General features: G+C 65.1%; 65 protein-coding genes, 4 tRNA genes and 2 pseudogenes (2 of these 71 cut by a window edge). 41 read left to right on the top strand and 30 right to left on the bottom strand.

Going from position 1 to position 53367, the window contains the following annotated elements; genetic code table 11:
* The 5 genes and pseudogenes from A5758_RS21440 to A5758_RS26595 form a co-directional block, all read left to right on the top strand.
* On the top strand, positions 1-242 hold the 3' portion of the coding sequence (locus A5758_RS21440) for a DUF732 domain-containing protein (protein WP_231987376.1). The gene continues 151 nt to the left of window position 1, outside the view; 242 of the gene's 393 nt are visible here — the last part of the coding sequence; its start codon lies off the left edge, out of view; it ends in the stop codon at positions 240-242.
* Between the two features lie 59 nt (positions 243-301).
* Positions 302-619, top strand: a complete 318-nt coding sequence (locus A5758_RS21435; RefSeq protein ID WP_067744163.1) for a DUF732 domain-containing protein — start codon at positions 302-304, stop codon at positions 617-619.
* A gap of 136 nt (positions 620-755) precedes the next feature.
* Positions 756-2267, top strand: coding sequence for a sodium:alanine symporter family protein (locus A5758_RS21430; protein ID WP_067744160.1), 1512 nt, complete (start codon positions 756-758; stop codon positions 2265-2267).
* Between the two features lie 81 nt (positions 2268-2348).
* Positions 2349-2690 (top strand): DUF732 domain-containing protein, encoded by a 342-nt coding sequence (locus tag A5758_RS21425; protein WP_067744157.1) that lies wholly within the window; start codon positions 2349-2351, stop codon positions 2688-2690.
* 23 nt (positions 2691-2713) lie between these two features.
* Positions 2714-2848 (top strand): annotated as a pseudogene (locus tag A5758_RS26595) (cytochrome c oxidase assembly protein); the annotation flags it as partial.
* Between the two features lie 9 nt (positions 2849-2857).
* Here the strand turns inward: A5758_RS26595 and A5758_RS21420 are convergent.
* Positions 2858-3778 (bottom strand): cation diffusion facilitator family transporter, encoded by a 921-nt coding sequence (locus A5758_RS21420; RefSeq protein WP_067199176.1) that lies wholly within the window; start codon positions 3776-3778, stop codon positions 2858-2860.
* Positions 3779-3862: 84 nt separating this feature from the next.
* The gene (locus tag A5758_RS21415) at positions 3863-4075 is read right to left on the bottom strand and encodes a hypothetical protein (protein WP_067744154.1); all 213 of its coding nucleotides are present in this window, start codon (positions 4073-4075) and stop codon (positions 3863-3865) included.
* 685 nt (positions 4076-4760) lie between these two features.
* On the opposite strand from A5758_RS21415, the gene A5758_RS21410 reads away from it, so the two are divergent.
* The 6 genes from A5758_RS21410 (at position 4761) to A5758_RS21390 (ending at position 8018) form a co-directional block, all read left to right on the top strand.
* Positions 4761-5066: a DUF732 domain-containing protein gene (locus tag A5758_RS21410; RefSeq protein WP_082939809.1), complete on the top strand. Its 306-nt coding sequence runs from the start codon at positions 4761-4763 to the stop codon at positions 5064-5066.
* A 375-nt stretch (positions 5067-5441) separates the two neighbouring features.
* Positions 5442-6185, top strand: a complete 744-nt coding sequence (locus tag A5758_RS21405; RefSeq protein WP_156622737.1) for a hypothetical protein — start codon at positions 5442-5444, stop codon at positions 6183-6185.
* Positions 6186-6274: 89 nt separating this feature from the next.
* Positions 6275-6505, top strand: coding sequence for a hypothetical protein (locus A5758_RS21400; protein WP_067199165.1), 231 nt, complete (start codon positions 6275-6277; stop codon positions 6503-6505).
* 129 nt (positions 6506-6634) lie between these two features.
* Positions 6635-7006 carry a hypothetical protein gene (locus A5758_RS21395; protein ID WP_067744146.1) on the top strand — a complete coding sequence of 124 codons (372 nt, stop codon included), beginning with the start codon at positions 6635-6637 and terminating at the stop codon, positions 7004-7006.
* Between the two features lie 263 nt (positions 7007-7269).
* Positions 7270-7413 (top strand): hypothetical protein, encoded by a 144-nt coding sequence (locus tag A5758_RS26110; protein ID WP_197504010.1) that lies wholly within the window; start codon positions 7270-7272, stop codon positions 7411-7413.
* Positions 7414-7517: 104 nt separating this feature from the next.
* Complete coding sequence (locus A5758_RS21390) at positions 7518-8018, top strand: hypothetical protein (protein ID WP_067744144.1); 501 nt, start codon at positions 7518-7520, stop codon at positions 8016-8018.
* A gap of 81 nt (positions 8019-8099) precedes the next feature.
* Here A5758_RS21390 and A5758_RS26590 read toward each other — a convergent pair whose 3' ends face one another.
* Both A5758_RS26590 and A5758_RS21385 read right to left on the bottom strand, forming a co-directional pair.
* Positions 8100-8399: a hypothetical protein gene (locus A5758_RS26590; RefSeq protein WP_082939795.1), complete on the bottom strand. Its 300-nt coding sequence runs from the start codon at positions 8397-8399 to the stop codon at positions 8100-8102.
* A gap of 62 nt (positions 8400-8461) precedes the next feature.
* A complete protein-coding gene (locus A5758_RS21385; RefSeq protein WP_067744141.1) occupies positions 8462-8641 on the bottom strand; it encodes a hypothetical protein in 180 nt (59 codons plus the stop codon).
* A gap of 173 nt (positions 8642-8814) precedes the next feature.
* Here A5758_RS21385 and A5758_RS21380 point away from each other — a divergent pair, with 173 nt between their 5' ends.
* Both A5758_RS21380 and A5758_RS25930 read left to right on the top strand, forming a co-directional pair.
* Entirely contained in the window at positions 8815-9147 is a 333-nt protein-coding gene (locus tag A5758_RS21380) for a hypothetical protein (RefSeq protein ID WP_067207827.1), read from the top strand.
* Between the two features lie 501 nt (positions 9148-9648).
* Positions 9649-9822: a hypothetical protein gene (locus A5758_RS25930; RefSeq protein ID WP_156622736.1), complete on the top strand. Its 174-nt coding sequence runs from the start codon at positions 9649-9651 to the stop codon at positions 9820-9822.
* A gap of 130 nt (positions 9823-9952) precedes the next feature.
* Here the strand turns inward: A5758_RS25930 and A5758_RS21375 are convergent, their stop codons facing one another.
* Entirely contained in the window at positions 9953-10288 is a 336-nt protein-coding gene (locus A5758_RS21375) for a hypothetical protein (protein ID WP_067744137.1), read from the bottom strand.
* 518 nt (positions 10289-10806) lie between these two features.
* On the opposite strand from A5758_RS21375, the gene A5758_RS21370 reads away from it, so the two are divergent.
* The 4 genes from A5758_RS21370 to A5758_RS21355 all read left to right on the top strand — a co-directional run bounded on the left by A5758_RS21370 (position 10807) and on the right by A5758_RS21355 (position 14006).
* Entirely contained in the window at positions 10807-11922 is a 1116-nt protein-coding gene (locus A5758_RS21370) for a site-specific integrase (protein WP_197504008.1), read from the top strand.
* 195 nt (positions 11923-12117) lie between these two features.
* A complete protein-coding gene (locus A5758_RS21365) occupies positions 12118-12297 on the top strand; it encodes a helix-turn-helix domain-containing protein (RefSeq protein WP_067744132.1) in 180 nt (59 codons plus the stop codon).
* A complete protein-coding gene (locus A5758_RS21360; RefSeq protein ID WP_067744129.1) occupies positions 12294-13379 on the top strand; it encodes a DUF3102 domain-containing protein in 1086 nt (361 codons plus the stop codon). The genes A5758_RS21365 and A5758_RS21360 overlap by 4 nt, the downstream gene beginning before the upstream one ends.
* Before the next feature lie 159 nt (positions 13380-13538).
* Entirely contained in the window at positions 13539-14006 is a 468-nt protein-coding gene (locus A5758_RS21355) for a hypothetical protein (protein WP_067744125.1), read from the top strand.
* Positions 14007-14952: 946 nt separating this feature from the next.
* Here the strand turns inward: A5758_RS21355 and A5758_RS26105 are convergent.
* Positions 14953-15297: a DUF732 domain-containing protein gene (locus A5758_RS26105; RefSeq protein ID WP_067744122.1), complete on the bottom strand. Its 345-nt coding sequence runs from the start codon at positions 15295-15297 to the stop codon at positions 14953-14955.
* A gap of 480 nt (positions 15298-15777) precedes the next feature.
* Here A5758_RS26105 and A5758_RS21345 point away from each other — a divergent pair, with 480 nt between their 5' ends.
* The 3 genes from A5758_RS21345 to A5758_RS21335 all read left to right on the top strand — a co-directional run bounded on the left by A5758_RS21345 (position 15778) and on the right by A5758_RS21335 (position 19250).
* Positions 15778-16098, top strand: coding sequence for a hypothetical protein (locus A5758_RS21345; protein WP_156622735.1), 321 nt, complete (start codon positions 15778-15780; stop codon positions 16096-16098).
* A 243-nt stretch (positions 16099-16341) separates the two neighbouring features.
* A complete protein-coding gene (locus A5758_RS21340) occupies positions 16342-17949 on the top strand; it encodes a phage major capsid protein (RefSeq protein ID WP_082939793.1) in 1608 nt (535 codons plus the stop codon).
* Between the two features lie 293 nt (positions 17950-18242).
* Entirely contained in the window at positions 18243-19250 is a 1008-nt protein-coding gene (locus A5758_RS21335; RefSeq protein ID WP_156622734.1) for a hypothetical protein, read from the top strand.
* A gap of 22 nt (positions 19251-19272) precedes the next feature.
* Here the strand turns inward: A5758_RS21335 and A5758_RS25925 are convergent, their stop codons facing one another.
* From A5758_RS25925 to A5758_RS21310, 6 genes are all read right to left on the bottom strand, one after another.
* Positions 19273-19650, bottom strand: a complete 378-nt coding sequence (locus A5758_RS25925) for a hypothetical protein (RefSeq protein ID WP_156622733.1) — start codon at positions 19648-19650, stop codon at positions 19273-19275.
* Positions 19651-19746: 96 nt separating this feature from the next.
* Positions 19747-20652 carry a hypothetical protein gene (locus tag A5758_RS26360; protein ID WP_231987375.1) on the bottom strand — a complete coding sequence of 302 codons (906 nt, stop codon included), beginning with the start codon at positions 20650-20652 and terminating at the stop codon, positions 19747-19749.
* Positions 20652-20927 (bottom strand): BrnT family toxin, encoded by a 276-nt coding sequence (locus tag A5758_RS21325; protein WP_067744703.1) that lies wholly within the window; start codon positions 20925-20927, stop codon positions 20652-20654. Before A5758_RS21325 ends, A5758_RS26360 begins: the two co-directional genes overlap by 1 nt.
* 144 nt (positions 20928-21071) lie before the next feature.
* Positions 21072-21146 (bottom strand) — tRNA-Val (locus tag A5758_RS21320).
* Positions 21147-21161: 15 nt separating this feature from the next.
* Positions 21162-21235, bottom strand: a tRNA-Cys gene (locus A5758_RS21315).
* A 27-nt stretch (positions 21236-21262) separates the two neighbouring features.
* Positions 21263-21335: transfer RNA gene (locus tag A5758_RS21310), tRNA-Gly, on the bottom strand.
* 182 nt (positions 21336-21517) lie between these two features.
* Between A5758_RS21310 and A5758_RS21305 the strand changes: the two genes are divergently transcribed.
* Positions 21518-21589, top strand: a tRNA-Val gene (locus A5758_RS21305).
* Positions 21590-21627: 38 nt separating this feature from the next.
* On the opposite strand, the gene A5758_RS21300 is transcribed toward A5758_RS21305, so the two are convergent.
* Together A5758_RS21300 and A5758_RS21295 are read right to left on the bottom strand one after the other, a co-directional pair.
* On the bottom strand, positions 21628-22608 hold the full coding sequence (locus A5758_RS21300) for an NAD(P)H nitroreductase (protein ID WP_067744103.1): 981 nt from the start codon (positions 22606-22608) through the stop codon (positions 21628-21630).
* Between the two features lie 435 nt (positions 22609-23043).
* Positions 23044-23538 (bottom strand): hemerythrin domain-containing protein, encoded by a 495-nt coding sequence (locus tag A5758_RS21295; RefSeq protein ID WP_082939792.1) that lies wholly within the window; start codon positions 23536-23538, stop codon positions 23044-23046.
* 64 nt (positions 23539-23602) lie between these two features.
* Here A5758_RS21295 and A5758_RS21290 point away from each other — a divergent pair, with 64 nt between their 5' ends.
* From A5758_RS21290 to A5758_RS21275, 4 genes are all read left to right on the top strand, one after another.
* Complete coding sequence (locus A5758_RS21290; RefSeq protein WP_067744097.1) at positions 23603-24412, top strand: class II glutamine amidotransferase; 810 nt, start codon at positions 23603-23605, stop codon at positions 24410-24412.
* A gap of 104 nt (positions 24413-24516) precedes the next feature.
* Positions 24517-25992: a hypothetical protein gene (locus tag A5758_RS21285; protein ID WP_156622732.1), complete on the top strand. Its 1476-nt coding sequence runs from the start codon at positions 24517-24519 to the stop codon at positions 25990-25992.
* 127 nt (positions 25993-26119) lie between these two features.
* Positions 26120-26413 carry a hypothetical protein gene (locus tag A5758_RS21280; protein WP_067744094.1) on the top strand — a complete coding sequence of 98 codons (294 nt, stop codon included), beginning with the start codon at positions 26120-26122 and terminating at the stop codon, positions 26411-26413.
* A 56-nt stretch (positions 26414-26469) separates the two neighbouring features.
* Positions 26470-27309 carry an enoyl-CoA hydratase/isomerase family protein gene (locus A5758_RS21275; RefSeq protein WP_067744091.1) on the top strand — a complete coding sequence of 280 codons (840 nt, stop codon included), beginning with the start codon at positions 26470-26472 and terminating at the stop codon, positions 27307-27309.
* Here the strand turns inward: A5758_RS21275 and A5758_RS21270 are convergent.
* Positions 27304-28080 carry an MBL fold metallo-hydrolase gene (locus A5758_RS21270; RefSeq protein WP_067744697.1) on the bottom strand — a complete coding sequence of 259 codons (777 nt, stop codon included), beginning with the start codon at positions 28078-28080 and terminating at the stop codon, positions 27304-27306. The genes A5758_RS21275 and A5758_RS21270 overlap by 6 nt on opposite strands.
* Before the next feature lie 8 nt (positions 28081-28088).
* The gene (locus A5758_RS21265) at positions 28089-29648 is read right to left on the bottom strand and encodes a long-chain-fatty-acid--CoA ligase (RefSeq protein WP_067744088.1); all 1560 of its coding nucleotides are present in this window, start codon (positions 29646-29648) and stop codon (positions 28089-28091) included.
* Between the two features lie 151 nt (positions 29649-29799).
* Here A5758_RS21265 and A5758_RS21260 point away from each other — a divergent pair, with 151 nt between their 5' ends.
* Positions 29800-30390, top strand: coding sequence for a carboxymuconolactone decarboxylase family protein (locus A5758_RS21260; protein WP_067205868.1), 591 nt, complete (start codon positions 29800-29802; stop codon positions 30388-30390).
* Positions 30391-30432: 42 nt separating this feature from the next.
* Here the strand turns inward: A5758_RS21260 and A5758_RS21255 are convergent, their stop codons facing one another.
* Entirely contained in the window at positions 30433-31017 is a 585-nt protein-coding gene (locus tag A5758_RS21255) for a hypothetical protein (protein WP_067744085.1), read from the bottom strand.
* Positions 31018-31235: 218 nt separating this feature from the next.
* Here A5758_RS21255 and A5758_RS21250 point away from each other — a divergent pair, with 218 nt between their 5' ends.
* The 3 genes from A5758_RS21250 to A5758_RS21240 all read left to right on the top strand — a co-directional run bounded on the left by A5758_RS21250 (position 31236) and on the right by A5758_RS21240 (position 33824).
* A complete protein-coding gene (locus tag A5758_RS21250; RefSeq protein ID WP_067744082.1) occupies positions 31236-32024 on the top strand; it encodes an SDR family NAD(P)-dependent oxidoreductase in 789 nt (262 codons plus the stop codon).
* Between the two features lie 17 nt (positions 32025-32041).
* Positions 32042-32974 carry a catalase family peroxidase gene (locus tag A5758_RS21245; RefSeq protein ID WP_067744079.1) on the top strand — a complete coding sequence of 311 codons (933 nt, stop codon included), beginning with the start codon at positions 32042-32044 and terminating at the stop codon, positions 32972-32974.
* Between the two features lie 64 nt (positions 32975-33038).
* Positions 33039-33824, top strand: a complete 786-nt coding sequence (locus A5758_RS21240) for a sulfite exporter TauE/SafE family protein (protein ID WP_082939790.1) — start codon at positions 33039-33041, stop codon at positions 33822-33824.
* Between the two features lie 25 nt (positions 33825-33849).
* Here A5758_RS21240 and A5758_RS21235 read toward each other — a convergent pair whose 3' ends face one another.
* Positions 33850-34944 (bottom strand): glutamate--cysteine ligase, encoded by a 1095-nt coding sequence (locus tag A5758_RS21235; protein ID WP_067744073.1) that lies wholly within the window; start codon positions 34942-34944, stop codon positions 33850-33852.
* 38 nt (positions 34945-34982) lie between these two features.
* A complete protein-coding gene (locus A5758_RS21230) occupies positions 34983-35378 on the bottom strand; it encodes an anti-sigma factor antagonist (protein WP_067205853.1) in 396 nt (131 codons plus the stop codon).
* Between the two features lie 200 nt (positions 35379-35578).
* On the opposite strand from A5758_RS21230, the gene A5758_RS21225 reads away from it, so the two are divergent.
* Positions 35579-36199, top strand: a complete 621-nt coding sequence (locus tag A5758_RS21225) for a TetR/AcrR family transcriptional regulator (protein ID WP_067205850.1) — start codon at positions 35579-35581, stop codon at positions 36197-36199.
* A gap of 8 nt (positions 36200-36207) precedes the next feature.
* On the opposite strand, the gene A5758_RS21220 is transcribed toward A5758_RS21225, so the two are convergent.
* Together A5758_RS21220 and A5758_RS21215 are read right to left on the bottom strand one after the other, a co-directional pair.
* Entirely contained in the window at positions 36208-36873 is a 666-nt protein-coding gene (locus tag A5758_RS21220) for a DedA family protein (protein ID WP_067205847.1), read from the bottom strand.
* Positions 36874-36909: 36 nt separating this feature from the next.
* Positions 36910-37728 (bottom strand): SGNH/GDSL hydrolase family protein, encoded by an 819-nt coding sequence (locus A5758_RS21215; protein WP_156622731.1) that lies wholly within the window; start codon positions 37726-37728, stop codon positions 36910-36912.
* Between the two features lie 97 nt (positions 37729-37825).
* Between A5758_RS21215 and A5758_RS21210 the strand changes: the two genes are divergently transcribed.
* Positions 37826-38911: a permease gene (locus tag A5758_RS21210; protein ID WP_067744070.1), complete on the top strand. Its 1086-nt coding sequence runs from the start codon at positions 37826-37828 to the stop codon at positions 38909-38911.
* A gap of 41 nt (positions 38912-38952) precedes the next feature.
* Positions 38953-39765, top strand: a complete 813-nt coding sequence (locus A5758_RS21205; RefSeq protein WP_067744067.1) for an IclR family transcriptional regulator — start codon at positions 38953-38955, stop codon at positions 39763-39765.
* Between the two features lie 53 nt (positions 39766-39818).
* Here the strand turns inward: A5758_RS21205 and A5758_RS21200 are convergent.
* Positions 39819-40139, bottom strand: a pseudogene (locus A5758_RS21200) (polysaccharide deacetylase family protein); the annotation flags it as partial.
* A 56-nt stretch (positions 40140-40195) separates the two neighbouring features.
* Here A5758_RS21200 and A5758_RS21195 point away from each other — a divergent pair.
* A complete protein-coding gene (locus tag A5758_RS21195; RefSeq protein ID WP_067744061.1) occupies positions 40196-40489 on the top strand; it encodes a YiaA/YiaB family inner membrane protein in 294 nt (97 codons plus the stop codon).
* A gap of 134 nt (positions 40490-40623) precedes the next feature.
* On the top strand, positions 40624-41940 hold the full coding sequence (locus A5758_RS21190; protein WP_067744059.1) for an acyltransferase: 1317 nt from the start codon (positions 40624-40626) through the stop codon (positions 41938-41940).
* Between the two features lie 48 nt (positions 41941-41988).
* On the opposite strand, the gene A5758_RS21185 is transcribed toward A5758_RS21190, so the two are convergent.
* From A5758_RS21185 to A5758_RS21155, 7 genes are read right to left on the bottom strand one after another with little or no spacing between them, the layout of a single operon-like run.
* Positions 41989-42651 carry a response regulator transcription factor gene (locus A5758_RS21185; protein ID WP_067744056.1) on the bottom strand — a complete coding sequence of 221 codons (663 nt, stop codon included), beginning with the start codon at positions 42649-42651 and terminating at the stop codon, positions 41989-41991.
* Positions 42641-43801, bottom strand: a complete 1161-nt coding sequence (gene macS, locus A5758_RS21180; protein ID WP_067744053.1) for a MacS family sensor histidine kinase — start codon at positions 43799-43801, stop codon at positions 42641-42643. Before macS ends, A5758_RS21185 begins: the two co-directional genes overlap by 11 nt.
* 48 nt (positions 43802-43849) lie before the next feature.
* The gene (locus A5758_RS21175; protein ID WP_067744050.1) at positions 43850-44572 is read right to left on the bottom strand and encodes a class II aldolase/adducin family protein; all 723 of its coding nucleotides are present in this window, start codon (positions 44570-44572) and stop codon (positions 43850-43852) included.
* Positions 44569-45363 carry a 3-(cis-5,6-dihydroxycyclohexa-1,3-dien-1-yl)propanoate dehydrogenase gene (gene hcaB / locus A5758_RS21170; RefSeq protein ID WP_067744047.1) on the bottom strand — a complete coding sequence of 265 codons (795 nt, stop codon included), beginning with the start codon at positions 45361-45363 and terminating at the stop codon, positions 44569-44571. Before hcaB ends, A5758_RS21175 begins: the two co-directional genes overlap by 4 nt.
* Positions 45347-45625, bottom strand: a complete 279-nt coding sequence (locus tag A5758_RS21165) for a dihydrodiol dehydrogenase (RefSeq protein WP_067744045.1) — start codon at positions 45623-45625, stop codon at positions 45347-45349. The genes hcaB and A5758_RS21165 overlap by 17 nt, the downstream gene beginning before the upstream one ends.
* Positions 45622-46149: a 3-phenylpropionate/cinnamic acid dioxygenase subunit beta gene (locus A5758_RS21160; protein WP_067744042.1), complete on the bottom strand. Its 528-nt coding sequence runs from the start codon at positions 46147-46149 to the stop codon at positions 45622-45624. Before A5758_RS21160 ends, A5758_RS21165 begins: the two co-directional genes overlap by 4 nt.
* A complete protein-coding gene (locus A5758_RS21155) occupies positions 46146-47441 on the bottom strand; it encodes an aromatic ring-hydroxylating dioxygenase subunit alpha (RefSeq protein WP_067744691.1) in 1296 nt (431 codons plus the stop codon). Before A5758_RS21155 ends, A5758_RS21160 begins: the two co-directional genes overlap by 4 nt.
* A 366-nt stretch (positions 47442-47807) precedes the next feature.
* Here A5758_RS21155 and A5758_RS21150 point away from each other — a divergent pair, with 366 nt between their 5' ends.
* From A5758_RS21150 to A5758_RS21130, 5 genes are read left to right on the top strand one after another with little or no spacing between them, the layout of a single operon-like run.
* Positions 47808-48779, top strand: coding sequence for a Rieske 2Fe-2S domain-containing protein (locus tag A5758_RS21150; RefSeq protein ID WP_067744039.1), 972 nt, complete (start codon positions 47808-47810; stop codon positions 48777-48779).
* Positions 48776-49261 (top strand): hemerythrin domain-containing protein, encoded by a 486-nt coding sequence (locus tag A5758_RS21145; protein WP_067744036.1) that lies wholly within the window; start codon positions 48776-48778, stop codon positions 49259-49261. Before A5758_RS21150 ends, A5758_RS21145 begins: the two co-directional genes overlap by 4 nt.
* A gap of 60 nt (positions 49262-49321) precedes the next feature.
* Positions 49322-50077 (top strand): protocatechuate 3,4-dioxygenase subunit beta, encoded by a 756-nt coding sequence (gene pcaH / locus A5758_RS21140; protein WP_067744033.1) that lies wholly within the window; start codon positions 49322-49324, stop codon positions 50075-50077.
* Positions 50070-50633 carry a protocatechuate 3,4-dioxygenase subunit alpha gene (pcaG, locus tag A5758_RS21135; protein ID WP_067205799.1) on the top strand — a complete coding sequence of 188 codons (564 nt, stop codon included), beginning with the start codon at positions 50070-50072 and terminating at the stop codon, positions 50631-50633. The genes pcaH and pcaG overlap by 8 nt, the downstream gene beginning before the upstream one ends.
* Positions 50630-51856: a lyase family protein gene (locus tag A5758_RS21130; RefSeq protein ID WP_067744030.1), complete on the top strand. Its 1227-nt coding sequence runs from the start codon at positions 50630-50632 to the stop codon at positions 51854-51856. Before pcaG ends, A5758_RS21130 begins: the two co-directional genes overlap by 4 nt.
* Here A5758_RS21130 and A5758_RS21125 read toward each other — a convergent pair.
* Positions 51847-52494, bottom strand: coding sequence for a TetR/AcrR family transcriptional regulator (locus A5758_RS21125; RefSeq protein ID WP_067205793.1), 648 nt, complete (start codon positions 52492-52494; stop codon positions 51847-51849). The two genes, A5758_RS21130 and A5758_RS21125, sit on opposite strands and share 10 nt — an antisense overlap.
* Before the next feature lie 217 nt (positions 52495-52711).
* Here A5758_RS21125 and A5758_RS21120 point away from each other — a divergent pair, with 217 nt between their 5' ends.
* Positions 52712-52993 (top strand): DUF1876 domain-containing protein, encoded by a 282-nt coding sequence (locus A5758_RS21120; protein WP_067205892.1) that lies wholly within the window; start codon positions 52712-52714, stop codon positions 52991-52993.
* Positions 52994-53022: 29 nt separating this feature from the next.
* Positions 53023-53367, top strand: partial view of an HPF/RaiA family ribosome-associated protein gene (locus tag A5758_RS21115; protein WP_067205790.1) — the beginning only. It continues 459 nt past the right edge of the window; only the first 345 of its 804 coding nucleotides appear in the window; its start codon is at positions 53023-53025; its stop codon lies beyond the right edge, outside the window.

The following is a 53367-nucleotide window of genomic DNA, read 5'->3' as shown; positions in this document are numbered from 1 at the left end:
CGTCGCTGAATTCGGCCGGCTTCACCTATAACGACCCGGCGCAGGTTATCCAGGCCGCCCACTACGTGTGCTCGGCGGCAGGCAGCGGCACGGCGATGGCGGATATCGCGAAGGCGATGACCTCCAAGGCAGCCGCACTGACCGAGGAAAAAGCGGAGAAATTCACCGCGATCGCGGCGAGCGCCTACTGTCCGGACGCGATCTCGTCGACCACCACGACGACCGCGACCGGCAGCTCCTGAGCGACCGATCCGCGCTACGAGATGCGGGCCGGCCGCAGCTCTGGAACGATCTGTGAGCCGTGAGGCTACTTCTGATTTCGCTCGGTGTTGCGGCCGCGATCGGCCTGGCCGGTCCCGCGCGCGCCGACAGCAGCGACGACGCATTCCTCGCCACGGTGCACGCGGCGGGCCTGTCATATTCGGACCCGGATCAGGCGATTACGTCCGGCAGGTCGGTCTGCAAGTTGGTGAGCGAGGGCTCGCAGCTTTCGGACGTCGTCCGGATGATTCAGATGCTCAATCGTGGGCTTCAGGGGGACGACGCCACCCGGTTCGCGGCAATCGCCGCCAACTCGTATTGTCCCCAAGCGCTTTCGGCGCCCACCGCCGCCTCGTAGGGGTGGACCCGGTGGCGAATGTGATGCGCTTTTTACATATCCGCCCGCTAACGGCGAGTGAACGAAACCTGTAATCAACAATTCGCCCATACCATTTCGGCGACGGACAGCGGCCGTAGTCGAAAGGAAGCAGGGGTTGGACTTCCTTCAGCAGCAGTTGGTCGAACCCCTTAGCAACATCCTCAATACGCACGTCTTGATCTATTTGCTGATCGGTGGCGGCATCTATTTCACGGTGCGCACCCGATTCATTCAGATCCGCTACTTCGGGCGCATGCTTCGCCAGCTCCGCCGAGCGCGCCACCACGACGACGGCGGGATCTCGTCGTTCCAGGCGTTCTGTGTGGGTCTCGCGTCGCGGGTGGGCACCGGAAATATCGCCGGCGTCGCGATCGCGCTGACCGTCGGCGGGCCCGGTGCCGTCTTCTGGATGTGGGTGGTGGCAGCGGTCGGCATGGCCACGGCGGTGATCGAAGCCACCCTGGCCCAGATCTTCAAAGTCCGCTCGGACGACGGCGCCTTCCGTGGCGGTCCCGCGTTCTACATCCAACGCGGGCTGCGGTCACGCGCAGGCGGCGTCGTGTTCGCCATGCTGTTGGTGGTCACCTTCTCCACCGCGTTCAACATGGTGGAGACCAACGCGATCAGCGGGGTCTTGCAATCGTCGCACGGCATCGGGCTCGGTTGGACGACAGTCGTTTTGGCGGTGCTGGCGGCGCCCGTGCTTTTCGGTGGCGTGCGACGGGTCGCCCAGTTTGCGGGATCCGTGCTTCCGGTGGTGGCGCTGGTGTACACGCTGCTCGCGCTGGGAATTGTGGCCGTCAACATCACCGAACTGCCGATGGTGATCAAGGAGATCATCGGCGGCGCATTCGGAATCCGGCAAATGGCAGGCGGTTTCGCGGGCGGTGTGCTCGCCGCGATGTTCACCGGCGTCAAGCGCGGCCTGTTCGCCTGTGAGGCGGGGATGGGCAGTTCGCCCAATATCGCCGGCGCCGCGACCGTGGCACATCCGGTGGAGCAGGGGCTGATTCAGTCGCTCGCCGTGTTCGTCGACACGATGGTGATCTGCACGGCGACGGCATTCATCGTGCTGCTGTCGGGTCCTGAAACCTACAACCCGGCCCGCCTGGGATCGATTGCCGGTGCGAGCCTGACGGAGTCGGCGGTCGCCGCCGATCTCGGTTCGTGGACCACGGTGTTGATGACGGCGGTCGTGTTCGTCTTCGCGTTCGCCTCGGTGCTGAGCAATTATGTGGTCGCCGAGGCCAATCTGTTCTACCTGGGCGGCCGGCGCCTGGCGGCCAACGTGCTGAAGGTGGTCACGCTGCTGTCCATCATCTTCGGGGCCCTGGCCAAGCTCACGTTGGTATGGGCGCTTGCCGATCTGACCATGGCGGTGATGGCCATCGCGAACCTGCTCACCATCTGCCTGCTGGGGAAGTGGGCGTTCGCGGCGCTCAGGGATTACCACCGGCAGTTCCTGCAAGGCGTCGCGCCGGTTTTCATTGCCAGCCAGGCAGGCCTGCCCGGCGTCCTCGACGGCGACATCTGGGAACCCGCGGAGCGCCGGCAGGTCGGAGCGCTGCCCGACGCGTTGACGCTGCGCCGCCCCGCCCTGCGCTTCTCCCGCGCGCCCGCGGCGTAGCCGCGGGGCCGGGGGAGAGTTCACCCGCCGTTTGCCCGGCGAGGTGCTATTCCCCAACAGGTCTGCGACAATCGCTGCGTTATGCGATTTCTACTGGTGCTGACGAGCGTCGCCGCAATCGGCCTGGCCGCGCCCGCGTATGCCGACATCGACAACGATCAGGACTTCCTCAAAGACCTGCGCGACGCCGGCATCACCTACCAGGACGGCGGCAACGCGGTCACCATCGCCAAGTCGGTGTGTGACCTGCTCGACAACGGACAGTCGTCCGCGGAGGTCGTGACGCAACTCCGCAACCAGAATCCGGCTTTCCAGGGTGCCAGCGCGGCCAAGTTCACGTACCTGGCTTCTGCCCATTACTGCCCGAAGTACATCACCGGCGAGGACCGTGGCCCCAAGCCCGAGGGGCAACCCGGCAACTGAGCGTCGGCGTCTAGACCGCGCCCAACGAGAAGGCGCACGCGGCGCGGGTGGACACCGAGTTGGACAACGCGGAAAGCGCCGAGGACCAAAGCGTCGCACCGTCCGGGCTGTGGTGGGAAAACGACCCACAGCTGCGGGAGCGATTCCGCCGGGACTGAGCGCGCGCTTTAGGCGGCCCGCGCGGTCCAGGTGAAGTTGTGCATCTCGGGGATCTTCGGCGCCAGGGCGGCGGCAACCAGGCGGCCAGTTTGGTCGGCCGCGGCCAGGGGAGTCTCGGGGGAGAGGAAGCCTTCCACCTCGACGCGCAATGTCCGGCCGGTCCAGCGGGCCCGGGCGTGCGCGTGGGTGACGCCCGGCACCGTGGCGGCGACGGCCTCGGCGGTCGTGATGATGTCGGGGTCCACGCCGTCGAGCAGGCGGTGAGCGATGTCGGCGGTCACCTCCCAGCCGACGTGGCAGATGAATCCGGTGACGACGATTCCGGCAATCGCGTCGGCCCAGGCCCAGCCGAGCGCCACCCCGATCAGCCCCAGCATCGCCCCGGCCGATGACAACGCGTCCAGCCAGGAGTGCTTGGCGTCGGCCACCATGGTCGCCGAGCGAATCCGCTTGCCCACCACCAACTTGTAGCGGGCCACCAGCTGATTGCCCGCGATTCCCACGATGGCCGCGGCAATGCCCCAGCCCACGTATTGCGTGCCGCCGTGCCGGAGCAGCTTGTTGATGCTCTCGTAGGCGGCGACGGCGGCGCTGCCCCAAATGACCAGGGCCACACCGATTCCGGCGAGGTCTTCGGCGCGTTCGTAGCCGTAGGGGTAGCGCTCGGTGGGGACTTTGCGCGACGCCCGAAAGCCGACGAACACCAGGATGCTGGTGGAGACGTCCGACAGGTTGTGTAGCGCGTCGCCGAGCAATGCCACCGAGCCGGACAGCAGCGCGATGGCCAATTCGATGAGACCGGTCAGCGCCAGGCCGACGGCGCTGACGGCGACAGCCCGGTTGGCCTGCCGGCGCTCGGCCGCATCGTCGGTGACGGTGTCGAGGGGAAAACTTGCCGCGGGGTCACGGACGCCGTTGACGATGTGCATAGTGCAAGCATGCCCGATCGAGGGCCGGCGCCACACCCGTGGCATCGTGGCTGGTCCACACGCGCCGATCCTGACGCGCTGGAATCACTTGTCCTGATCGATGCGGGGGGCCTGTTCCCGCGGTGAGCGATTGCGCCTCGGCAGCAGGATGAGCATCACCGGGAACCGCAGCCGCGCGTCGCGGTGGGAGATTTCGAGGAACACGGTCTCTATCTCGAGGTTTCTTATCGGTTGTCGTTCCATCATCAACCGCGTCCGCAGGGAGTGCGGGGCGCTCAGCCACTCCACCAAATTCATGCCCGCGACTGTACTCCTCTGGCGAAAGCCGTTGCAGCGCAGAGTTGTTGAGCGTGCATGACCCCAAGTAGTGCACGTCATCGCGCATTCAGCTGGGCGGTAGGTAGGGGTACTTGGTCCCGTTGACTTTGGCTCGCGTCACCGCCGATTGTCAGGAATTCTCCAGGTCTTTAACAGGACCGCGCGACTAAAATTCATAACGTGAACGCGCAGGCCGAAGGCTAGCGACAATCGCCTTGGTGGATCCCCATTCACCGGAACCGCGATGAGGAAGTCGGCAGCGATATTTATGGCCGTTGGGGCATTAATGCTCAGCGGGGCCACCGCTCACGCTGACAAGCCCTCACCGGGTCCCACGCCGCCGCCCGGGACGCCCAAATGCCTGACGTTCGATGGCCCCCAGCTGAACTGGCTGCCCTGTGGGTGGACCACCGATGGCCGGCGATGGACGCCGCCGCCTCCGCCGCCCGCTCCCTGACTGGTGGCCCGCTAATCCGGGGACCCCGGCGATAGGTGCTCGCAAATCCGAATATTCAGCTTCCCATAAGCTGCATTTTCCCTGCATTTCCTATTCTTCTTATTCCTCCCGCATGGGAGCCGGCCCTGACGGCATCGTCGCCGGCGTGAGAAAGGAACAGGATCCATGCAGCTTCCTCGTTGGTCGGCACGGCTGGTCGCCCCCGTCATGGCGTTCGCGGCTCTGTTCGCGAGCGCCGCGATTGCCGCCGCGGATCCACTCGATGACGCCTACCTCGCCCAACTGCGCGCCGCGGGATTTAGTTGGCCGCCTGACCACGACGCCGCTCTGACCGGGATGGGTCGCCTCATCTGCGACGATATCGGCTGGGGCTGGACGTACGACCAGATCGCTCAGAATGTGCACGCCGACCTAGATCCGAGGAACGTGACGCTGGGAGACGTCCAATCCATGGTGAGCATTGCGCATGCGACCTACTGCCCGCTTCAGCGGTGCTGGGCGGAGCACTGCTGAGCTTCGCGGGGCCGGGGTGGGACCAGACTTCTTGCGGAGGCACCGGCTGGGTGAAACGCGAAATCGCTTGTCAAGGGGCTAGGTTCACGCCGCGCGCCGCCAGCGCCATGTTCGCGGAAGGAAACTCGCGGGGCTGATCGTCAGTTGGCAGGCCGCTCGTGCGAAGAAGGGCAGTGCGAATGGCGACCGTTGGCGCCCAAGTTTATCTTTCCCTAGGTTCCTTCGGCCCTAACGGGCCGGCGGCATTGCTGATGGCCGCGAGTTTTCCTGAAGGAATTGCGGCTGGAGTTCTTACTGCCATTCCAAACACATAACGTTTGCCGCTGGTGTAGCGTCCCGATCAATTTCATAGGGACGTGGCAGAAAGACCGGGCAATGAAAGCAGCAATCGCGGCCGCAACGGCAGCCGTATTTGCGTTAGGTCTGCCCACTGCCGCGCCGGCCCACGCGGATACGACTGCGACCGTCAAAGCACAGACCACCAACCGGATGAACGGCCCCAACATGAAGGCGGGCCAAGAAGGCGTTTACAACGCCGGCCAGGTCCTCACTCTCGTGTGCCATGCCGCGGGCGACCCGGTGAAGGGCTTCTTCAGCTACCAGATTGCCAATGGGGGCTGGGACAGCCTCTGGTACAAGACAACTGACGGCCATTACGTCGCCGATGTCGACATCGACACACGCACGCTCGATGCCCTCGGTCCGGACTGCGGCGGGGGCGGGGGAACGCCCGCTTCAGCGGCCGGTGAAGACACGGCCGCCCATGCTCTGGCGTGGGCTCGCGACCAAATGGCCGCTGACCCCAATAACACGGTCCAATGCGAGGCATTCGTCGAGCAGGCCTACAACCATGCGTTCAGATATCCGTCGGCGATGGATGCTTTCAACGACTTCAACCGTAAAGGGCAGATCCACACCAACGCCGACAACATTCCGGAGGGGGCCCTCGTTTTTACGAGCAATCCCGGATTCGATCACGGCACTGGCCACGTCATGCTCAGCGAGGGCAACGGCCAGTACCTCACCGCCAACTACTTCACTCCGCCGCACATTCGGGAAATAAGGCCAAGCCCCAACGATTCGCAAAACATCTTTCTCGGTTGGGCGTATGCCCCGTAGTTGCTGAGGTCGAGGCGCACCGGCTTTTAGACTCCGCCGGGGCCAAGACCAGTTCCGGGGACGCCGCGGCCTGTGGTACTTACGACCACATGAACAATCCTTCGCCGGGCCCGGGCTGGTGGCTGGCCTCCGACGGCAAGTGGTATCCGCAGCAGTGGGAATACACGTGGGATTACCGGGAGGGGGACACCGCCATGGACGAGATGAAGCTGAGGGCGGACGAGCTGGGGCGGCTGGGGTGGGAGATGGTCGGACTCGACGCCGACCACCGCGGAGCCTTCTCTGTCGCATGCTTCTTCAAGCGGCCGATCGCACCGTAGGCCCGACGCACTAGATCGATTCGGGCCCACACGAGTGAGGCGTTGCCGGCACAAGTGGGTAAACAACCCAGTAACGCGGCGGGACGCGTCGGTTGTGCGATCAGGTCACTAGTCGGAAGGCGGCAGCAAATGGTTCGTCAAGAGGGCGGCCGGTGGGACGTCGGCATCAAAGACAACGCGGTTTACCTTCAGCGCGTCTCGGAGGGCGACGAGCGATTATTCGACGACTCGCTGGACTCTGATGAAGCCCGCAAACTTGCGGAGCTCTTGACGAAATTCGCCGACAAGCTCGACCGCTCCGACAAGTCCGAGGATTCCGACGAGGACAAGGACTCGAAGGACAAGAAGTCGAAGGATAAGGACTCCAAGGATAAGGATTCGAAGGACAAGGACTCCAAGGAGTCGAAGGACTCCGACGACGAAGACGACGACGACGAAGACGAAGACGAAGACGAAGACGAGTCCGATGACGACGAAGACTCCGACAAGTCCTCGGATTAGGTGCCGCTAGACGCTGCGGGCCCATCTCCGACCTAGAGAACTGAGGGATGCGCGCCGGGAAAAGCGAAGGTCACCGACGGGTCAGGGCCTTCCAATCTCCTAGCTGCACAAGCTTTCCGCGCGTGGCCGCGGGCGCCCTGCAGGCCGTGGGAGGATGGCGGTGATGACCACGGTATACGCAGGATTCGCCGTTTCACTGCTGCTGATGGGTCGAGCATGCCGCTGAAACGTGTCGACGAATTGGAGCGGGGGACAAGATCCGGATGAAGATCGGACATGCCACCATCGTCGCGACTGAACCGCTTGACGACGGCCGCACCCTGCTCACTTTTGCCTACGGGACCAAAGCCCCAGCGGACAACGATCTCACGGTGGATGTCCTGAATCCTGACGAGTGGGGTTGGTAAGGCGAGGACCAACGGGGACGTCGAAGGAATTCGCCGAAAAGCTTGTCGCCGATAGCTCTGGGTACGACCATTGGGGAAATGGTCAGGGACTCGGAGGAGAAACGATGGCCTCGGGCAGCTTGAAAATCTTCGTCGGTTTATGCGCGGCGTCGCTCCCGATCGCCCTGTCCCTTTCCCCGACTGCCTTCGCCGACAACCCGTCCTGGAACGGCCAGTACGCGATCACATTCATGGTTGGGCCGAAGGCCGGGACCAGCATGGCGGTCGGCAACCCTGAGGTGCAGCACACCGAGACCTACGGTCTCCGCTCGAGCTGCACGAACGGAAAGTGCGTCGCCACAATCGTCAGTGGCCCTCCGCCAAGCAACCCGACGGTTCCGCAGCCGGTTCAATTCACGTGGGATGGAACGGCCTGGTCACAGACCAACGATTTTCAGTGGGATTGCATGATGCCCGACACCACGATCCAATGGAATCCGGCGCGAGCCACTGTGCGGTACACGCCCCAACCCGACGGGTCGCTTGACGGGATCATGCACACCGACATCTTGAGCGGGGCGTGCCAGGGCACCATCGACATGGACATGAAGGCCGAGCGCGTGTGAAATCCAGATTCGGCCATAAAACGTTGGCGCATAGCATATTTCAAAAAATGAGCTGCGCTTGTCCGGTGATTTCCGGGGGCGCTAGTGCGGCCGGTTGGCCATGAAGCACTGCACTCGCTTAACCGCGTCGTTCGGCGCGACGCCCATTTCCACTAATCTTGCCGCTACTTGGTTAGAGGGAATTCCACCATCGAGATCCGTCGCTATGACATGAACGCTGGGAAACCAATCTTCTGCACTCACCCCCGGCGGCGGGGGCTTCGCATCGCCGCCTAGGCATTGAACGTAACCATTGACGCCCGTGTCAGCGTGAGCCGGCGACGCCCCAATCGGCACGACGATGGCCATGCCGACCGCCGCAGCGACATAGATGAAACGCATGCTGCATTATCGCCGCGTTCACGCGTTCGCGGAAGACCTGAATTTAGACATCAGCCCGTTGACTACTGGTTTATCTGGCGCTTGCCGAACCAGGCCCGGTAGCCCATCAACACGGCGAGGCCTCCGGTACTGATCAGGCCCAGCGTCGTGCCGTGGGTGCAGACATTCAGCACGAAGAGGGCCAGGAATAGCACAGCCATCAGTGTGTAGAGGGCCCGGGCGTAGCCGGAGTTCGTCTTCACGCGCGCATTCTCCCTGTCGTGGCCTGTCCTGGGATCAGCATGCCAGTCATCATCCCGTGTCAGCCGCACGTAAAGGCAGAAGCGCACCGTCCCTGAGAATGTGGTTCAAGAACGGGACCGCGGGGGTGTGCGCCAGTCGCGAACGCCGCTCGACACGATGAGACCATGGGCGGATGACCACCCAAACCTGCATGGGTTGTGGCCTCAAAACCCGCTATTCGTATGGGCGCACCTGCATGGGTTGCGGCCTGGAAACCCGTTACTCGTACGCTCGACGTTCGGATCGTCTCCCGCGGGCCGCAGAGGCGTCCGCGGCGCTGACGAGAATCATCAGCCTAAGCGGTCGGCATCCCACGGCCGCGCTAGCGGTGACGGTGCCGAGCGTGATCATCGGCTTAGCCGCGGTCGCCACGTACCCGTTCGTGTTCGTGCCGTTGCTGGTTCTGCTCAGCGTGGCTTTGGTGGCTTCAGCCCGCTACGAGGAAGCCCGCAACCCCTCGAAGTAGGTGGTTTGTCGGAGGTGGCACCCAATTTCAGTAGACAGCCATCCGGGCGATACCAGTGAGTCACCACGTGACACCGGTGTCTTGAATCGCAAGATCCCAGGTACCCAGACGACTTCCCGGCTCAAGAGCCAGCGCATTAAACCGACCCCCTCATTTCAAGCGCCCCATGGGGTTTCGCGGCGGCGACAGTCCCGTCGACGTTCTCTGCCCAGACTGCTGAAAGTTGAGACGTGACAAGGTGCTTGAACGCTTACAGGAGCGCGAGAACCCGGCCAGGAAGGGAGCCCGCAATGACGAGAACCGACTTGGTGCATGAGGTCAGCGCTCGGGAGGACAGCGCCACGTAACACTGGTCGTTGCGTCGGCGTACCACCAACAGGGCAGAGCGGGCAGACGCCGACGAGCTGGTGTCGAAAGTTGGTCGTTCGCCCTCCCCACACCGGCACGTGATCGACCGGGGCTGACGGCGAACAAATCCTTCGCTGACATCGTGTCTTTGGTATGAAGTTCGCAATGATCGCCGCGCTGGTGTTCGCACCGCTGGCGCCGGCGCCGGGTGACCAGTGCCCGCTGGGCGCACCACCCGCCACAGACGGGCAGGGCAAGCAGATGGTGTGCGTGCATCATCACGAGTTGAACCACACAAACATCTGGGAATACCCACCTGACAACTAAAGAGGTTGTCCTTCTTGGATGATTCACAGCCCATAGGAGAATCTGATAGGTCTCTCCGCTGGCTCGTTGCCGCCGGCGACAGAAAACACGGCTACTGCTGCCCGAAATGCTGGGCTAATTGTTGACGGCTTCAGTGTGTTTGCGAGGCTTGCACTTTCCGGGTCAGAACCGGAGCGTGATTGGGCGGTGCGACCGGCCGGTGGGGATTCGTGCGCGCCGGCGCATCACTGACGACGATTTTCCCGCCGGTGCAGGTAACGAGCTTGCCGCCGACGATGACGCCCTGGCCCTCGTCGATCGGGATGTCGTAACCGTCAGGGTCGGTGTAGTGACATCCGCTGCTCGGGCCGGTGGGCCCGTTGGGCTCGGCGTAGGCGGTGGCAGGGGCCAACGCGGCGATGGCCAGCGCGCCAAACAGCGTGGCAGCGTAGTGGATGCGAGTCGGTTTGCGGGTGGTGTTCTTCATGGTGATCTCCTTTTAGGCCGTTACAGCCCGTCCTTCGGGCTGCATTCATAGACCTGGAGCAACCAGGAGCACCGAAAGGGACACTTTCCCTGGAAGAATCGCGAGGGCTGGCTCACAACGCGAGGGCTTATGAAGCGACCGGGCCGTCCCAAGGGAGAGTGCGGGGCGGCCGATCAATTACTCAGACGCAGCGTTAGGGCGATTTGGTTCCACTGACTCGGACAACTCCCGTCGGCGCCTGCAGGCCAGTCAGTTCACGCTCAGTTCACGCACCGAAAAATCGGGGAGCCTCGGAACCATATTTGACGTGCATAAACGCTGGTGCGCGATACTGGGATTGAAGTAGACGCAGCAAACAAGCGCAGCTATACTCGTGACATGCGGAAGCCTGCAAAAAAGCCCATCTGACCTGCACAGATAGTGATGCAACCGTGCATACGCGTGTATATTGGTGAGTAGCTCTGCAAACCTTTGAATATTGGGGTTGTTGTCAGCGCATCGTCAGCGGAGGGGTCGAGTTGAGTAAGCGCGCCAAGCGTGGCTTCGCCGCCGTATGGCAGCAGAAATCCGGCCGCTACGCCGTGCGGTACACGCTGCCTGACGGCAAGAGGGTGTCAGCAGGGCGCACGTTCGAGCACAAGAAAGACGCCGAATCGTGGGCTGTCGACAAGCGCCGTGAACTTGAACGCCGCCAAAGCGGTGAGCGCGAGCGCGTCACCTTCGAGGCCTACGCGACGACCTGGCTGGCGAACCGGCACGTCGCCGGCCGGCCGATCAAGCCCCGCACCCGCGCCCACTACGACAGCATCTTGAAAGATCATCTGCTGCCGACGTTCGGAGCGCGGCAGCTCTTATTGATCACCCCGAAAGACGTCCGCGACTGGCACGCATCGACCTTGGTGAATAAGCCGACGATGCGCTCGCACGCGTACAGCCTCCTGCGGACGATCATGCACAGCGCGGTGAACGACGATCTGATCGATGCGAACCCGTGCCGCATCCCTGGGGCTGGCCGCACCAGCAGGGTGCACAAGATCAAACCCGCCAGCGTGAAAGAACTTGCGACGCTGACTGCTGAGATGCCCGAACGCTTGCAACTGATGGTGTTGCTCGGATCGTGGTGCGCGCTCAGGTTCGGCGAGACGATCGAACTCCGGCGCAAAGACATCGACCTTGATGCCGAAGTGATCCGCATCCGGCGTGCGGCAGTGCGTGTCAAAACAGATGCGGGTGTGGCGTTCCAAGTGACGTCGCCGAAGAGCGACGCCGGGATCAGGGACGTGTCGATCCCACCGCACATCGTGCCTGTCATCGAAGCCCATCTAGCGAACCATGTTGGCGAGTCTGACGATTCACTGCTCTTCCCAGCAGGTAACGAGCGGCATTTACAGCCGTCGACGCTGATGCGGCACTGGTACCGCGCACGTGCGAAGGCGAACCGTGGCGATCTGCGCTGGCACGACCTCAGGCATAGCGGTGCGGTGCTCACCGCCGCAACAGGAGCCAGCTTGGCTGAGTTGATGTCCCGGCTCGGGCACAGCACCCCGCAGGCGGCGATGCGATACCAGCACGCCGTCGCGAGCCGGGACAAAGAGATCGCCCAGCTACTCTCGAAACTCGCCGCGAACAACTGATATGCTGCGATCGAAATTGAATACCGCAATGTAAAGTTTGAAGACTTGATCGTGCGCTGGTGCTAGGTCGCTAGCGAAGAAGCCTGACCCCCTGGGGATGCCCAAGTTGGAGGGGACGGGAGATCCAAACAAAGCACAACAGCTTCTTGTTGTGCGCGTTTGATCTTCCCAACCTCTGAAAGGTACACCAGCGCGATGGAAGGCCAACCTTCTCGTCAGTACTACACCGTCAAAGAATTCGCCGAGCTGACTTTAACGTCGAAAATCACGGTATACCGGCACATTTGGGATCGCACGCTACCCCACATCAAAATCGGCAACACCATACGGATCCCCGCGAGCGCCCTCGACATCCTCGACGGCGGTGTGGCATGACCGGCACTTGGGTGATCACCCACGACACCACCCATAAGGATGCGCCGTGCGTCGTCTATTGGCGGGGCGCCACAGACAAGTACACCAGCACGCTGGACACGACGGTGTGCTGGTTCACTTCGAAAACCGCTGCGATCAACGCGTTCCGCCTGAGGTCAAATCAGCGGATGACGAAGCAGTATCGCGCCGTGCGGCTCTCCGATGAGGAGGCGGCGCTCGTATCACCTGGGGTTCTACCGGCTCGTCTCGCCGGGGTCGCCTCGGTCGATGAGGGGCGGGAATGGCGCGACGCTCAGCAGCACGACGTGTGGGACCAGCAGCAAGCCGCCGAGGTCGCCGCCCTCGTACGAGCGGAAGAACCGTCATCATCTGATGTCGCCGTGTGCGACGAGATGGTCGAGGGCGGGATCGTTGATGATCTCGCGACACTGGCGGATGAAGCGAACCGCTGTCACGCCGCAGCTGAACTCGCTGTGATGAACGCGGTTGAAGCCGCCTGGCGCTCCGGTTTGGCGCTGCGTGCTGCGAAACCGCAACTGGCGCATGGGGAATGGCTGCCTTGGCTGAAAGCGAACTTCAACGGATCGCAACAGACCGCTAGCCGCTATATGCGGCTCGCTGAAAATTACTCAACCGTGAGTAATTTGCCCTCCTCGGTGGCGAAAGCGCTGGAGGTGTTGAACCCCCCGAAAGAACCCGCCCCCGACCTTGAGCAGCATCACAGCGACGAGCAAGAGATCACCGCACAAGACTGGGAAGATGTGCCGCTGCCGTTAGATGAGGCCGGCACATCAACCGGCGCAAGTCTGATCGGGGGCAAGCCGAAACCGGCTCAGCAACCGAAACCACCTCCGTTCCTCCGGGATTTCGAAGCCGCGATGATCCTTATTCAAAAGGGTGCCCTCGCAGCACAGCTGCTCGTCGACGACACCCCGAAATGGGAGGCGCACCGCGCCCGCCTGGTGTTCGAGCAGCGCGAAAACTTCTTCGAGGCGCACCATCTGCTGGAGAAGCTGCTGCCGGTGTTCAGCAGCGAGCAGATGGATCTACTCCTCGAAGGAGTCGCGAATGATGTTGCGTGACCCGAAAGTTGGGGCGCGCGCCACGTGCACCCCAACCCGAACCGATCATCTCGTCACAGAAACCAGTCGTGACGAGTCTAACGCCCACAACGGCGGTGCATGATGGCGCGTCGTCAATACTCCCGGCGCCCCCTTGGCTACTCCGAATGGGCACCCTTCTTGGCGCTGCCTGACACTGCGCAGAACCTGTACGGATGGCTCGTCACGATGCGCAACATCTCGCAAGCCGGGATACTCCCGATCCAGTTGAGACGCTGGGCGGCGCTATCGAGCAACGGCACACCTGAGCGAGTTATCGAGAACCTCGAAATCCTTGAAGCCAGCGGGATCATCGTCATTGATTGGCAATCCGAGGAACTACTCGTCACGACATTCATCAGCGACGACAAGATGGGCAACATCAAGGCCGAACGCGGAGCCCTCGACGAATGCACAAACAGCCCGCCGTTCTTCGCCCCGTATCTCGCACGTGAACTACGCGCGATCCGTCGTCGCTTTCATCCCGAGAACGACGCCTACGTCGACATGGTGCTCGACTACCTCGACCAGCGCACACAACCACCAGATGATCCGGAAAAAATCTGCGACGCGGAAAAACCAGAACATGAACATGAACACAGAACATGAACAAGAACGAGAACTTGTCCGATCGATCGACGATGAATCGTCGACTGATCGTCGATCACTCGTCGATCAGTGAGCAGCAGCGGATGGGCCGCGTACGTGATCGCGGCATGCAAATGCACCCCTACCCGCATGTGCTCGTTCTGTGCGCACTGGCTGCTGGCACACCTCGCCCCACAAAGGATCTCGCGATGACTCAACCTCGATGTCCGTCGTGTGGCGCTCGGACACGGCAGCGTCGCCACCCGAGTTACAGCAGCGGCGACTTGCTATGCGATCGCTGCTACCTAGAGCGATTGCGTGTCCTGGCCAAGCATCTTGACGAGTTGAATCACCCACCACCAGAAAGGAACCCATCATGAGCGGCGACCTCTCATATAGTGACCCCGAGCTGGCACCGCAAGGCTACGGCTGCGAAGGAATGCTCTCAGTCAGTCGGGGTGTCTGGAGGGACTGTGAACGCCCCGCCCGATGGCGAGTGAAATTCAGCGGTCCCCGCGGCGACGGGAACAGCTACTACTGCGACATGCACCTGCACGACAACGAGACTGGACTGGCCTGACGTCGTGGCGAAAACGGGCGCGTCTAACTTAGACGAGCCAAGGGTGAAAACCGAGGAGCGCCAGGCTCAGACGCGCGAAACGCTGTCTGTAGCGGCGTCACCAAACGCAAACCAGTGCAACGATGCACTCATGCGGTATCAAGCCTGTCAGGTCTGTCACTCGGGATGGGCTGCGCCAGAGTCGATCCGATGTGGCGACTGCGGCGGAGCACGAACACCCACCACCAAGCGCAAGCAGACCCGCGCACCCGTCTACGAGCACCCGAAAAACGCGGCCAGAGTGAGCAGCGAGCCGGAAGTGCTTACGGCGAGTTGGCAGACCCCCGCTGGGCGCGTACGACTCAGGGCTTGTCTAGCGTTTGCTGACGAACAGGCGGAGGCCTCTCATCATCCTCCCTTGCAGAGCCACACTCTTGCCGCTTGCGCGATTATCACCGCCTGCGACATCGTGATTTTGCCGTTGTTTGACTGCCATAAATTCCGGGCGGCGGGCGTGATGTCCCCCCCGGACGCGCTATCCGCACATGTCGATTTGCCTACGTCGATGTCGTTGCCTGCGTTCTTGCCGGAGACGTCGAAGCCGTGTTGCTGAAGGATTTGCAGATACGTAAGTTCAGCGTGGGTGCATGAGGAGTCGCTGAGGCTGCTGCAGCTAGCGCGGGCAGGAGCGGGTAGCCCTAGCGACAGCATCGCAGCGGCCAGCACGGCCGCCGCCGGGATTTTCATCATCATGAGTGAACACCTTCTTTTCAAGCAGCCTGCTTGCTTGATTACAAGCAAGCTAAGCCGCCGAGGCGGTGATAACCAGTGTCGAAAGTCCCGTGAGCACGAGGTCGATGGTCCATTCGCCGGCGCTGTACGGAGGTATGCGCGCGTAGGGAGGGTAGCAAATTTCGCTAGCTTCGCCAGGCGACCGTATGTGCACGTTGGGGGGCTGTCCATTTCGCTGAGCAACGTCCCTCTCGACTGCTAGGCACTCTAGATTTTAGCGAGGGCCGTCCTGGGGTGACAATGTTTGCCGGTTCGGTGACAGGGGCGAAGCGTCCGTAGCACGGATCGCAATTCACTGCGTTTGACGTGCAAGATTGTGGATTGTTGGGTTGTTAGGCGGTGTTTCGTCGCGCGGTGTGTCTGCCGAGGTGCGCGGGCTCGCGGAGTCCTAGCGGCTTTCTTCATGCGGGAGGTCCGTGGGTGCGGCGTTACCGTGCAGTTGTGGATGATGTTGTTCGTGCAGGGATGCGCGCCGCGTTGCAGTGGTCGTATCGAGTCGTCAACGGGGAGTCGTTTGATCTCACCCAGGCTGAACATGTCGCGCTGCTTTGTTCGTGGGTTCGGACTCTAACGAGGAATGCTGATGACGTTGAGCAGTTTCTTGCGCGACAGTTAGCTTTCGCCACCGAAGAGCTGATGGTCTCGCTGATGGCGCGCTGCGCTGACGTGGATGATGTGTTGAAAGGCGATCTCGTGGCGGATATTGCACGCTGGCGTGAAGCGGTTGATGACTTCTCGGCGGAGCTGGCATTCGATGGATAACCGGCGTCGAACGCTGGCGTGCTGCTGGGGGACTCGCGTTACGACGTGACGCTGCGTCGTTGCGTGTTCTACAATTCTTTTCGAGTTACGGACGCCGTGCCTGTGTTCGCCGCCGCCGCCGACGTTAGTCCGCCGCCGCCGTGAACATTTAAGCTCCGCTTTCGTGATCAGCCGAAACGCGTTCGGCGGTAATCTGTTTCCTTCGCTGCGCCTTTTAAGGAGGCGTGTCATTTGCATGCGCACATGAAATCTGTTGACGCCGCTATCAGTCCGGGTGATGATCCGGGAACATTCGATCTGTTGCTGAGTGATGACTCGTTGGATCGGGATGGTGACAGGCTTTGGGCATATCAGTGGATTGACCCGTTGCCGAAGACGATCTCAGTCTCGGTCAATCATTCTCGTGACGTCAGTGATGTCGTAGGTAGCGGCTCGCCGTACATCGAAGCTGATGGGTCGCTTCGTGTGCACGGCAAGTTCGCATCGACACCGTTGGCTCAGTGCATCCGGAAGTTGGTGTGCGAGGGCCATATCCGGAGTGTCTCTGTCGAGTATCTACGCGGTAAGAACGGCAACGAGCTTGTCGGCGGCAGTTTTGTGACCCTGCCGGCCAACCGCAACGCCCGCGTTCTCGCGGCCAAAGCATTAGGAGAAGCCACCATGAATGACAGTCATCACCTGAACAGGTACGAACTGGACCTCCGCGCTCTTGAACAAGAGTTCGGCACCAAAGTCTTCGCAGGCGAATTGACCGAAGAGCAGGTCCGCGAGTACGAGAAGCGGCACGAGGATCTGCGCGTGAAAGCGGCGAGCTACCGGGTCGCGTGCAAGTTCAACCCACCGGGCAGTGCCCCGATAGCGCGACGCTCCCCAGAGCTGCGCGACAAGCATCGCGCTCCAAACGTCATCCTCGATGACGCGCAGTGCAAAGCGCTTTACGACAAGGCGGCGATGGGAGAGGCCGCTCAATTACGGTGCAAGGAAGTCGGTTTCAACGATACCGTTGAGGCGCAGATACCGCCCGAGCTGGCACCGTGGATCACAAAATGGGTTCACGAGAAGCGCATCATCGACCGCTTGCCATCGGTAGCGTGCACCGCGCCGAGTTACGAAATCCGAAGGCACGTCAGCACCAGCGGGGCTGCGGCTATCGTCGGTGAGGGGCAACCGAAGCCTGAAGTCAAGTTGAATTTGGACAACATTGTGTTGCCGATGCTCAAGCTGGCTGCCCACTCGGCGGAGAGTTGGGAAACTATCAGCGACAGTGACGTTTTCACACAGTACCTCCAACAGGAGTTGCCGTTGCGGATCGTGGATGTAGAAAATCAGCAGGTACTCTATGGTTTAGGAACCGACTCCAACGAACTGCTGGGACTCGCCAACACGCCCTACATCCTCACGCACAACTGCGCCGGGTCGACCGGCACCGAATATCTCGACGATGTCGAAGAGAGTATCGAGGAGATGCGCTCAGCGCAGGCACTCGCCGAACCCGACTTGTTCATCGTCAGCCCGACATCATGGTCAGCGTTGCGCCGGATCAAGGACGATCTGCACCGCTACATCTTGAGTGCAGACCCTTCATCCGCTGAGGCGCAGACGCTTTGGGGCGTGAACGTCTTGGTGACCACCCAGTGCCGGCCCGGTGACGGGTTCCTGCTCGACACCGCCCGATTCGGGAAAGTAATTATCCGCGAAGGTATTACGATCCGGCAGGGTACCGCCGAGGATGATTTCATCCGGAATCTGCTGCGTTGGGTCTTCGAGGAGCGGCTGAATATCGGTGTGGAACGGCCCAGCGCCGTGCTGATGCTCAGCAACCTGCCGGTGACCGTCTCACCCGGAAGCTAAATTGGATCGTCTTCGGTGTTGTGGCCGCGTCAAACCGCGAGTTTGAGTTTCTTTGTCCATGCGGCAAGGACAAGCCATGACGCCAGATATTCCGGCTGAGCTGTACCTGCGCGACACAGCACCGAAGACCTGCGATCACCCAGCGGGTGTGCCCGTAGTACGGACACACGAATCGACACGAAACCTACCACCCCCCAACGGTTCTAGTGGACTAGAAATTTTCTGTGCTGTGATCAGCTATGACGCATACGGACGCATGTTTCGCGTGCAGTACGCGAAATGGACCGTGTAGCTTGAACGTTCAGATCGGTATGAGCACCAATACCCGCCATAACGGCATCACCCCCGAGTCGCTTGGACTCACCCCCGAGCAGGCGAGGCTACTGGGGCGCCCATCGGGAAACATCTACTGGGTGCGTCTCGCCGTACTACGAGCGATGCAACGCCACCAAGCTGACGGGACACTTCCGACCAGTGGACGGTTCATCTTCTACGAACTCGCGCAGGACCCCACCGTGCCGGAGGTGCAAAAGGGGACTGAAGCGCAGTGGAAGAGTCCGCGCAAGCCTGACCGTGATGTCGTGTACGCGCTGCGCGATCTGCGCAATCTCGGCTTCGTTGACTGGGCAGATGTCAAAGACGAAACGCGCGAGATGACGTGGTGGCGCACCGCCCCATCGATCGCGGAATATGTCGCGCGTGAAGTCGATTACGCTGCGCTGAGTCCATGGCGGATCACCGGCAAACCGGCACCGTTGATCATCTGCGAATCCCGCTCACTCGCCGGAGTGCTGCGGGACGTATGTGCTGACTACTGCGTCCCGTTGGCGTCGACGAACGGCCAGTGCAAAGGCTTCACCGTTACTGAGATCGCACCTTCTGTCGACGACGACAGCCACATCCTTTACCTCGGTGACTACGACAACGGTGGCCGTCAGATCGAAGCGAATACCCGCCGGATCGTCGAAGAACACAGTGGATGCATCCCCACCTGGGAGCGATTACTGCTCACGAGAGAGCAGGTGTTCGACACCGCCAACGACCAAGCCAACCCGCTGCCGTGGATCCGCAAGAGGGACAAGCGCTACGAAGAGGGCGAAGACATCGGCGATGAAGGATCAGGCGGATGGTTCACCACATGCGAGTGCGAAGCCCTCGGGCAGCGTCGCATCATCGACATCCTGCGGGGCCGTCTCGACGAGCTGCTCGCACCGACCACGCTCGCTCAGGTACGTGAACGCGAAGACGAGCAGCGGCGCGAGATACGTCGCCGCCTGCGTGAACTCACCGACGACGAGTAGCCGAGGAGGCAGCGGCGAATCGCTACACCGGGCTTTCGGGAAGGCCCCACTCCTCGCTCTCGATGCGAAAAACGCGCTCCTCTAGAAAATTCGGTATCTGCCCTACCCGAGCTTCAGGTGGCTGTTGGCGCAGGTTATCCACTCTGCTGACCGCCCATGATGGAAGCTCAATTCTTAGCCGCCGGAACCACTCGTACTGCATCGGATCAATGACGGGCAGTTCAGACTCCGCAGGTGGAGGCAGACCCCGATCAGCGTGCTCCTTTATCCGCGCGAGACGGTGAGTTTCAGCAAGGCGCAGCTGGCGGATCTCCGCGCGCCACTGTTGAATCAGACGAGAGCGTGCGTCTTGCCTGACTCGTCGTTTCTCGACACGCCACTCAACCAGCGGTGTGGTCATTGTCCCGATAGTTGCACCCACTGCGCCGACAGCTGCGCCAGCGAGCGTCAGCAGGCCAGTGACGAGGTCAGATGCCATGACGTGTTCTGCGCCCGGCTATTCCGGCTTATCGCGGAACATCCCACCCAGTCTGGTCTGCGCGTCGTCGAGGGCCTTCTTTTGCGCTTCCCATTGGCGTTCGAGCATGTCTGTGATCGCCTTGCGTCGATCCTCCCACTGCTGTTCGAGCCGATCGGCAAGCGCTTTGCGTCGAGTCTCGAAGTCGTCTGCGATCTTGGCGCCGAGCTGCTGCTGCTGCTCGAACAGTTTGGCGACCGACTGCCGCTGAGCCTCAAATTGCTGCTCGATCCGGTCTGCGATTGCCTTCTGTTGAGTCTCCCACTGCTTAGTGATCTGGTCCTGGATGGCCAGCATCCGCTTCTCGCTCTGCGCCATCAGCTCGTTCACCTTCTCGGTAAACCCCGTGCTCGGCTCTTCGGTCATAGTCTGCTTCTTCCTTCCTTTTGCTCGCATCTCCTGCAGTTCATTGATGCGGGTTTTTAGTTGCTCGTCATACTCCCGGAGTCGCTCGGGCGACTGTTCGTAATACTCCCGCGTTCGTTGCTCGTCGCTGGGGATCTTGAAGTCAGCGTTGGGGGGAAGCAGTTCGTCGCCGCCGTGAACGAAACCGATTGCCACTGTCTTAATCCTGTCAGCCAATGCCACCAGCGTCGCAAGAGGCTGAGCTTCGGCGTCTTCTTCGGCGACAAGCTTCAGCAGCGCCTCACGAGCAACAGTCGATGCCGGCAGCCCGCGAGCTTCGGCGATCCGCTCAATCGCTGCATATTCATCAGGGTTCAGTCGCACTTGCAGCACCTTGCTACGCGCATTGCCGCGCGTGACTTTGACATGCTCAGGAATCGGCTTCACCGTCTGGTCTTGTTCGCCCGCTTCGGCTTCGTCGCCGATCTCAGCAAGACGCTCTACGCGACGTCGCTCGTCGAGAGTCTTCTTTTTGCTCATCACGGCCCTCCTTGCTGGTAATGCTGGCGGTCGCGTCTGTTCGACCTCCACGCGTTCGCGCCGTAGACGATGTCGTCTTCTTCAACGGTGATGACGCTCAGAACATGCTGGGCGCTGATCGAATAGCCAATGGTGCGTATCGAATCCCCGCTCTTGCTGTTGTAGTCGGGGGCGAACGTGACCGCGTTCGGATCGTCTAATGCTTCATCGGCTTGCTCTGGCGTCACGTCGTGTTTGGCGATGATGTACTCACCTCGGTGAGTCCAGTCAGCCATGCAGCGAGTGTAGTACACACTGTACTACATTTCCTATGCAACGTGATGCATAGCAAACGATCGCATCACTGTGCCGTGTTGTCAGCGAATCGTCAGCAGTTGGGTGCTGTAGAGTAAAAAATATGCTCTGAGGTGCAAAAACTCTGGTGCGCGATACTGGGATTGAACCAGTGACCTCTTCCGTGTCAGGGAAGCGCTCTCCCGCTGAGCTAATCGCGCCGGGGTTCAAAAAGCTGGAGGTGGAGACGGGAATCGAACCCGTGTGCACGGCTTTGCAGGCCGTTGCCTCACCACTCGGCCACTCCACCGCTGGATTGATGCCACTTGCACCTTCGAGCGGATGACGGGATTCGAACCCGCGACCCTCACCTTGGCAAGGTGATGCGCTACCAACTGCGCTACATCCGCGCGCCTCGGACGACATCGTCGCCCGGTGCGAAGCACGACGATAGTCGACGTGAGCGGGCACATACAAATTTCTTGGTACGGACCGCGTCCAGGCTATCGCGACGTACCGAGGACGCGCAGGCGGCCGGTACTGTCGAGACCAGGCTCGTGCTAATCTTCGACGTCGTTCGCCTCTCGGCGCCGGTCCCGTGGCTCAGTGGGAGAGCGTCCGCTTCACACGCGGAAGGTCGCTGGTTCGATCCCAGCCGGGACCACAAGTAAAGATGCAGGTTGGCGCACCGGCCATGCCGCCTCAACCCCGCAGCCGCAAAACTTCGCTGAGCGGTCGACGCGGCGTGGGCTTGGGTGGTTCGGCCGCCGCGGGCGCCACACCCACACGGACCAGAACCTGCGGCCGCCTGCCCTCTTCCAGCAGGTCCGCAATCATCTCGCGCGTGACTTTGAGCTCGGTGACGTGAGTGACCGGGCACGTGGCCAGGTTCGCCATCGTGCATTCCAGCAACACCGCGGAGAGCGCTTCGCCGGACAACAACGCGCCAAGCCGAGTGTCGTCGTCGGTGGACAGCATCAGAATCGTCGACTCGTCTGCAGGGATGTCGGTGCGCCGTTCAAGGTTATGCGTCGTCGGGAACGTCCGCCCCACGTCGACGCGCTCCCTTTCGGCCGGCGACACCAGCGCACTGTACGGAATGCCCTCAGCGGCCTCGAAAGGCGCTGTCCACCAACGAATTTCCTCCTGATAGGCGGTGTCATAGAGGCGCACCGATTCGGCCACCCACGACGCCCGTGCCAGCCTGTCGCGCACGTCGTCAGCCATGACATCCAGATGCACGGCATCGTTGTCGATGGCACCCCGCAGCGACGGCTCGAACGCCTCCCAGTTCATCGGCGCGATGAACGGCAATCGGTCGGTCCGGCGGGCCCAGATCGCGGAGGCGCGACGCCGTTCTTCGTCGGTGACGTTCTCCGCGGGGGTGAAGTCGATGGACGCCAGATGGTTCGGATCCTTTGAGTCGGGGAACCGCGAGATCCGGGCTCGCCACCCCGCAGCGGCGAATGCAACTCGAAGGTGATCGAGCGCGGCGCCACAGCTGATCAGCGCCTCCCGGCCGGACCGGTCGGAAACCATCGCCCGGCTCGGATCGAGAAAAAGATCCAGCTGACCGCCGCCGGCCACCCACTGCCAGGGTTGGCTGTTATGCAGTGACGGCGCGCGGCATGCTGACCGCACCGCGTCCTCAATGAGTTCGGTGTCCGCCATGGCGGCTGGCATGTCGACCTCAATTCTTTTCCTTGGCACTTAGCATTCCACTTCTCGAGCCGCTTGTCGGTCGAGTCCCGCTTGAGCAATCCGACCCGTCCGATCCGGGTCGCGACCGATGTCTCACTGAGCGGAACTTGAGCTGACCGTGTTCCGCCGCCGAATCGGACCAGCTCAGGGCGGGAGATCAGGTCACAACACCCCGTCATGTCCGGCCTAGACCGTTTCAAGTGCGGCATGGTCTGTCCCTTCGCGGTCCGACGCAGGCAGTAAGCGTCAGACTTCGCAGCGTGCTGGCAGACGAAGACGGGTCGGCCGCCCCACCGCTCGCGCGAGCCCAAAGCACTTCGCCCTCAAACATTTCTGAGCTCGCTGCGTCTCGAATGACTGCCGCCCATCCCATGTTCCGGCGCGGGGCGGCGGAATGAACGCGTAATTCAGACTCAGCTATCTCTTGGCTCGCGCGGCGAACTCGGTCCAACGGGGCACGTCCTTACGTAAGGCGAGAAGCTCCCGATAGAGCGCCTCTTGCTCCTCGAGTGGGATGCGGCCAATGACGCCGAACAATTCGCCGCATTCGGCAACGTGGGCCTCTGTCAACTCCGAGGATTGCAGCAGGGTCCGACGGTCGGTTTCGGTCAACTCCGCGCCTTCTGACAACTTCGCGAGGGCTTTGATGACCGACAGGCCTTCACCGTGCTCCTGGTAAAGCAGGTCGACCTCGGCATCGCCCAACATGCGACGCAACGCCGGGTAGAAGAACTGCTCTTCGAAGGCGATGTGCGCGCCGGCTTCGCGATCGACGCGCTCGCCACGAGCCTTCGCCGCCCGATCGTCGCCTGCCCTGAGATGCTCGGAAACCTCGTGCAGGCCACGCCCAAGGACAGCATGGTCTTCCTTGAACGCTTCGACCAAATCCGATGGCTGCCAGGCATTTGTCATGCAGCAAACTTCCTCATCACATTTAACGACAGTATAGTTGCGCTCGGGAAAGGCAATCACGGCAATGTGTCGCCTCTATGGTTTTCGCGCCAATGAGCCCACCAAGGTGGAGTGCACACTCGCCTACGCGCAAAACGCACTGATGGTGCAGAGCCGCGAAGACGTGACCGGCCGCGGGAACGCACATGGCTGGGGTATTGCGACCTACGAGGACCAGTGCCCGCGCGTCGAGCGGCAAGCCTGGGCTGCCTACCAAGGAGAGCATTTCCGGCGGGCAGCCTCGCGAATCTTCTCGCGGCAGGTGCTAGCCCACGTGCGCCGCGCAACCGTTGGTGGTCCCAAGATCGAGAACACCCATCCCTTCGTCGATGGTCCTTGGGCATTCATCCACAACGGCACAGTTCCCGGCTTCGACCGGCTGCGCCCGCGATTGCTCGGGCTTCTGCCGAGGGAGCGATGCAACGCGATCCGCGGTGACACCGACAGCGAACATATTTTCCACTATCTGCGCAGCCTGCAAGCGCGTACGCCGGATCGCCCGCTGCTGGATGTGCTGCGCCAAGGGCTCCGTCAAATTGCCGAGTGGTGCCAGGAGATCGAGCCGACCGCACCGATCGGCCTCAATGTCATCTTGACGGACGGCGAACAGATGGTCGGCAGCCGCATGGGACGTACGCTCTACTTCATCGAGCGTGAAGGTGTGCATGATTGCGAAATCTGCGGCTTCCCGCATATTCACCATGACACCGACCGGCTCTACCGCGCAGTTGTCGTCGCCTCTGAACCGATCAGTCATGAGAGTTGGCGCGAGATCCCGGAGTGCTGTGTGTATAAGGTGAATGAACACTTCAGGTTCGAGAGTGAGCCGCTGTAGGTGTTTGTTTCCAATGGATTTGGTGACCTAGTGTGGGCGATCTCCAGATCGCAGCGCATAGGCTCGCGTTACACAGTGGGTCCAGGAAGCAGGGCTGGGCAGCAATGGACACACAGCTGCTCCCGGTAGTCCCGCGGATTGCCGCAACGCTTGACGAGGACGAGTTGCGCCACGTTCAGGCGGTAGCTCAAAAAATGGCTGCGGAGGACCCGGCGCTGGCGGCGCCCAGTGTGTTCGGGGAGCGCGTGCGGTCAGGCATGTCGGGGGACCTGTGGCTTGTCATCGGCGATACGCGCGAAATTGGCCTTTCCACACCGGAGAAGGCACTGACCTATGAATATCGGCTTTCCCTTCTCGCGCGCCGCGATGACCTCGTTGTTTTCAGTCGTGAGCCGCACCCCGATTTCGAGCATTACCGTTCGCATTACCTCGGGACCGGGCCGGTCATTGGCCTCGATTTGTCCTCCGGTGCCGGCAATCCTTTGCTGCCACTGGCGGCGCGCTGTCGGCTCGATGACGAGGTGTTCTCTCGCATCGTCGAAGCGACGAGGCGAAAGGGCGGTCTGACCGTCGTCCCCCATATCGGCATGGGCAGCACGTGGCAACTCGCCGCAGCCGTTGCTGAGACAGCGAAACTTCACGTTGATGTTGCGAGCTCATCGCCGCGGCTTACCAGGCGCGTCAACGACAAGCTGTGGTTCGCACGATTGATCGGCGAGGTCCTCGGCGAGAATGCCCTGCCTCCAACGTTAGCCGCGTACGGTCCCGCCGCGCTCGCCCATCGTATTCGTGCATTGGCTCGATCGGCTGCACGAGTGGTAGTGAAGGTGCCCTACAGTGCGGGCGGGGCCGGGAACGTGAGCGTCGCCGCAACTGAAGTGGCCGGAGCTGCGCTGTCCGTCGTCAAGGAATACATTCTCGCCGCACTGCATGCGCTTGGCTGGTATGACGTTTATCCGCTGCTGGTCGGGTTATGGGAGGCGCCGGCGTTGAGCAGTCCTTCTGTGCAGCTGTGGATCCCGGCTATCGGCGCCGGCCCGCCTGTCATCGAGGGCCTGTTCGAGCAGATCCTCGAGGGCGCTGAAGGTACGTTTGTAGGGTCAGTGCCGGCGAAGTTTCCGGAGCGCTGGCGAAACCAACTCGCCAATCAAGCGATGCGTTTGGCGACCGTCTTGCAACTGCTGGGATACTTCGGTCGGTGTAGTCTCGACGCGCTGTTGGTCGGGCAGAGCTTCGACTCCGCGGCTCTACACTGGATTGAGTGCAACGGTCGCTGGGGCGGTGTCTCCATTCCGATGACAATCATGAACCGATTGAGCCGGGATCCCGCCCGCGCGAAATTGGTAGTGGCACAACGATTCTGTGAGAGCCAACCGCCGCGGCGTTTCGCCGACGCTGTTCGTGCTCTTGACGATCTGCTCTTCAAACCGGGAAGACAGGAACAGGGCATCATTCTGTTGAGCCCAGTCGAGATCGAAGCCGGGCGGGGCGCGCAAATGCTGGCCTGCGCCCAAACCGTCACTGCTGCGCGCGAGCTGGCAGAACGCGCGATCCGAATTCTGTCAGGGCCCTCGAGCTGAGGTAGTTGGCGGATGACATCACGGGTGGTCTGCGCGCGGGTGAGCCCAACACGGGTCGTCGTGGCTGCGCCGCGACGCCGGTCTCGGCTAACGTGCCCGACATTAAGACATACAAGGACGGTGGACGATGGTAGGCAACCAAGAGGGCATCGGCACGCTGAAGCTCGAATGCCCGCAGGGCCATCCCGTGGGCAGGATCCTCAAGGACGCCCCGCACCAGGCCGTTCAGTACGATCCCGGCGCCATGGTGGGGGCGCGCCGGTTCTGGCCGGACGAGGACGACCAGCCGCAATTCAAATCGAGCTGCCGATTCTGCGAGAAGCCGGTGGGGGATGCCACGGCCACGCTGCAGGTGAAACTGGCCGAAGTGATCGCCGACGCGGCCGCAACCACCGGCACGGCCACGCTGGCGTACCTCTAGGCAGCCGCCACGGCTACTGTAAGAGCGACAGTAGCGACCGACGTAAGAGGAGTCCCGTGGCCCAGGTTCCCCCGACCTCGCACGACGCCCCCCGCCCGCCCGAGGGGGATTGGCTCGGCACGCCATACCTCACGTTCGAGCGTCAGGGGTCGATCGCGGTGTGCACCATCAACCGCCCCGAAGCGCGTAACGCCCTGACGCCCGCCATGTACTTCGGAATCCGTTACGCCGTCGGGCGTCTCAACGAGGACCCCGAATTGGCCGGGCTGCTGATCACCGGGACCGGGGACGTGTTTGCGCCCGGTGGCGACATGGGCGGCGGGGGAGCCACCGACAACTGGATCACCTTCGGCGGCGCGCTGGGCATGGACGTCACCCCGTTCGACACCGTGCGCACGTCGGCCAAGCCGATCGTTTCGGCGGTCAACGGCCTGTGCCAGGGCGGCGGGTTCCAGATCGCGCTGTGCAGCGACCTGTCGGTGGTCAGCGACCGGGCCACCTTCCGCGTGCCCGAGCTGTTCCGCGGGTACGCCGACACCTACTACAGCCAGATGCTCACCCGGGTCATCGGGCCGGTGCGCACCCGCGACCTGATGTTCACCGGACGGGTGCTGACCGCCGTCGAGGCCCTGGACTGGGGCCTGGTCACCCGCGTCGTGCCGCACGAGAGCCTGCTCGACGCGGCCAAAGACCTGCTCGCGCAGTGCTGCCGCACCGCGCCGCGCGCCCGCGGTGTCATCAAGTCGAGCATCGACAGCTACCTGGGCCTCTATGACCGCATCGGCATGACCAGCAGCCTGAGCGACGCGGAGGCGCGGGAAGGCTTCCGCGCCTTCAAGGAGCGCCGCTCGCCCGACTGGGTGCACCCGGACCTGCGCGCCGAGGGGCGGCTATAAGTCGATCCACTCCCCGTGGGGAGCGACCCGCAACCGGTCGCTGATCCCGGCCTGGTCGAACGCCGCGGCGAACTCGTCGACGCCCTCGTTGAAGTGCGCCCAGCCGTCCACGTGGGCCGGTATCACCACCCGGGCCCCCAGGATCTCGGCGGCGGCCGCCGCGCGCGCCGCGGTCAGCGTCAGCGGCCGCCCGCGCTCCTTGGTCGGCACGCTGGCCGCCCCGGCGAACAGCACCGCGACGTCGATGGCACCCACCAGGTCGGCCACGTCCTTGACCGCCGCCATCGAGGCGTTGTCGCCGCTGAGGTACACGGTGGGCAGCCCGGGCCCGGACAGCACGAACCCGGTCACCTCGCAGTTGACGTGGCCGCTTTCGTCACGCTGCCCGTCCGCCGGGCCGTGCACCGCCGGAACGGCTTGCACGGCAAGCGATCCGGAGAGCTCATGCGTCTGCCAGGGCGCCACCCCCACCGCCGGCGGCCCCAACCGCCCGGCGCCGCCCGGATGGGTGAGCACCAGCGGCGCGGCCAGGGCCATCCGGCGGCCGCCGTCGTCGAGGTTGTCGGGATGCTGGTCGTGGCTGATCAAGACCGCGTCCACCGGGCCGAGCGCCTCGGCGCTCACGGCGGGCCCGGTGAGCTTGGTCAGGTACGCGTGCACCCCGGGCGGGTCGAACGTCGGGTCCATCACGAACCGGCGGCCCGCGATGTCGACGACCGTGGTCGGTCCGCCCAGCACACTGATCGCGCGGGCGCGCCGCTGCGCGTCCACCAACGCGCTCATATGCCCCGGGCCCGGTCGCGCCAATACGGTTCGCGCAGCTCGGTTTTGAGGATCTTGCCGCTGGCATTGCGCGGCAGCGATTCCACGAAGTCCACGGTTCGCGGGCATTTGTAGCCGGCGAGGTGCTGACGGCAGAATGCGATGACGTCGTCGGGATCGATCTCGCCGGTGGCCACCACGATCGCCTTGACCGATTCCCCCCAGAAGTCGTCGGGCACGCCGATCACCGCGGCGTCGGCGATGGCGGGATGCTCGATGAGCACGCTTTCCACCTCGGGCCCGTACACGTTCTCGCCGCCGGTGATGATCATGTCCTTCAGCCGGTCTTCGATGTACACATAGCCGTCGGCGTCCAGGCGGCCGACGTCACCGGTGCGCACCCAGTCGTCGTCGGTGATCGTCTCGGCGGTCGCCTCCGGCCGGTTCAGGTAGCCGCTCATGTTCTGGTTGCTCCGCACCCAGATCTCGCCGGGCTCCCCGGCCGGCACCGGTGCGCCCGTCTCCGGATCGACCACGCGAATCTCGGTGCCCAGCACCGCCTTTCCGGCCGCCAGCTGCAGGTGCGTGCGGGCGGAATCGCGATGATCGGCGTCGCTGAGCGCGGTGACCGCGCCGCACAGTTCCGTCTGCCCGTACACCTGCACGAAACGCGTTTCGGGCCAGGTGGACAGCGCCCGATGCAGCAAGGGCAACGGCATGGGCGCGGCCCCGTACACGATGTAGCGCAGGCCCGCGAACATGGCGTGGGCCGCTTCGCCGGCGTCGAGGAACCGGGCGATCACCGGCGGGACGAAGAACGCATGGGTCGCGCCGGATCGCACCGCGCCCATCAGGGCGGCGGCGTCGGGTTCGCGGGTCATGATCGTCGGCACACCGGCCCGAATGCCGAAGAGCGCGTAGCCGATTCCGCCCACGTGGAAGAGTGGCATGGCGACGAGGTTCGCGTCCCCATCATCAAACGGGAACGCCGGCGCCAGGTTCGCCGCGTGATTGACCAGCGCGCGCTGGCTCAGCAGGACGCCCTTCGGCCGCCCCGTGGTGCCGGAGCTGTAGATCACCAGCGCGGTCTCGCTCTCGTCGACCTCGGCATCGCTACCCGTGGGCGCCGCGGCGTCCAGCAGGGATTCGTACTCGTCGCCCACCACGACGATGCGCTGCACGCCCGGCGCTCGTTGGGCTGCCGCCTCGGCCGCGCCCTGCAGCTCGGCGCCGACGAATAGCAGCCGCGCGCCGCTGTCCTCGAGCACGTGGACGAGTTCGTCGCCGACGATGCGCCAGTTGACGACGGTCGTCACCGCGCCGATCGACGCCGCGGCGAAAAGCACCTCGAGGCAGGCGGGGTGGTTCTTGTCCAGAAAGGCCACGCACTGCCCGCGCTGCACACCGGCATCGCGCAGCGCGCCGGCCGCGCGCCGGATGCGCGCGGCCCAGTCAGCCCAGGACCACTGCCGTTCGCCGTAGCGAATCGCGATGGCGTCGGGCCGCTGCTGCGCGTGCCGGTCGACGAATCCGGCGAGCGTCTCCGTCGTGTTCGCCGTGGCGTCGGCTGGTGCCATGAACCCCTCCGAGGTCGATTTATTCCACTCTGTGATACGCGGTCGCGGCCGCGCACGCCACTGCGGCCCTCCGTTTGACTGGGAGCTTGCGCCTACCAGTGGTCACCAACAAGTCCTGGCACGCGCACCGGCGTCGGCGCACGATCAGGCTATGCCCGAAAAGACGCGTCTGCCGCTGCTGCCACCGGCCGGCCTGGGCCCTGAGCAGAAGCGCCTCTATGACGACATGGCGGCGGTGATCGAGCGCAACTTCGACGGACTCGTCGCGCGCCGCGAGGATGGCGCCCTGATCGGCCCCTTCAACGGCTGGCTGCATTTCCCGCAATTCGGAAAGCCGGCCTGGGCCTTCAATAAGGCGCTCTGGGAGCACAGGGTGCTGCCGGACGCCGTCCACCAGCTGGTGATCCTGGTGACCGCCGCCAAGTTCGGCGCTCGCTACGAGATCTATGGGCACGAGCACTTCGCCCGGCGGGCAGGGCTGGGCGAGCGCAAGATCGCGACGATCGCCGCGGGCGAACGTCCCCACGACCTCGACGACGACGAGGGTGCCGCGTACGACATGGCGGCCGCGCTGAACCGGGGCGGCGCGCTTCCGGAGACGACGTACCAAGCGGCGCGAGAGGCTTTTGGCGCTGGGGGCGTCGCCGAGATCGTCTTCCTGGTGGGATGTTTCTCGATGGTCGGTATCACGCTGAACGCGTTCGACGCGTCGGTGCCGGGCAGAGAGGAAAATCTCGGCTAATGCTGCGCCCGTTGGTGTTTCATCGGGAATGAGCCGCGGGCCTCATTCCATCGACCGGATCATCATCCCGCCGTCGTCGACGGCCTGAGGAGTCGCGTTGTTGTTCTGTCTGAAGTCGATGAAGACCGACCGTCGGTTGGACGTGTTCAGCAGCTCGGTGAAGGTGCCCAGGACGGGAATCGGTCCATCTGCTGCCGGAACGTCGGCGGTGTAATCCACCGACGCCCGTTGCTGGAAGTTGGCGCTTTGGAGCGGTTGCGTATCGGGTGCCGTCAAGTTCCTCAGATTGCCCAGCCCGGACGCGGATGCGTACTGATCCATGTCGTCCTGCAGGACCGCGCCGACATCGGTACTGCCGGCCGGCTTGACCGCCACTCGCAACTGCGCGCTGCCGTCGGCGTTGCTAAGCGCCACCCAATTCGGACCACGGTGCCCGAGCGCCCACCCGGGCGCCGGAGCGATCGTGACGCCTTCGGCAACGGCGATCGACTCGGCCGATGCGAGTCGCACCGCCGGCGGTTCGGCGGTGGCGATCAGCACGATCGTCGCCGTCAATCCCGTGGCCACGGCCATCGCGGTGGCGGCGACCCGCTTAAAACGTGGTGGCCCGAGTCTCGACGAACACATGCGCTGGCTCCTGATCCGGGGGCAAACGGGGGGTTCGCCCACTGGTTCTACGATGTCCCCGCAAGCGGGTGGTGTCCAAGATTGGGCCGCTATTTGCTGATAGCTTTCCGTTATCGACCTGCCGGCAGGCGATGCGTGCAAGAATTTGCCCGCGCGCGTGGGACGCGGTGTGTCAACATTTCTGCGGCATAACACGATCCGATAAGAGGGGACCAAACGTGGTGAACCCTGACCGAGCCGGCTCGCGCACCTTCGTCGTGACGGGCGCCGCGTCCGGAATCGGCCTGGCGACCGCGAGGCGCCTACTGGCCGAGGGCGGCACGGTGATCGGCGCCGACCTGGCCGCGGCGCCGGACCTCGGCCCCCGATTCCAATTCGTCACCGCCGACGTGACCGACGAAGCCGCGATCGCCGCGGTGCTGGCCGCCGTGCCCGACCGCCTCGACGGCGTCCTGCACGCCGCCGGGGTCGCCGGGGGAGGCCCGGTCCACCTGCTCGACCGCGCCGAATGGGACCGGGTGATCGGCATCAACCTCACCGGCACCTTCCTGGTGGCGAAGGCGGCGCTGGCCCGGATGATCGAGCAACCCCGCGTCGACGGCGAACGCGGTTCGCTGGTGACCGTCGCCAGCGTCGAGGGCCTGGAAGGCACGGCGGGCGGCAGTTCGTACAACGCGGCCAAGGGTGGCGTCGTGCTGCTCACCAAGAACATCGCGCTCGACTACGGGCCGAGCGGCATCCGGGCCAACGCCATCTGTCCGGGTTTCATCGAAACACCAATGGCCCAAAGCGTCTTCGGTCTCCCGGGTATGGAGGGTCCGTTGCAATCCATCACCTCCGAACACGCCCTGCAACGGCTGGGCCAGCCGGAGGAGGTGGCGGCCATGGCGGCATTCCTGCTGTCGCCCGACGCCTCGTTCGTCAGCGGCCAGGCCATTGCCGTCGACGGCGGCTACACCGCCGGTCGCGATCACGGTGTGGTCAAACTCTTCGGCTTTCCCTCCTAGCGCCTTAAGATTCGCGCATGGTCACTCCCGATGACGCGATCGAGGCGATCCGAGGCACCGGCGGCGCGCAGCCGGGCTGCCGCGCGCTACACGCCAAAGGCACGCTCTACCGCGGCACGTTCACCGCGACACCCGATGCGGTCATGCTCACGCGCGCAAAGCATCTCGATGGTTCGACGGTCCCGGCGCTGATCCGCTTCTCCAACGGCGCAGGCAATCCCAAACAGCGCGACAACGTGGCGGGCATCCGCGGGATGGCGGTGAAGTTCACCCTGCCCGACGGCTCCACCACCGACGTGTCGACGCAGACCGCACGCCTGTTCGTTTCCAGCACACCGGACGGGTTCGTCGATCTGCTCAAGGCGATGCGGCCCGGCCTGACCACGCCCCTGCGCATGGCCAAATACTTTCTCACGCATCCGAAGCTGCTCGGCGCGCTACCGGTGGTGCGGGACGCCAACAGGATTCCGGCGAGCTACGCCACCGTCGAGTACCACGGCCTGCACGCCTTCCGCTGGGTCGCCGCCGACGGCAGCGCCAGATTCGTTCGCTATCACCTGGTTCCGGCCGCCGCGGAGAACTTCCTATCGGCATCCGCCGCCCACGGCAAAGGCGCGGACTTCCTCACCGACGAGCTGAACGCGCGCCTGGAGGGCGGACCGGTGCGGTTCGGATATCGCGTGCAGATCGCCGGACCCACCGACTCGACGGTGGACCCGTCGGCGCCCTGGCAGAGCACGCAGATCGCGACCGTCGGCACCCTCGAGATCACCGGACTGGAGACCGAGCGCGAGCACGGCGGTGACATCGTCGTTTTCGACCCGATGCGCGTCACCGACGGCATCGAGCCCTCCGACGACCCGGTGCTGCACTTCCGGACGCTGGCCTATTCGGCGTCGGTCAAGCTGCGCGCCGGCGTCGACCGCGGGGGCGAAGCGCCGCCCGCCTGACGGGGAGCATAACCCGGCGGTCGCCCGCATGCCGAAACCGGCGGCAGGCTAAGGTTTTTCTTCAGTGTCGCCTTCCCACATGATTCTCATTTGCTTGGCCGGGTTCGGCGCCGGCGCCATCAACGCGCTGGTCGGGTCCGGCACGTTGATCACGTTCCCCACGCTGGTCGCCCTCGGCTTCCCACCGGTGACGGCCACTATGTCGAACGCGATCGGTCTGGTCGCCGGCAGCGTGTCGGGCACCTGGGGCTACCGCGCCGAGCTGCGCGGCCAGTGGGATCGGCTGCGCTGGCAGCTTCCGGCGTCGCTGGGCGGCGCGGTGCTGGGCGCCTTCCTGCTGCTGCATCTGCCGGAGAAGGTCTTCGCCGAAGTGGTGCCGGTGCTGTTGGTCATGGCGCTGACTCTGGTGGTCGCCGGGCCGCGGATTCAGGCGTGGACGGGCCGGCGCGCCGAGGCCGCGGGCCGCTCGCCCGAGCACATCACACCCCGCCGCATGGCCGTCCTGGTGTTCGGGACATTCGCCGTCGGCGTCTATGGCGGTTATTTCACCGCCGCTCAGGGCATCCTGTTGGTCGGCCTGATGGGCGCGCTGCTGCCGGAGTCGGTACAGCGGATGAATGCCGCCAAGAACCTGCTGGCCCTCGTGGTCAATGTCGTTGCCGCGATTGCCTATACGTTGGTCGCCTTCGGCCGGATCAGCTGGCCGGCCGCCGGGCTGATCGCCGTGGGTTCGCTGATCGGCGGGCTGATCGGGGCGCGCTACGGCCGCCGGCTGTCGGGAAACGCGCTGCGCGCCACGATCGTGGTCGTCGGCCTGATCGGGCTGTATCGACTGCTCGCCGTGGCCTGACGGGTGCGGCTGTGCCCCAAGGGGTTCAGCTCAGCGTGGCGGCGGCCGCTTCGTCGATGACGTCCATCACCTCGCCCCGCTTGCGCCACGCCCGCAGCTGACGCATCGCCCCGTTGCCCTGCATGGCGACGCGGTCGAGTTCGCCTACGACGCGGTCGTATTCGCCGAGCGTCTCCAACGCCGGCCGCACGCGCTGCACGAGGGCGCCCAACTGATCGCGAGCCGACACCGCTCCGCCGCCGTGGATCAGGTCGAGCGTGCGACCGGCGAGCCCGTCGTGGGCGGCCTTCCAGTACGCCGCGCGCAGGGCCGCCGGCGGAAGCCGCCCGGGCTCGTCTTCGCGCCCGCGGGCCTCGAGCGCCGTCATCACCGCGGCCCTGACGAGCGTGGCGAGCAGCACCGTTTCCGCGACGGTCGCCGGCACGTCGGCCACCCGCACCTCGATCGTCGGGAAGTTCTCCGACGGACGCACGTCCCAATAGACCATCTTCTCGTCCAGGATCACTTCGCTGTCGATCAGCATCCGCACTGTGCGGGCGTAGTCGTCGGGCGACGGGAAGAACGGCGGCGGCCCGGCCACCGGCCAGCGTCGCCACAGGACACTGCGCCAGCTCGCGTAGCCGCTGTCGGCGCTGCGGTATACCGCCGAATTAGCCGCCAGCGCAAGCAAATTCGGCAGCCACGGCCGCAGCCAGTTGCTGACATGGATGGCGGCCGCGCGGTCGGGAACCTCGACGTGCACATGGCATCCGCAGATCCCTTGCTCGTGCGCGACCATCCCGTACTCCGCGCCGATCCGGCGATAGCGGGGCGTGTCAGTGACGGGAGACTCATGCGGTGTGGTCGGGGGAAGACCGGCGGCGAGCAGCCGAAGCCCCGCAGCCTCGGCCGCCTGTGCCGCGGTGCGCCGCAGCCGGGCCAGTTCCTGGCCGAGTTCCGTGCTGGTCGACACCACGCTGGAGGTGGTTTCCACTTGGCAACTGCTGAGTTCCAGCTGCAGCTCAACACCCCGGCGCTTGGCCTCGGCGGCCACATCGGCGTTTTGCGGAGCCGGTTCGCCGGTTCGCGGGTCGACAAGGAGGAATTCTTCCTCCGCGCCGAAGGTGGGAGGGTCGCTCATCCAGGCGCAGGGGCCCTATCAGTGTCCGTGCTGCGCCGTCACCAACGGGCCGCGGACGCCAACGCGGAATCGGCGGTCGGGTAGATGGGCAGGAGGGCCGACAGGCCGCACGCGTCGACGATGCGCGCGACGATCGGCTCGCGGCTCACCAGGCGCAACTCGATGCCACGCTCCTTGCAGCGCTTCGCCTCGTCGGCCAGCACCGCGAACGCGCAGCAGGCCATGAAATCGAGGCCCGTGACGTCGACGACCAGGGCACCCGGAGCGATGACGATGCCGGCGACTTCGCTGACCAACTGGCGCCAGGTGTGCTCGTTGCACGCGTCTACCTCCCCGCCCGCATAGATCAGTACCGCCGGGCCGCTGCGATCGGCTGACGCGCGCAGCGTGCTGTTGGGGTCGCCCAGCTCGTAGACCAGCTTCGTGCTGAGCATCAGGTGGGTAGTTGTCATGGGTTCTGCAATGGCCGAGCTCAACATCTTGGACTCCTAATCGACCAGCGTCTACGACGCTGCGATGGATGCCCGTCCTGCCCTCTGAAGACAGACTTTCTCGCGGAATGCGAATCTCTTTTCTATAACAAGACAGGTCTGTCTGTCTACCTGTGCCAGCTAAGAGTATGTTGTGGGTTGCTATGACAACTTCCGATGTCGGAACGCCCGCCGCGTCGGCTCGTGAACGTATCCTGGCCGCGGCATATGAGCTGTTCAGCCGGCGTGGAATCCGTGCGGTCGGTACCGAAGAGGTGATCGACCGGGCCGGTGTCGCCAGGGCTACGTTGTACCGGCACTTCGCCACCAAGAACGACCTCGTGCTGGCCGTGCTGCAGCGGCGCGAGGAACTGTGGACCCACGGCCTGATCGAGGAGCAGTCACGGCGGCGGGGCGAGACGCCCGAGCAACAGTTGCTCGCGATTTTCGACGTCATGCACGACTGGATTCAGCTCCGCGACGGCTATGAGGGCTGCTCGTTCATCAACGTGCTGCTCGAGCTCGGGCCCGATTCCCCCGCGGGAAGGGCCTGCATCACCCACATCGACCATGTTCGCGACATCGTGCGTCAGCGCGCCGTCGCCGCGGGTCTGACCGACGTCGAGGACTTCGCCTCGTCCTGGCACATCTTGATGAAGGGCGCCATCATTCTGGCGGCTGTGGGCGACGTGGATGCGGCGTTGCGTGCCCGCAGGATGGCCGTTCCCCTCATCGAAGAGCACCGTCCGGTTGCGCCCGAGGATCTCGGCGAGGCGGCCAGCTAGCCGCTGGCTCAAGCTGCGTCGGCCGCGGTGCTGTCGGCCTTGCGGTAATGCTCGGCCTCGAGCTCGGCGATGGCCCGGGAGGTGCGTTCCCGCAGCGCGAAGGCAGCGATCAGCCCGAACACGATCGCGATGACCAGCGCTATCCAGGAGAACCGTTCCAGCCAGCGTTCCGCGGCCATTCCGGCGTAGTACACCAGCGCGGTGGTGCCACCGGCCCAGCAGATGGCGCCCGAGACGTTGGCCGCCAAGAACCGGGGGTAGTGCATCTTCAGGGCCCCGGCCAGCGGCCCGGCGAAGATCCGCAGCAGCGCGATGAACCGGCCGAGGAAGACCGCCCGAACCCCCCAGCGGTTGAACAACTTTTCGGCCAACGCGACGTGTCCGGGACCGAAATGTTTGGGGAAGCGCCGGCCCAGGCGGTCGAAGAGCGGCATGCCGAACCGGCGTCCGATCGCGTACCCGATCGAGTCGCCGACCACGGCGCCGATCACCGCCGCGACGCCGACGCCGACGGGGTTGACGGGCAGATCGTCATGCGACGACATCAGCGCGGCGCTGACCAGGATGATCTCCCCGGGAAGGGGAATGCCCAGGCTCTCGAGCCCGACCACACCGCCGACCACCAGGTAGACCGCGAGCGGCGGGATCGCGTGCAGCAAAGCCTCCACATCCATGCGTCCAGGATGCCTGACCGTCCGGCGATACGCGTCCTAAACCCTCCGGTTCGCGTCGGCCGGTCGGCTCGGCGCGCCGAGGCTCTCCAACTGTGGCCGTTTGGGCTCCCGGCCGTCGGCCGACGACAGGCCGCGCAGGCGCCGCCAGATCCACGGGAAGAAACTGTCCTGCGTCCAGCGCAACTGCTCATAGGTGCCTGCGGTCAGCGACCGGCGCCTCGCGTCGGGGCTGCCGTGGGCCCAATCATGGTTGCTGCCAGGCAAATCCAGTGCCTCGGCGGCCGCGGCGGCGAACAGCATGTGCCCCTTGGTGGAGGCGTGCACCCGGTCGATGGCCCAGGTGTCCAGCTCGCGCATCGACGGCGCGTTGTACAGGTCGACGAGCCGGAAACCGTAGCGATCGGTGGCGGCCGTGATCGCCGCATTGATGCGGGCGAGACGCCCGGACACCAGCCGACCGAGCGGGAGGAACTGAGCGACGTTCGGGAAAGTCGTCGTCACCACCGTCGCGCCGGATCTGGCCAACGCGGCGTAGACGTGTTCGAGGTCGGCCAGGGCCGGACCGAATGACCGCCCCGGCTGGATGACGTCGTTCATCCCCGCGCACACGGTGATCAGATCGGGCTGCATCGCCAGGGCCTGCGGGACCTGCTCGGACAAGACGTCGGCGACCCGTTTGCCGCGGATCGCCAGGTTGGCGTAGTGCAGTCCCGGGAAGAACGAATCGATCGTGACGGCGAGCCGGTCGGCGAATCCGAGGAGACCGACGACGTCGTCGCCGTCCCACAAGCCCTCGGTCTGACTGTCCCCGATGGCGACGTAACGGCGATACCCAGACGGAATAGCCCCGAACACGAAGCCGAGAATAATAGCGATCGCGGTCCCGGTGTGGTAAGCGTGGCCATCCACTCGCCGCAAAAGAATCGCACTTCGTGGGCTAGCCTCGTTCATCATGGCTATGCCTTTGAAGGGCAACGCAATTCACATCGGGCGCCGCGGGAACGTCGCGGTCGGTGTCTTCGTCACACTGGCCGTGTTCGTGGCGGGGTTGCTGTGGGCGAAGTGGCTGCCCTATGCCGCGAAGGCCGTCACAGCCCATCGGACCCATCATTGGTCCGGATCGAGCATTCTCATCATTGGTGGCGTGCACGCCGGGGATCGCCCGACATGGCACGCCGCCGCGACGTTCTTTCACGCTTATGTGTCGTCGATCTGGCCGGCGCTGGTGGTTGCGCTGCTGATCAGCGCCTCGGTTCAGGCGTTGATGCCGCCGTCGTGGTTGCCGCGGGCGTTGAACCGGCGTGGGCCCATCGCGAGCGCGCTGGCCGGCGGGGCGGCAAGTATGCCGTCGATGATGTGCACATGCTGCGCGGCGCCCGTTGCGGTCACCTTGCGACGCAACGGCGTCGTTGGTCCTGCGGCCGCCGCGTACTGGCTGGGCAATCCGTTGCTGAACCCGGCGGTGCTCGTTTTCCTCTTCCTGGTCGGCCCGTGGCAATGGACCCTGACCAGGGTGATCGTCGGTGTCGCGGCGGTGCTTGGCGTCGGGGCGGCGGTCGGAATGGTCTCCCGCGGGTCCGTGGGTGCGACGCCCCCGGAGGCGCCCGCCGCGGCTGACGCCGAGCCCCCGCGACGGTCGCGCGGGTTCGTGCGGGCGCTGCTGTATCTGCGTTTGTTCCTGCTGCCCGAGTACGCAGTCCTGGTACTTGTTCTCGGGGCGTTCCGGGGCTGGCTGCTCACCCTCGGTCAACCCGCCCACCACGGCCTGCTACCGGGCTTGCTGCTCGTCGCGCTGGTCGCGATTGTCGGCACGCTCATCGTCATTCCGACGGCCGGAGAAATCCCGATCCTTCAGGGTCTGGCGCTGCTGGGTGCGTCGTCGGGAACCATCGGTGCGCTGCTGATCACCCTTCCGGCGGTGAGCCTTCCGGCAGCCGCGATGGTCGCGCGCAGCTTCGGGTGGAAGGCCATCGCGGTCACCGCGGCCGTGGTGAGCGGGGCGGGGTTACTGGGCGCGGCCGTCCTCAGCTTGCTGTGAGTCGCAACCTCTTCGCGTTGTCCCCGGGTAACTTCACTGTCATGCCGAAAAAGCGCGAGCCGGATGCGGAGGACGCCGAGGCGCCGCCCGCCGATTCGCTTGCGCCGCAGTATCCGATCGAGTCGGTAGACAACGCGCTCAAGCTGCTGCTGTTGTTGGGTGAACAACCCCAGATCCGGTTGAGCGAGGCCACCCGCTACCTGGGCGTGGCGTCGTCCACCGCGCATCGGTTGCTGGCGATGCTGGCCTACCGCGGGTTCGTCCGGCAGGACCCGGTGTCGAAGGCCTACCTGCCCGGACCGGCGTTGACCGGTGTGGCGTTCGCGATCTTCGGCCGCGTCGACATCCAGCGATCGGCCGCCCCGATCATGCGAAGCCTCGGTGAGCAGCTGCGCGAAACCATCCACGTCGGGATGTTGGACGGCGCCAGCGTCCGCTTCATCGCCGCCGTCGAAGGCCCGGCAGCGGTCCGGGTTGCGTCGCGGCTGGGCCGCACCATGCCGGCGCATTGCACATCGACGGGCAAGGTCATGCTGGCGCAGCTGCCCGAACCGGAGCTGCGTCAGCTGCTGCCGCACGAGCGGTTGGAACGCATCACGTCCTCGTCGATCGGCAGCCGGACCGAGTTGGAGGCCGAGCTCGCCGCGATCCGTGAGCGCGGTTACGCCATCAACCGCGAGGAAAGTGAGGAAGGCGTCGCTTCGGTCGCGGTTCCCATACCGACGCGGGCGCCGGGCCTGCGCCTCGCGCTCAACGCCGCCGCCCCGCAGAACCGGCTGGACGCCTCCCGCTACGGCGCGGTGGCCGCGGCTCTTGGCAAGGCGGCCAAGGAGATTGGCGACCAACTGGGCTGAGACGCGCCTCGAACGCTATGCCCGGTGCGGGAGCTCCGGTCGCAGGAACACGTGAGCGTCACCGTGCGCAGCCGACGCGCCCGAATGATCTCCACCAGCTGCCCGTACACATGGGTGACCGGTGGGTGGTTGAGGTGGCCGATCACGATGTTCTGTGGGACGAACGACTGGTATGCCATCCTGACGATCTGGTCTTCGGGAACCAGCGCGGAATCCCGTAAGTCGCCGGACCACAACGCGGTCACCTGGTAGCCCAGGTCGGCGGCCACCGCAGCGACCGCGGCATTGTGATGGCCGTACGGGGGCCGCAGGTAGGGAGTGGCGTCCACGCCATACGTATTTCGCAGTAACGCGTGCATGCGGGAGATCTCCTCGGTTTGAGTAGTCTTACGGATTCCGGCGAGCAGCACGTTGCCGCAGGCTGTTTGGCATGACCGTTCCCAATAGCATGTCCAAAACCACCGCCGCTTTCTTCGTTCAAGCCGCTGTCGCGTTCGCGATCAGCCTCGTGACCGCGCTGGGCGGGATCTACTTCCTTCCGCTCGACGGGTGGCAGCGATCGTTTCTCGGCATCACCTTCCTGTTCTTGGTGTCGAGCGCGTTCACCTTGGCCAAGGTGATTCGCGACCAACAGGAAGCCGCGACGGTGCGCGTCCGGTTGGACGAAGCACGCATCGAGAAACTGCTGGCCGACTACGACCCGCTCAATACGGCCGCGACCTGAGTAGTACTACTCAGGTCAGACGCGTAGAACTGCGCGGGCGCGAGCCCTGCGCGATCGGCCATGCTTGTCCCGACATCCCGCCGCTTAATCCCTTGTTCACCAACAGATTCCCTGAAAGGCCCGGTGCCATCGCCATGGCAGCTCTCACAAGATTCCCCGACGTCGCCGAGGTGGCGGCGGCCACTCCAGCCGACCGCGACCGCGTACTGGACGTCATCCGCATCACGTCGCTGATCGGTGTGGTGCTCGGCCACACCGTGATGGCCATCAGCATCATCCGCAACCACGTCTTGATCTGGGATAACCTGCTGACCACCTCGGTGGTGTTTCAGGCGGCGACCTGGCTTCTGCAGATCATGCCGCTGTTCTTCTTCGCCGGCGCCGCGGCCTGCCTATCGTCGTGGTCTGCCGGCACAAACTGGGGTGACTGGCTGATGAAACGCTGCACCAGACTGTTCCGGCCGGTGTTCTACTACTTGGCGTTTTGGGCGGTCGCGCTGACGGTGCTGTATCGAACTCTGCCGCAACACATCTACGAGCCGGTGGCCGGTGTCAGTACGCAGCTGCTGTGGTTCTTGGGCGCCTACGTGCTGGTGCTGGCCGCCATGCCGGTGTTGTACCGCATCACCAGCGCGGGACGTCTCGCCGCGGCTGTGGCCGGCGTCTACGCGACCATCGCGGCGATCGACGCCATTCGGCTGCACTGGCCGGCCATGATGCCGCTGGGCTACCTCAACCTGGCTGTCTGGCTCATCCCTGCCATGTTCGGCATCGCGTACCGCCGTCGGCTGCTCACCGGGCGCGCCGCACTCGTCATCGCGGCCATCGGGTTCGCCGTCGACGTCGCGCTGGTGCACTGGGGTCCGTACCAGATCAGCATGGTCGGCACCGGTGATCACCAGCTGTCCAACACCAGCCCGCCCTCACTGCTGTTGGCCGGGCACGCAATCGCCCTGAGCGCCTTGGCGATCGCGGCCGCGCCGGCGATCGCACGCTGGGCCCAGCGGCCACGGGTGTGGTGGTGGACGGCTATCGGTAACTCCGGAGCCATGACGCTGTACTTGTGGCACATGCCTGTGCTGCTCGGCGTGCATCTGGTCTTTGACTGCCTCGGCTGCCCTCGTTACCCGGGCTCGCGGGATTTCCTCGCCGTCAGCCTCGCGCAACTGCTCGTCGTGGCCGTCGCCGTGGCGGTGCTTTTCGTCGCACTGCGGCCGCTGGAGAACAACCCACTGTCGGGCTGGGACGGCGCCCCGGCGGTGACAGGGCGCGGGCGGGGAACGGCGATCGGCGCCCTGTTGTGCGTCGCGGGCGTGGCCATCCTTGCCGCCATCAGGTGGGGCCTCAAAGACGACGGCCTGGTGTGCATGGCCGTGATGGTGACCGCGCTGGTGGGCGCCCGCGTGGTGGCCGCCGCTTCGGCCAAGCGTCCCAACACTGTTCGCGGATAGCCGCAGGATTCGTTGACCCGCAGGGCAGTCACCTGGTTGCCCTGCGGGTCACGGCTCTTCGTCGAGGCCGTGCTCGATGGCGTAACGCGCCAACTCCACCCGGTTGGCGACCTGAAGTTTGCGGAAGGTCGCCTGCACGTGGTTTTCCACCGTGCGGTGGCTGAGCGACAGCTTCTGGGCGATCTGCTTGGCGGACAGGCCCTTTGCCACGTAGCGCAACACCTCGGTTTCGCGTTCGGTGAGGCTCGGCCGAGCGGGGCCGTCGTCCTTGCTCTGCGCCATCCGCCGGTATTCACCCAACACCAGCCCGGCCAGACTCGGGGTGAACACGGCGCGGCCTTCAGCGGTCGCTGTCACGGCTTGCGCCAGTTCTGATTTGGATGCGCTCTTGACCAGATACCCGGTCGCGCCGGCCTTGACGGCTTCCAACACGTCGTCTCGCTCGTCCGAGGCCGAGAGCACCAGCACCCGAGACGAGGGAGAGACCGCGAGCACTCCCGCGGTCGCTTGTGCGCCATCGCCGTCGGGCAGCTGCATATCCATCACCACGACGTCGGGTTTGACCACGGCCGCCCGCCGTCGCGCCGCGGCGACGCCATCGGCGGTGGCGACCACGGTGAACCCCTCGTCGGCCAGGTCGCGGGCGACCGCGTCACGCCAGATGGGATGGTCGTCGACGACCATCACCGTCGTGGGGGTCTCATCGGCCATGGGACGCCTTTCCGCGTGGCACGCACAACTCCCATTCGGCGCCTTCTCCCGGTTCGCTGCGCAGGTGGGCGCTGCCGCCCAGCGAAGTCAACCGACCGACGATCGATTGAGAGATGCCCAGGCGCCCCTGGCCGGCCGCTTCCTCGAGCCGGCCGGCGGCGATTCCCACCCCGTCGTCGCGGATGCTCACCACAACGGAATCGCCGAGGTCTTCGACGAGCACGAACGCGTGCGCGCCGGGCCCGGCATGCGCTTCCACGTTGTCCAGAGCGTTGCCAACCGCCGCGTCGAGCTCGGTGCCCACCCGGCGACCCAAGGGCACCGGTGTCGCGGGCAGGCTCAGCGACACCCGGTCGGATTCCCGGCAGCGCAGCAGGGTGCGCAGATCGATCGTGGCGCCGTCGGTGTCGTGGTCGATGTCCGTGCTGGCCAGCCATCGTCGCAGCGCGCGTTCCTGCTCGCTGGCCAGGTCGGCGAGTTCTGCTGTGGTGCCGCCGATTTCGTGGCCTTTCTTGGCCACCAGCGCCAGCACCTGGATGGCCCCGTCATGGACTTGGCGGGACAGGCGTTCCCGTTCTTGCACCGCGGCCGTCAGCCGGGCCGCCTGTTGGAGCTCATCGTGGGCGCGCCGCGCGGTTTGGGCGGCCATGCCGATCGCCATGCCGATCGCCAGCTCGATGATGACGGTGGCGTTATGCCCCAGGTTGAGGGCGAGATAGTTCTTGACCGCGAAATTGGTGGCCATCACCACCAGGCCCGCGAGCATGCCGCCGGCGGGGCCGAACTGGATAGCCGCCGAGATCGTGGGGTTGCTGGCCCACAGCGTTGTCGGCCAGGTCTGATTTTCGGCCGCCCAGTGTGGGGTGGTGACGATGGTGTTCGACGACATGAGCAGCACGACGATCACGACCTCGGCGAGCACCCACGCTGGTTTGCGACCGAACCCGCGTAAGTAAGCCACCGCGCACGCCGCGCTCCAACCGATCAGCACCGCGAACAGCACCCAGCCCAGCGCGGGCCGACGCAGGTCCGGGTTGATGGCGATCTGGAACCCGGTGGCGTAGATGCAGCTCAGCAGCCGGAACACTTGCGCCGCACGCCATAACGGCGTGGTGGGGTCAAGGCTGTTTTTCGCCATCGTGGTCAGCATAAGTCTGGGGCCTGATGGCGGTGGCGAAGATCGGCGTGTGACGCGACCTCAGTCGGCCGGCAACCGCGCAATTTCGTGCCGCCAGGCGGCCTCGGTGGTGAACGAGGGCCCCAGGTCGGGCAGGTCGTCCCAGTCGGCGTCGTCGATGTCCCGCAGGGTCCCGCCGGCGCCTTGCACCCGCAACGACATTCGGGCCAGCGCGTCGAGGCTGATGGCCTGCAGCACTGCCTCCGGCACGGTGGCGGCCGCGCTGGTGATCCCGTGTCCGCGGCAGATCACCATCGGCCGCCCGCGCATGGCGGCCACCATCTCCTTGCCGAGCGCCGGGGTGCGGATCAGCACGGCGCGTTCGTAGACGGGCACGCCGCCGCGGGCGAGCCACGCCCCGGGAATGTCGTACGCGCCGTAGATCGGCCGGATTGCGATGCCGGCCAGGTCGGCGGCGACCACGGCGGGCGGGTGCAGATGCGCGATGGCCCGGTGCCGGGGATCGGTCAACATGGTCTCGACGTGGATGGGCAATTCGTTGGGCACGCGGTACCCGTCGAGTTCGCCGTCGGCGCCGGCGCCGCCGTCGAAGGTGACGAGCCGGATGTCGCTGGGCCGGGTGAAAGCCACCCCGGTATCGGTGTCGCTGCGGCAGCGGACGAGCAGGAGCTCGTCGTCGATCCGCATGCTCAGGTGGCCGAGGATGCCGTCGATGAGGCCGCGGGCCGCGGCCACTCGGCAGCCCTGCGCCACCAGCGCGCGTTGCTCGTCAAGGGGGGTCATCGCGGTGCGCCCAGCCCGAATCCCCCGTCGGGGCGGACGGTTTCGCCGGTGATCCCGCGGGCCCGGTCGGACGCCAGGAACGCGAAACTCCACGCGTGATCCTGCCCGGAGAGCGCGACGTTCAGCGGCGTGCGCGCGGCCAGCTGTTGTGCCCGGTCGGCGGTGTCGTCCAGGCGGACGCCCTCGAGTCCAAGGCTGGCAAGCCCACGCAGGTCGGTGCCCAGCGTGCCGCCCGGCGCCACCCCGTTGACCCGGATCTGCGGCGCCAGCTCGTGGGCCAGGGCGGCCACCAGGCCGCGGACCGCGAATTTCGACGACACGTACAGTGCGCCACCACGTCCGGGATAGAACGACGACGCGGACTCGGTCAGGATGATCGAGGATCCCGTTCCGTCCCGCAGCCGGGGGAGCGCCGCCTTGACGGACTGCAGGTGGCTGAGCACGTTGGTGCGAAACATCTCGTCGAAAGCGCCGGGCAGGTCATCGGCGTCGATGTCGCCGATGCCCCGGTAGAAGTCGAAGACTCCGACGCAGTTGACCAGCGTGTCCAACCCGCCGTAACCGTCCACCGCGGCGGCGACCGCTCGTTCATTGGCTTCGCGGGTGGTCGCATCGCCGTCGACGACCGGAACATCGGGCAACTGCCGGCGTAAGGTCTCGCATTTTTCGTGATCGCGTTCCAGCGCAGCAACTTTCGCGCCCTCGATGCGAAACGCGTCCACCACGGCCCGGCCGATCCCGGAACCGGCGCCGACGACCAGCGCGCGCTTGCCCTCAAGCCAGCCGGCCATCACCCTCCTCGGCTTCATCGGGCAGCAGCGGCCCGTGGGAATTGCCGACCATTGCCGCCAGGGTGCGGCTGTTCTGCCAAGTCAGGGCCTCGACCTCGAGTGCGTCCAAGGTGATCCAGTGCCCGGATCGCGGTGCGCCGATCAGCAGCCTAGACCCGTTTCGGGTGTCGACCCGGCGCACCACCACCTCGGTGAACTCGTTTGCGACGACGAGGGGTTCGCCGACCGCGCCGTCCAGGAGCCGCTGCAGTTCGTCATTCACAGGAACACCGCCAGGTTTTGCATCCGTAGCACCGACTCGTCGGCGATGATATTGCGGCGGGCCAGCTTCCAGCGATCATCGCACCATCGCAACAAGTCCTCGCGCCCGCACGACAGCAAGGCGCTTTCGTTCACGTCGCCCCGGCTGCGGAACAGCAGTTCGGCCGAGTCCACCCACAGATGCGCCGGGTCGTCGTGCTCGAAGGTGCGTACGTTGGTGACGAAGTGGCGCAGCCGCGACGGCGGATCCTCGGCCCAGGCGTGTTCGGTGCCCATCCGCGCGACCCGCTGGCTCAGCGAATATCTGTCCTCGTCGAAGTGCGCCATCCCCGGGGAGGCGTCGAACCCGGCGCCGCGCGCGGTGGTGACCCGCACGGGCATCACGTAGCGGACATCGTCGGTCATCGTGTCCAGCCACGCCTCGTACTGCTGGGCATCCAGCAGATAGGCCTCGTCCACCAGGAACTGGTGCGCCTGCAGGTGCCGGACGTCATGAAACGGCAAGGACGGCAACGCCTTTGTCATGTGCCGGCCCCCTGCAGGTAATCGGCCCACATGTTCAGCAGCGCGCGCTGGTTGTACTCGTTGTAGCCGACCTGCGCGCGGCCCGGCCCGTGGAACGCCTCGGCGGTCAGCGGCTCGACCACCGGGCTGCCGTCGGACAGCAGCCCCATCCGGCTGTTCAGCAGTAGCCGCCGGGCCATCGAACCGCCCGCGGTGGTGGTCAGCGACACCCAGTTCTCCACGTCGTCCTGCTCGAACATGCCGGTCGAACCGAAGCACATCAGGTACGCCTTGTACGAGTCCTGTTTGTACTGCGGGGGAGCGGCGGAGTCCACCGCGAACCACGAGCAGACCTCGGTCTCGTTCTCGCTGATGGGCTGCCACAGCCGGATCGAGATGAAGGGCAGCACTTGGTCTTCGCGGTCATGCACCTTCGGCCAGTTGTGCACGAAGCTCAGATTGGGAAAGCAGGTGGCGGCCGAGATCATGAAACCGTCCTCGCCGACCATCCGCTGCTGCCGCGACGTCCACACGCCTTTGATCCGGCCGATCATCTCGTCGGGATAGCCGACGTAGCGCATCCGTTCGTCGAAGCCACCCGGCGGAAGTTTGTAGGTGGTGCCGCCGCCCCGGTGCGCCCAGTAGGTGGCGCCGTCCTTGCGTTTCTGCGCTTTCGGCTCGCGGAACAGGCCGATGTCCACGATCGACGCGTGCGTGTGCGGCGTGTGGTACATGTCGCCGGCGAAGTTCTCGGCGCCGATCTTCCAGTTGGCCTTGATGCGCCAGCGCTGCGGCCCCCGCACTTCGAGGCCGCCGGCACTCTGTTTGGTATAGAAGTCCAGATAGAACTTGAAGTCGCCGAGGAAGTCCTCGAGCGGTTCGGCGCTCGGGTCCATGCTGATGAACAGCAGACCGTTGTAGCTCGCGAATTTCGGTGCGGGCAGCAGGGTTTGGGCATTCCTGGCGAACCCGTCCTCGCCGCCGTAGGCCTCCCGATGAAACGGCAGGCCGGTGAGCTGGCCGTCGTTGCGGTAGGTCCAGCCGTGGTACGGGCAGCGGAAGTTGGAGGCGTTTCCCATCTCCGCGCGGCAGACCTGCATTCCCCGGTGCAGGCACATATTGAATAAGGCGCGCACTTCGCCGCTCGAGTCGCGAGTGATGATGAAGGAGTCGTCGAGCACCCGGCGCACCACGTAGTCGCCGTCCTGCGGGATCTCGGACTCGTGCGCCACGAACATCCACGCCCGTCCGAACAGCCGTTCCTTCTCCAGCGCGAACAGTTCACTGTCGTTGTAGATGTAGGCGGGGATCATCCCGTCGCGGACGCTGGCGAACGCGCCGTCGAGACGGCCGCCGCAGGCGTCGCGATGGACCGTCACAGTGACCCCCTCACACCTTCAATTGTCTGCTGTGCAGAGAAGTATTCCGCTAAGTAGAATCCCGCATCCACCCGCCGGTGGTCAATCACCCCGCTTGCCGGGCCCACTCCGCGGTCAGGGGTCTACAAGGATGCTTTGTGGTAACTCACAGGTTTCTGACGACTAAGCGGCCAGAAGCCCGGGCTACGGTGGTCACGTCGGCCCCGCTGCGCATGTGAGTATGCGGTGATCGAGGGGTAAACCGTTCGATTTTGCGTGCGTTGCTGACTTTTGGCGACGTATGTGAGGAAGGCTGGTGCCATGGCTGCTCGGTCCCTGGATGGTCGATTGCAGAAACTCGGATCGCGAGTGGTGTCCGCCATCGGGCGTCAAGAGTGGCTGGATCGGCCGAGCTACCGGTTCGAACACTTGTTGAGCTTCGCCTTCAACGGCCTGGGCAGCGCCCGCAACACGGTCACCAACGCGCTGCACGGAGTGTGGCTCGGCCACCCGGTTCATCCGCCGCTGGCGTCGTTGACGAGCGGCGCGCTGGGAACCACCGTCGCGTTGGACGCCCTGAGCCTGCTTCCGGGCCAGCCCGCCACCGAAGTCCGCGACGCGTCGAAGTTCGCGTCGCGCGCCCTGGGGGTGGGCATTCTGGCCAGCATCGGCTCGGCCGTCACCGGTGTCACCGACTGGCAGCACACCCACGAATCCGATCGCCGGGTCGGTGCCGTCCACGGCCTGGTGAACCTGGTGGCCACCGGGCTGTACGCGCAGTCCTGGTGGGATCGCCGCCGAGGCCGCCACGGACGCGGCATCGCGCTCACCGCACTGGGTTACGGCATCACCGTCGCGGGCAGCTACCTCGGCGGGGCGTTGGTGTTCGAGTCCGGCATCGGCATCGACCAGTCGGGCGCGCGGCTGCGCACCGCGGAATGGACGCCGGTGCTGCCGGCGGCCTCGCTGAACGGAAAGCCGGTGCGCGTCGAGGTCGACGGGGTGGGGCTGGTGGTGTGCCAGACCAGCCCCGGGGAGGTCGCGGCGTTCGGGGAGTTGTGTCCACACTTGGCCGCCCCGATGGCCGATGGCTGGGTCGACCGCGGCCGGCTCGTATGCCCTTGGCACGGTTCGTGGTTCGCGGCCGAGTCGGGAGACGTTCTGCGCGGCCCGGCGGCGGCGCCGCTGCCGTGTTACCAGGCGAGGTTGGTCAACGGAATGGTCGAAGTTCGGGGCGAGCCCGGGCCAGGGCTCGGTGCAGCGGTGGGAATCGGAGAAGGGAAAGCGCAGTGAACGCCTACGACGTGCTGAAGGAACACCACATCGTGATCAAGGGCCTCGGCCGCAAGATCAGTGAGGCGCCGGTGAATAGCGAAGAGCGGCATGCCCTTTTCGACGACATGCTGATCGAGCTCGACATCCACTTCCGCATCGAGGACGACCTGTACTACCCGGCCCTCAAAGACGCCACCAAGCTGATCGCCGTCGCTCATGCTGAGCACCGCCAGGTGGTCGACCAGCTCTCGGTGCTGCTCAGGACCCCGCAGAGCGCGCCGGGTTACGAGGAAGAGTGGAACGCCTTCAAGACGGTGCTGGAGGCGCACGCCGACGAAGAGGAGCGCGACATGATCCCGGCTCCGCCCGAGGTCAAGATCACCGACGCGGAGCTCGAGGAACTGGGCAACAAGATGGCCGCGAAAATGGAGCAATACCGCGGGTCCGCCCTCTACAAGATGCGCACCAAGGGGCGGGCCGCGCTGGTGCGCTCGCTGTAAGTCCGGCCGCGCCGCCGATTTGCCCGGTGTGCGGGGCCATCGAGAGTAGCGTCACGGCACATGAACCCCGAGTGCGTCGCGTCTCAGGGTGACATCACGGCCGAGATCGCCAGCATCGCAGCCGAATACCGGGGGAGCGAAGCGCAGCCCCGGCTCGACTACCCGCCCTACCGGAGCACCATCCTGCGCCACCCCAAACAACCCCTGGTGCCGGTCGATCCCGAGGAGGTCGAACGCTGCTCGCCGTGCTTCGGCCACCAGGACGTCGACCCGCTCGAGGCCGACCTGACGGCCGGCCACCCAGGCCAACCCCTCGGAGAACGCGTCATCGTCGCCGGGCGGGTGCTCGAGGGCTCGGGCAAACCGGTGGCGGGTCAGCTGATCGAGATCTGGCAGGCAAACGCCGGCGGCCGGTACCGCCACCAGCGTGACCAGCACCCGGCTCCGCTCGACCCGAACTTCACCGGCGCCGGCCGGTGTCTGACCGGGCCGGACGGGTCGTACCGCTTCCTGACCATCAAGCCCGGACCGTATCCGTGGCGCAATCACCGCAACGCTTGGCGTCCGGCGCACATCCACTTCTCCCTCTTCGGCACCGCCTTCCCGCAGCGCGTGGTCACCCAGATGTACTTCCCCGGCGACCCGCTCTTCGACCTGGATCCGATCTTCCAGTCGGTCCTCGACCCCGCCGCGCGCCGACGGCTGATCGCCCGCTACGACCACGACCTCACCGAGCCGGAGTATGCGACCGGGTATCGGTGGGACGTCGTGCTCTCCGGTGGCACCCGAACGCCGGTCGAGGACGACGATGGCTGAATTCGCCTGCACCCCAGGGCAAACGGTCGGGCCATTCCTAGAACTCGGGTTGCCGTATCCGGGGGACAGCGCCCTGGTCGGCGATGGTCATCCGCACGCCGTCCGGCTATACGGCACGGTCTACGACGGCGCAGGCGACGGCGTTCCCGACGCCCTGGTCGAGCTGTGGCAACCGGACGGCACCGGACGCATCCCGCGGCAGGCCGGTTCGCTGCGCCGCAATATCGCGACGTTCACGGGCTGGGGCCGGTCGGCGACCGACGCCGCCGGTCAATACGGCTTCACCACGGTGGCGCCCGGACCGGCGAGCGTCGGGCGGCCGCAGTTCTTCGCCCTGACCGTCTTCGCGCGGGGGCTGCTGGACCGGTTGTTCACCCGGGCCTACCTACCCGGCGGCGACGTGAGCGCCGACCCGCTGCTGACGAGCCTCGATGCCGAGCGGCGTGCCACCTTGCTCTGTGACGCCGAAAGTGATTGCAGGCAATACCGTTTCGACATCCACCTGCAGGGCCAGCGCGAAACGGTGTTCCTGGCGTACCGGGACGGTGGGCGATGACCAACCTGCTGTGGCCCGGCGACCACCGGGCCCGAGACCACATGACGGATCGGGCCCTGCTGGAATCGATGGTCGCGGTGGAAGCCGCCTGGCTGGACGCCCTGGTCGCCGAAGGCCTGGCCCCGGCCGACTGCGCCGGGATGGACCTGCCAATGCTGCTGACCTCCAACGATTGTGAATCCCTGGCAGCCGCCGCCGAGGACGGCGGCAACCCGGTCATCGGTCTCGTCGCCCTGCTGCGGCAGCGTGCTGCGCCGGCCGTCGCGCCGTGGGTCCACCGGGGACTCACCAGCCAGGACGTCCTGGACACCGGCCTGATGCTCGGAGTGCGTGACGTGGTCGGGGAGCTGAGAGCGCAGCTTGCGGAGCAGATCTCGACGCTGACCGAGCTCGCCACCCGGCACCGGGCGACGCCCATGGTGGCCCGCACCCTCACCCAACACGCGGCACCGACCACGTTCGGCGCGAAGGCGGCCGGCTGGCTGAACGGCGCCGTCGACACCGTCGAGGGGCTGTCCGCGGTGGTCGTTCCTATCCAGATCGGCGGGGCCGCCGGGACACTGGCGGCCAGCACGGAGCTCGCGGCGCTGCTCACCGGTGCCGACGACCCCGCCGAGGTCTCGATCGGCCTGGTGCAAAGCGCGGCGACGGCTTTGGGTCTGACTTTCCGATCGCCCTGGCACACGACGCGAACGCCGGTCACCGCGGCCGCCGACGCGTTCGTCGGCTGCACCGACTCTTGGGGCCGCATCGCCTCGGATATCGTCACCCTGGCCCGCCCGGAGATAGGCGAACTGAGCGAGCCGGGCGGCGGGAACCGCGGGGGTTCGTCGTCGATGCCGCACAAACGAAATCCGGTGCTGTCCATCCTCATTCGTCGGGCCGCGCTTTCCGCGCCGCAGCTGGCGGCGACCCTGCACACCGCCGCGGCGCTGGCCAACGACGAACGGCCCGACGGCGCCTGGCACGCCGAGTGGGACGCACTGCGCACCTTGGCCCGGCGCACCGTGGTCGCCGGATCCCAATGCGCCGAGCTGCTGGCGGGGCTGGTGGTGCACGCCGATCGGATGTCCGAAAACCTAGCTGCGGCAGACGTTCTGGGGGAGCAGAAGGCGATCGCCGACCTGGCGGGAAAGCCGGCGTCGCCAAGCTACTTGGGAGCGGTGGACCGGCTGATCGACGAGAGCCTGGATCGCGCCAGCCGGGCGCTGGGTCAGCGCTGATAAATGCTGGCCAGCCAGATGTGCAGCAGCGTGTCGATCGCCCGGTCCTCGGGCATCGCCTCGTCCTCGGCGGTGAACGTCGCGGCCATCACCCGCTCGCTCAGCATGTTCAGGGCCACCGACAGCTGCTCCGCCGGGACGGTGTCGGGGGCGGCGCCCCGGCCGCGCTCCGCCTTGATGGCCGCGGTGGTCAGCAAGATCCACCTCTGCATGAGCGTGGACCACAACTGCCGCACCTCGGGGTTGGTCGCCTTCGCCGAGGCGCCCGCCACGGCGACCGCCGGGTGAGCGCCCGACACCTCGAAGAACGCCTCGATGCGGGCCCGCCAGAGTTCCGCGGGGTCGTCGGTCGATATGCCGCCGAGCGACATGAGGGCCGCATGCGCCTTGGCGTTCATCTGGTCGAGCAGCGACAGCAGCACCGCGTTCTTCGATGGGAAATAGAAGTAGAAGGTGGGACGCGAAATCCCGGCGCCTTTTGCTAGGTCGTCGACGGAAAAGTCGGCGAGCGGCCGTTCCTGCAGCAGGCGCTCGGCCGTGGCCAGTATCGCCTGTTCGCGGTCGTCGCCCGAGTGCGGAGCCGACCGGCGGCCCCGCGAGGCATGCAGGTACTTGGTCTGTGTCGGGAGGTCGGACACGCCCGTTACTGTTGGGCACGACGATATACGCGAACGAAACTGTCGATTAAGCCCAGCAATAATGTCGATTAAGTTCGACATTTTCTTCGTACGCGTCAACATATTTGCTGGCCGCTTCAACCCACCGACCCGGCGTCGGGGCGGGCCGACGAACGACCTCACGATTCGGGACTTCCGCCCCTACTCGGTGCCTGGCGCGGAATGGTCGCATCTGGTGATGACAAAGAACGACGACGGCACCAAGACATGCCGCATCGACGTGCTGGTCGAAGAGCGCGACGAACGGACCCGGGCGAAGGCACGACTGTCCTGGGCGGGGAAGGCCCTCGTCGGCGTCGGCTTGGCGCGACTCGACCCGGCCGATCCGCCCGTGGCCGCGATCGGCGACGAGCTCGCGATCGCCCGCGCGCTGTCCGATCTGGCGAATCAGCTGTTGGCGGCGACATCCGTCGATATCCAAACCAGTACCCACGAACCCATCACGGGTCTGCATCACTGAGCGATCAGCGACGAAGCAAGAAAGCCACCATGAGACACCGACCCGATTTACCGACTGCCTTCGACGTCCAGATAACGACGCACGGCCAGCTGCCCGACGCCGAGGAATACGCGCGCACCAAGATCGGCGAGCTCGGCCACCTCGCCCACGAACCGGTGCTGTACGCCCACGTCAGGTTGGCCGAGCACGGCGACCCCGCGGTGGCCCGCCGGGTGGTCGCGCAGGCAAGCCTGGACGTCAACGGCCGGCCGGTGCGTGCACAGGTCGAAGGCGTCACCGCGCGGGAAGCCATCGATCGACTCGAGGCGCGACTGCGTCGCCAACTGGAGCGTGCGGCCGAGCACTGGGAAGCCAAGCGAGGCGGCATGCCCCGT

The organism is Mycobacterium sp. 852014-50255_SCH5639931, assembly GCF_001665605.1.
Taxonomy (GTDB): domain Bacteria; phylum Actinomycetota; class Actinomycetes; order Mycobacteriales; family Mycobacteriaceae; genus Mycobacterium; species Mycobacterium paraffinicum.
This window is presented reverse-complemented; position numbering and strand designations above follow the sequence as displayed.

Bases quoted from the DNA above. Each gene is read 5' to 3' on its own strand.
- A5758_RS26105 (WP_067744122.1), bottom strand. From the start codon at position 15,297: ATGATGATGAAAATCCCGGCGGCGGCCGTGCTGGCCGCTGCGATGCTG.
- A5758_RS21400 (WP_067199165.1), top strand. From the start codon at position 6,275: ATGAACAATCCTTCGCCGGGCCCGGGCTGGTGGCTGGCCTCCGACGGC.
- A5758_RS21120 (WP_067205892.1), top strand. From the start codon at position 52,712: ATGACAAAGAACGACGACGGCACCAAGACATGCCGCATCGACGTGCTG.
- A5758_RS21420 (WP_067199176.1), bottom strand. From the start codon at position 3,778: ATGCACATCGTCAACGGCGTCCGTGACCCCGCGGCAAGTTTTCCCCTC.
- A5758_RS26360 (WP_231987375.1), bottom strand. From the start codon at position 20,652: ATGAGCAAAAAGAAGACTCTCGACGAGCGACGTCGCGTAGAGCGTCTT.
- A5758_RS21255 (WP_067744085.1), bottom strand. From the start codon at position 31,017: ATGTGTTCGTCGAGACTCGGGCCACCACGTTTTAAGCGGGTCGCCGCC.
- A5758_RS21380 (WP_067207827.1), top strand. From the start codon at position 8,815: ATGACCACCCAAACCTGCATGGGTTGTGGCCTCAAAACCCGCTATTCG.
- A5758_RS21225 (WP_067205850.1), top strand. From the start codon at position 35,579: ATGACAACTTCCGATGTCGGAACGCCCGCCGCGTCGGCTCGTGAACGT.
- A5758_RS21325 (WP_067744703.1), bottom strand. From the start codon at position 20,927: ATGGCTGACTGGACTCACCGAGGTGAGTACATCATCGCCAAACACGAC.
- A5758_RS25930 (WP_156622736.1), top strand. From the start codon at position 9,649: ATGAAGTTCGCAATGATCGCCGCGCTGGTGTTCGCACCGCTGGCGCCG.
- A5758_RS21340 (WP_082939793.1), top strand. From the start codon at position 16,342: ATGAAATCTGTTGACGCCGCTATCAGTCCGGGTGATGATCCGGGAACA.
- A5758_RS21245 (WP_067744079.1), top strand. From the start codon at position 32,042: ATGGTCACTCCCGATGACGCGATCGAGGCGATCCGAGGCACCGGCGGC.
- A5758_RS26590 (WP_082939795.1), bottom strand. From the start codon at position 8,399: ATGCGTTTCATCTATGTCGCTGCGGCGGTCGGCATGGCCATCGTCGTG.
- A5758_RS21130 (WP_067744030.1), top strand. From the start codon at position 50,630: ATGACCAACCTGCTGTGGCCCGGCGACCACCGGGCCCGAGACCACATG.
- macS (WP_067744053.1), bottom strand. From the start codon at position 43,801: ATGCTGACCACGATGGCGAAAAACAGCCTTGACCCCACCACGCCGTTA.
- pcaG (WP_067205799.1), top strand. From the start codon at position 50,070: ATGGCTGAATTCGCCTGCACCCCAGGGCAAACGGTCGGGCCATTCCTA.
- A5758_RS21190 (WP_067744059.1), top strand. From the start codon at position 40,624: ATGGCAGCTCTCACAAGATTCCCCGACGTCGCCGAGGTGGCGGCGGCC.
- A5758_RS21295 (WP_082939792.1), bottom strand. From the start codon at position 23,538: ATGACAAATGCCTGGCAGCCATCGGATTTGGTCGAAGCGTTCAAGGAA.
- A5758_RS21360 (WP_067744129.1), top strand. From the start codon at position 12,294: ATGACCGGCACTTGGGTGATCACCCACGACACCACCCATAAGGATGCG.
- A5758_RS21150 (WP_067744039.1), top strand. From the start codon at position 47,808: ATGGCTGCTCGGTCCCTGGATGGTCGATTGCAGAAACTCGGATCGCGA.
- pcaH (WP_067744033.1), top strand. From the start codon at position 49,322: ATGAACCCCGAGTGCGTCGCGTCTCAGGGTGACATCACGGCCGAGATC.
- A5758_RS21260 (WP_067205868.1), top strand. From the start codon at position 29,800: ATGCCCGAAAAGACGCGTCTGCCGCTGCTGCCACCGGCCGGCCTGGGC.
- A5758_RS21405 (WP_156622737.1), top strand. From the start codon at position 5,442: ATGAAAGCAGCAATCGCGGCCGCAACGGCAGCCGTATTTGCGTTAGGT.
- A5758_RS21425 (WP_067744157.1), top strand. From the start codon at position 2,349: ATGCGATTTCTACTGGTGCTGACGAGCGTCGCCGCAATCGGCCTGGCC.
- A5758_RS21205 (WP_067744067.1), top strand. From the start codon at position 38,953: ATGCCGAAAAAGCGCGAGCCGGATGCGGAGGACGCCGAGGCGCCGCCC.
- A5758_RS21290 (WP_067744097.1), top strand. From the start codon at position 23,603: ATGTGTCGCCTCTATGGTTTTCGCGCCAATGAGCCCACCAAGGTGGAG.
- A5758_RS26110 (WP_197504010.1), top strand. From the start codon at position 7,270: ATGAAGATCGGACATGCCACCATCGTCGCGACTGAACCGCTTGACGAC.
- hcaB (WP_067744047.1), bottom strand. From the start codon at position 45,363: ATGGCCGGCTGGCTTGAGGGCAAGCGCGCGCTGGTCGTCGGCGCCGGT.
- A5758_RS21300 (WP_067744103.1), bottom strand. From the start codon at position 22,608: ATGCCAGCCGCCATGGCGGACACCGAACTCATTGAGGACGCGGTGCGG.
- A5758_RS21195 (WP_067744061.1), top strand. From the start codon at position 40,196: ATGACCGTTCCCAATAGCATGTCCAAAACCACCGCCGCTTTCTTCGTT.
- A5758_RS21230 (WP_067205853.1), bottom strand. From the start codon at position 35,378: ATGCTCAGCACGAAGCTGGTCTACGAGCTGGGCGACCCCAACAGCACG.
- A5758_RS21185 (WP_067744056.1), bottom strand. From the start codon at position 42,651: ATGGCCGATGAGACCCCCACGACGGTGATGGTCGTCGACGACCATCCC.
- A5758_RS21375 (WP_067744137.1), bottom strand. From the start codon at position 10,288: ATGAAGAACACCACCCGCAAACCGACTCGCATCCACTACGCTGCCACG.
- A5758_RS21235 (WP_067744073.1), bottom strand. From the start codon at position 34,944: ATGAGCGACCCTCCCACCTTCGGCGCGGAGGAAGAATTCCTCCTTGTC.
- A5758_RS21160 (WP_067744042.1), bottom strand. From the start codon at position 46,149: ATGACAAAGGCGTTGCCGTCCTTGCCGTTTCATGACGTCCGGCACCTG.
- A5758_RS21155 (WP_067744691.1), bottom strand. From the start codon at position 47,441: ATGATCCCCGCCTACATCTACAACGACAGTGAACTGTTCGCGCTGGAG.
- A5758_RS21395 (WP_067744146.1), top strand. From the start codon at position 6,635: ATGGTTCGTCAAGAGGGCGGCCGGTGGGACGTCGGCATCAAAGACAAC.
- A5758_RS21220 (WP_067205847.1), bottom strand. From the start codon at position 36,873: ATGGATGTGGAGGCTTTGCTGCACGCGATCCCGCCGCTCGCGGTCTAC.
- A5758_RS21390 (WP_067744144.1), top strand. From the start codon at position 7,518: ATGGCCTCGGGCAGCTTGAAAATCTTCGTCGGTTTATGCGCGGCGTCG.
- A5758_RS21365 (WP_067744132.1), top strand. From the start codon at position 12,118: ATGGAAGGCCAACCTTCTCGTCAGTACTACACCGTCAAAGAATTCGCC.
- A5758_RS21210 (WP_067744070.1), top strand. From the start codon at position 37,826: ATGGCTATGCCTTTGAAGGGCAACGCAATTCACATCGGGCGCCGCGGG.
- A5758_RS25925 (WP_156622733.1), bottom strand. From the start codon at position 19,650: ATGACCACACCGCTGGTTGAGTGGCGTGTCGAGAAACGACGAGTCAGG.
- A5758_RS21410 (WP_082939809.1), top strand. From the start codon at position 4,761: ATGGCGTTCGCGGCTCTGTTCGCGAGCGCCGCGATTGCCGCCGCGGAT.
- A5758_RS21285 (WP_156622732.1), top strand. From the start codon at position 24,517: ATGGACACACAGCTGCTCCCGGTAGTCCCGCGGATTGCCGCAACGCTT.
- A5758_RS21415 (WP_067744154.1), bottom strand. From the start codon at position 4,075: ATGAATTTGGTGGAGTGGCTGAGCGCCCCGCACTCCCTGCGGACGCGG.
- A5758_RS21175 (WP_067744050.1), bottom strand. From the start codon at position 44,572: ATGACCCCCCTTGACGAGCAACGCGCGCTGGTGGCGCAGGGCTGCCGA.
- A5758_RS21280 (WP_067744094.1), top strand. From the start codon at position 26,120: ATGGTAGGCAACCAAGAGGGCATCGGCACGCTGAAGCTCGAATGCCCG.
- A5758_RS21265 (WP_067744088.1), bottom strand. From the start codon at position 29,648: ATGGCACCAGCCGACGCCACGGCGAACACGACGGAGACGCTCGCCGGA.